We start from the raw sequence: 57,671 nt of genomic DNA, 5'->3' as shown, positions 1-57,671 counted from the left end.
TGATCTGGATCATATTTTAGCAAAGAACTGTAATGATGTTTCATCATACCGGTAATTCCAAGACCACCCTTGTGACCACTTGCTCGGTGTTGGCCTACCTGTCCCCATCCCATATGACGACCTCCACGTAATCTTCTTGTTTTTCTTAATCTTGTAGCCATCTTAAATCATATTCCTTACTAAAGTGCCAAGTTCTTTATTTTGTCCAAGAATACCTTTCTGCCCATACAGCTTCTTAGTGCTTCTCTTAAAGCCATATCTAGGTGGTGCTAATGCAAACCAAGGTTTCAGAGGTTTTAATTTAGATAGGGTAGCTTTTCCTTCAGATAAAGCTGCTCCCAACTCATCAGAACTAGCAAAACCAAGTTCCTTTAAATCATCAGATGTTACTTTTTGATAACCAGATTTTCTCGCCTTCTTGTCAATTAATTCTTTGGCAAGCGTTGAATCAAGTTCAGTCCATGAAACATAATGCTTGACTTTGTTGAGCATTCCCAAAGTGTTTTCTTTTATTGGTAAAATTGTTGCACGATATTTTTTATCTAATTTTAACAGAGTCATTGTATGGGTAGCCCAATGTGGAACATCGGCTTGACCTTTTATTCTAACAACAAGATATGCATTTACCATTTTCATCAACCCTGACTAAATGTCTGTCTTAGACAATTCAATATAGCTTTTGAAGTCGAATTCATTGTTGGAGTAGAACCTTTTGCGGTAGTCCAAGCATCTTTTAGTCCTGCTAATTCTAATAATCGTTTAATTTTACCGCCTGCAACTAATCCTAATCCACGAGGTGCTGGAATAATTTCAATTGTAACACTACCACCTTTCCCTTTGACTTTAAATGGAACAGAATGTTTTTGATCACATCGACATTCCCAACTGCCACACCCAAGTTTGATTGGATTTACGTTAAGATAGGCTTGATTTGTGGCCTTTTCAATAGCAATTCTCATTTGTTTTGATTTTCCCTGACCTATGCCCAAATATCCATTCTCATTTCCAGCTGCTACAATTGCTTTAAATCTTGTAGATTGTCCATTAGAGGTCATTTTTTGAATTATTCCGACATCAACTACCTCACTTTTAAGATCAGGAAGTAATTTTTTGATAATTCCAGATTCTTGAATTCTTAACCCAGATTCTATAATTTCCTCTAGAGATGTGATTTCTCCAGATGCTACCTTTTGACCTAGAATAGTTTTTGGTACCCAAACTTCTTCCACAGGTTCTCTTCGAGGTCTCCTAGGACGATTGCTTTCCCCTCTGGATTGTGTAGTTTGACTCATTTTTATTTAACCTCAGTATCTATAGTAGATTTTATTTTAGAAACATCGTTTTTGACAGTTAGATGATCTCCATTGATTCGGTCATCAGAAGGGAAGGTTTCTTCATTTGCAGGTACTTCAACTCCAGCGTCAATCACACCTTTTAGAGCTGCTGCCATTCGTTGAGTGTATTTTCTTGTTCCTGTGTACAATATAGCATCCTTTGCTCCTTGTCCAAGTGCTTTCTTACCTGCCAAATAGCCAGTAAGATATGCAGCTGGAACACTTTTTCTAGAGCCTTTCCATCCTTTGTCAAGTAAATATCTAGAATGTGCAGAGGAGATAATTCGATCTCCGGTCATACCAGGCTTAAGAATTTGAACTTGAGTATTTTCATTAGTAATATTAACAGTGATAAAATCTCGCTTACCCATCAACATGGTTCCACGTTTTTTATAATTGGTCTTTTCTTCTCTTAGTCTTCTCAATATTTTCGAATAGGCCATCTACAGAAACCGAGTTTGGACCTGCTCTTATATACGTTAAGCGTGAATTAGCGAAGCAAGTAAAGCCTTTTGAGTATGTAGACGGTTTTCTGCCTCATCCCACACGACAGACTGTGGACCATCAATTACGGAAGAAGTTACCTCCTGTTCTCTTTTTGCAGGTAAACAATGCAAAAAGATCGCATTTTTCTTTGCAAATTTCATCAGTTTAGTATTAACCTGAAATTTTGGAAGGAATTGTTGAATTCTTTTAGGATCATCATTGTGAATTGAGGAATATGTATCTGTAACAACAACATCAGCATTTTTTGCCGCAGTTGTAGGATCAGTAGTCAAGGTGATTTCTGTAAGATTTTCTGATTCTTTAACAACCTTTTTCTCAGGTGTAAACCCTTTAGGAGTAGCTATAGACATAGATGCCCCAGATAATGCCGCACCATAAATCATGGAATTACAAACATTATTACCATCACCAATCCATGCAATCTTGAGCCCTTTGAATTTTTTTTTCTTTTCTTTAATAGTCATAAAGTCAGCCAGAATCTGACAAGGATGAAAAGAATCAGACAATCCATTAATTATTGGAATACTTGCATGTTTAGATAAAACCTCCAATAAGTTATGATCATAAACTCGTGCCATAATACAATCAGAATAACGAGACAGTGTTTTTGCAGTATCCTCAACAGATTCACCCCTAGAAAGCTGCATATCATTTGAAGATAAGTTGATGGCATGTCCTCCTAGTTGATACATACCAGTTTCAAAACTTACGCGAGTCCTTGTTGAAGGTTTTTGAAAAATCATCGTTAATGTTTTATTTTTTAATTCGGTATGATTTTTTTTATTTTTTAGATCTTTTTTTAATTTGATAGAATAATCAATCAGCCCTGAGAATTCTTTTGGAGTTAGTTCCGCCAAAGTCAAAAGATCTTTTGTTTTAAGATTCATTTCTTAAAGAATTCAAAGAGACCGCGTTTCTTTTTAGGCTTTTCTTGCTTATCTTGTTTTGGTTTATCGTCATCAGCATCTTCTTTTTTGTCCTCAACAAGTTTACTTTCATTATCATTCTTATCATATTTTTTATCTACTTTATTATCAACTTTTGATTCACCAGGATTTGGTTTTCCATTTTTAATCCAATCACGAATTTTATTACTCAACCTAATTGCTGCATCATCATTTTCTGGAGGAGGAACATCAAACAAATCAGAATAAGTGGCTATTTCATCATCACTAATTCCTTCAAATGGGTCATCAGGTGAAATTTTGGGTTCTGGTTCAGGTGTTGGTTCTGGTTCAGGTGTTGGTTCTGGTTCAGGTGTTGGTTCTGGTTCAGGTGTTGGTTCTGGTTCAGGTGTTGGTTCTGGTTCAGGTGTTGGTTCTGGTTCAGGTGTTGGTTCTGGTTCAGGTGTTGGTTCTGGTTCAGGTGTTGGTTCTGGTTCAGGTGTTGGTTCTGGTTCAGGTGTTGGTTCTGGTTCAGGTGTTGGTTCTGGTTCAGGTGTTGGTTCTGGTTCAGGTGTTGGTTCTGGTTCAGGTGTTGGTTCTGGTTCAGGTGTTGGTTCTGGTTCAGGTGTTGGTTCTGGTTCAGGTGTTGGTTCTGGTTCTTTAGTAATTGTAACATCATCCAAAGAACCAAAAACAGTTTCTAGAAAAAGTTCCTTATTGAATGGTTTTAAATCAGGATATTCTTGTCCAACACCTACAAAAAGAACAGGAGTAGAAGTAATTTTTACAATAGATAAAGCAGCACCACCTCTAGCATCTGCATCACTTTTAGTCAAAATAGAACCGTCAAATTTTACATGTTCATAAAATTCACGTGCTTGGTTAACAGTATCATTACCAGCCAATGAATCACCAACAAAAAGTTTCAAATCAGGGTTCACAACTTTGGTAATCTTTCCAATCTGTTCCATCAAATTTTTACTAGTTTGCATTCTTCCTGCAGTATCAATCAATACACAATCTGTTTTGTGTGATTTTGCATACAACACTGCATCTCTTGCAACAGCAGCGGGATCAGAATTATAATTTTGTGCAACTAACTTCAAATTGAGTCGATTAGTATGTTCTTTTAATTGTTCAATTGCTCCAGCTCTAAAAGTATCAGCAGCTGCAACAACTACTGAGTATTTTGCTTGTTGTAACATGTGTGCAACTTTGGCAAGCGAAGTAGTTTTTCCAGTTCCATTAATTCCAACAAATAGAATTAAGAAGGGTTGTTCTTGATCCTTTTTTTTGTTGATTCTTTCAAAAAGATCAATTTTTCCTGCATTATCAAATAAGTTAGAAATACTTGAAATCAAGCTATCTTTTACAAATTTTTCAATTTCATTTTTGTCTATTTTAGAACCAATTAATTTTTTTTTCAAATCAGATTTAATTTCATCAATCACTTCACCTGCAACATCAGATTCCAAGAGAGATATTTCTAATTCAAAAAGGATATCTTCTATGTCTTTTTCATTAAGTTCTTTTTCACCAAGACTTTTCGCGGCACTAGAAAATGCCTTACGAAGTTTATCAAACATTATGAGTCACTCAATTAGGAGGTTGTGTAGATTGCATGAGTTGATTAATTTGTTCCCTTCCTTGTTCTAGACTAGCAGCTGCATCTTGTTTTTTTGCACTATTATCTTGTAACGCAACTTCAATCTCTTTAATTCTAGCTTCAAGATAATTTATGGCAGATGGGAAGTCTTTTTCCACAGCTACGCCAGCACCTACATTCAGTACGATTTTGTTAGTTGAAGAAATTTTTGTTGGAACATATGTGCCCATTCCAATAGGAATCAGAGTATCAGACTCAGATTTTTGATTAAGAGATTTAATAGATTCAATTGCAGATGAGGCCTCCCTTAAAACACTCAAAAAAGTAGTTTCTCTTTGAGACAAGTCTGAAAAATATGTTTCAAGCATTTGCATTTGTTGCATTAATTGTTGTGCTTGTTCTTCACTCATTTACAGAAAATCTTTTCATTGTGGTTATAAATTCATTCACAGGATTAAAAAATAGCAAATAGGCCAAGCATTGATAAAAAATTGTTTTTCAGCGCATGTATTGTGTAAAAATAGAAATGACGCTGATCCCAGTAATAAAAAAATAAAGATGTGAACTTTATTTTGCTTTAGAGAATCTGGATTCTACCTCATCCCAATTAACTACATTCCACCAAGCAGAAATGTAGTCTGGTCTTTTGTTTTGATAGTTAAGATAGTATGCATGTTCCCAAACATCACAACCTAACAATGGCACAAGTCCTTCAGTTCTTGGACTAGTTTGGTTTGGCATTGATTTGTATTCAACTTTGTTTGATGTTGGATTGTATACTAACCATCCCCAGCCACTACCTTGAATAACAGCAGTAGTGGATGAAAATTTCTCTTTGAAGTCAGCGAAGCTTCCAAATGAATCATTGATTGCATCAGCAATTGATCCTCCAGGTTCTCCGCCGCCATCGGGTTTCATATTGTTCCAAAATAGCCTATGGTTATCATAACCACCACCATTGAAGTTAATTGCACCTCGTTTGTCCTCGGGGACAGAATTAATGTCAGACAAGATGTCAAGAATGTCTTTATCTTGGATCTCAGCAGGACACGTTTCAAGTGCTGCGTTTAACTTATCTGTGTATGTTTGATGATGTTTTGTATGATGAATCTCCATTGTTCTTGCGTCAATGTGAGGTTCTAATGCATCATAAGCATAGGGCATTTCAGGAAGATTATATTTTGCCATACTGAGTACTATCCCCCATTCCATTTATTGGTTTAGCAAACAATTCATTTTTACTTCTTGAAAAATTCAAAAGAATTATGAAAAACATTGTTATCTTTTCTTTGATTATTGGTTCTTTGTCTGGATTCATTATTCTACAAACATCCCAAATGGAAAATGAGATTACAACATATTTGGATAAAAGTGTGCCATATGTCGGCACAGAGATTCCAAGACTAGACGGAATTGACGGATCTGGAATCAAGGTAGCAGTAATAGACACAGGAGTAGATTTCAATCACCCAGATCTTTTTGGATGGGGTCCAGAAGGGAAAGTTATTGGAGGATATAATTTTATTCAAGTGGGAGAACCTCCTTTAGATACAAATGGTCATGGAACTCAAGTTGCGGGAGTAATTGCAGCAGATGGACAAATCACTGGAATAGCACCAAAAGCAAAAATTCTTGCATACAAGGTATCAGAAGACGGAGAAGGAGTATCATCAGAATTAATCATAAAAGCCATTGAAAGAGCTGTAGAGGATGGAGCAGACATTATCAACATAAGTCTAGGAGTAAATAAGACAAATGCAAAAATTGAAAAAGCAGTCAACCTAGCTTTAGAAAAAGAAATTTTCGTAGTAACTGCAGCAGGAAATGATGGACCAGATCCTAAAACAATTGGGAGTCCAGGTTTAAATTTTGGATCAGTAACTGTGGGAGCAACTTACAATAATCTAACATCTAGTTTAGTAGCAACATTAGAAGTTGATGAAAAACCATATACAGTAATCCCCATGGTTGGCTCAGTAAAACAAGAAGAATTAATTGTTGGAAACATAACTTTTGGAGGTTATGGAAAGATTACAGAGTTAGATAAGATCAATGTAAGAGATTCAATCCTACTAGTTGAAAGGGGAAGTGATGTAGAAGGAGAACTTTTGTATTTTTCAGTAAAAGAAAAAAATGCTGCAGATGCAGGAGCAAAAGCTTTGATTGTCTACAATAATGCTCCAGGTATATTTTTGGGAGAATTAACACATGAGTTCATCGAACCAGGATATGAGCCTCAAATACCTGTAGTGTCTATAGATAGAGAAGAAGGATTAGAAATAAAACAATCAATTAAGAATGGAGGTAAAGCAATTATGCAGTTATTTTATAATCCAGATTTTGTAGCTCATTTTAGTTCCAGAGGACCTGTATCACCATTTTACATAAAGCCTGAAATCGTAGCACCTGGAGCGTATATAAATACAACACAGAGTAACGGAGGATATAATTTTACAAGTGGAACCAGTTATGCTGCACCACATGTAAGCGGCGCAGCTGCATTGTTGCTTCAAAAAAATGAGAATTTTCATCACCACGAAATAAAATCAATTTTGTTGACTACAGTTGATCCAGTCTCAGATGTATATGGAAATGAATTTTCATTACAAGATTCAGGTGCAGGGAGATTAAATATCAAAAATGCATATGAAGCAAAATTGGTGATAACACCACCAAATTTTGTCATAAATACATCAATAGATAATAAAATTGTGGAAAAATCTTTGGGGTTAAAACCAATTGAAGGTGCATCATTAGAAAATCTAGATGTAAAGTTTATAGCTCCAGAATTTATTAAATTTGCATATTTTCTAGAAGACAATAAACTACAAGTAAAGATGAACATCAATGGAGAAAATTATGGAGATCATGAGGGTAGGATTATCATAATGCACGAGAATGTAAGATATACTGTTCCATTTTGGTTACACTATTCAGAAGGGTCCATATCCACAAACCAACAAAACAACAAACTGTTGTTTGAAATTAGACATCCCGAGGAATGGAGTTTTGCCAAAATATCAGTAACAAATTCTAAAGATGGAAAAACATACACCACAACTACTACTCCCAATAGAGAAGCATCAATTGAAATTTATGAGAATGCAGAATATTGGGTTGATGCAAAAATAAGAGTAAATGAGAACACAACAAACGTATTTGATACAATTAAAATCAATTCACTACCTCCAGAATCAAACAGATTAGACATTATAGATATACCAGAAAAACAACTTGCCTTAATTGCCTTAATTGTTGGAGTTGTAGGAGTAATAGGAATAATAAAGCGAAATTAAACTACTGCTGAATCTTTGGTCCAGCATCAACTATCTCAGGTGAGACGCCCTCAAACTTCTTAAAGTTCTCAACGAACATCTGAGCCAGTTTCTTTGCAGACAAATCATAAGAGTCCTTGTCAATCCAGGTATTCTTTGGGTCCAACACATCTGATGGAACACCATCAACTTCCATTGGAATATCCACATTAAACAAATCATCATGTCTGTACTTTACGATATCCAGAGCACCAGACAAGGCAGCAGTGACCATTGCCCTGCTGTATTTTATCTTGATTCGTTTTCCTACACCGTATGGGCCGCCAGACCAGCCAGTGTTTACAAGATAGACTACGGTATTGTGCTGGTTGATTTTCTCACCTAACAATTTGGCATAGACAGATGCAGGTCTTGGCATGAATGGGGCTCCAAAGCATTCAGAGAACACTGATTTTGGTTCCTTGATTCCGCGTTCTGTTCCTGCCAGTTTGCTTGTGTAACCTGACATAAAGTGATACATTGCGCCCTCTTTTGTGAGTCTAGATACAGGTGGCAATACCCCCAGTGCATCAGCAGTAAGAAATACGATAACCCGTGGGTTTCCACCAACACTTGGGATTACAGCACCTGGTATATAATCAAGAGGATATGCCACCCTAGTATTTTCAGTTATGCTGTTATCATCATAGTCAGGTGTCTTTTTGTCATCATTTGACAGTACGACATTTTCCAATACGGCACCGGGTTTGATGGCATTCCAGATTTCAGGTTCTGCCTCCTGGCTGAGATTGATACATTTTGCGTAGCATCCACCTTCAAAGTTAAACGTTCCATTATCAGACCATCCGTGTTCGTCATCGCCAATTAGTTTCCTATTAGGATCAGCTGACAATGTGGTCTTTCCAGTACCGGACAACCCAAAGAACAATGCAGTGTCGCCTTTCTCTCCAATGTTTGCAGAGCAGTGCATTGGGAAGATGTTTCTGTCTGGAAGCAAAAAGTTCATCACTCCAAACATTGACTTTTTCATCTCGCCTGCATATTGTGTTCCTCCAATGAGGACAATCTTTCTTGTCAGGTCAATCAGAATAAAGACATCAGTTCTGGTCCCGTCAATTTCTGGAACAGCAGTAAAATCATTGATGCACATTATTGTAAATTCAGGCTCGTGGTTTTCTAGTTCTGAATCAGTTGGTCTGATGAAGAGGTTTCTTGCAAACAGATTCTGCCATACGTGGTCGTTGATTACGCGGATTGGGAGACGGGTTTCAGGATCTGCTCCAACAAACCCGTCAAACACAAACAGCTCCTTGTTATCAACAAATGCCTTCATCTTTTCTAGAATCTTTTCGAATTTTCCAGATGGGAACTGGTGGTTTATCTTTCCCCAGTCTATGGTGTCGTGTGTTTTATCATCATATACGATAAATCTGTCATCAGGTGAACGTCCGGTGTATTTTCCGGTATTTACAGATAAAGAGCCAGTTGAGTTGATGACGCCTTCCTCTCTTTTTACTGCCAGTTCTACCATCTGGTCTACTGTGAGGTTGCGGTGTACCTTTGATGGCGAGATCCCAAATGATTTTAGCTGGGATGAGAACTTTTCTGTAGGCAAGGTTCCTACAATTTCAGCATTAGCAGTCATAGAATAACAGAATCTCCTTGGGTGTGAGTAATAATAACTTCATAAAGAAGGATCAGAGGCATCATAAGATATTTCGAATCGAAACGATTTTCCTTATTATCTCTTTCCGATCTGAGAGTGTTCATTTCTAGGAACGTATTTATTTCAAATTTCAAGAGTCATTCTAATGCCAATTAATAACGAAAAGATAGCAAAACGACAGGAGGTAAAGGAGCACAATCCAGAGTTTGTTCGTCCAGAAAGTTGGCGTTATGTTAGACTCCAGACAAATTGGAGAAAACCAAAAGGTATTGATCATCATCAAAGAAAACAAAAGAGCAGAGGGCGTCCAGGTCTTGTTAAAGTAGGATATGGAGGACCAAAAGAAGCAAGAGGCTTACACCCATCAGGATTTACAGATAATCTAATTTACAATTTGAGTGACTTGGAAAAATTAGATCCCAAAAAAGACGGAATCAGATTTGGTCACAGTGTTGGGACAAAAAAGAGAAAAGAAATAGTTGCAAAAGCAGTGGAGAATAAATTTAAAATTTTTAATGCGAGAGTGAGTGTAAGTGGTAGTAAATCTTAAAGCTAAAAAAAGACTAGCATCCAGAGTCACTGGTGTTGGAGTACACAGAATAAAATTTGATACAGATCATCTAGATGATATTGCAGATGCAATTACAAGAGAAAACATTAGAAGTCTAATCACAGCTAACACAATCAAGATCAAATCATTTACTGGAACTTCTAGAGGAAGAGCACAAACAAAGAAAACACAGAAAAATAAAAGAGGTACAACTCAGGGTTCCAAACAAGGTAGAAAAGGAGCAAGAGTAGGCAAGAAGGAAGTATATGTAGCAAAAGTACGTTCTCTGAGAAGATTACTCAAAATAGCAAAAGATAGAAAAGATTTAACAAATCCAGAATTTTGGGCATTATACAAAAAGGTTGGCGGAAATACAGTTAGAAACAAAGCACATCTAAGAAATTTGATGGAAGAAATTAAAGCAAAAAGAAAAGATTAGAACTTATACAATTTCTTCTCTAAGTCAACAATTTTCCCATTCTTAATTTCTATGCCTTCATCATGAAGCATTTTTGCTTTGATATGATCCCCATATGCATATCCACCAATCTTACCCGAAGACATAACAACTCTATGACATGGGATTATTACAGGATAGGGATTCTTATTCATAATTTTTCCAACAGCTCTTTGTCCATTTTTCATACCTACTGCCTTTGAGAGCTCACCATAAGTAGTAATTTGGCCCTTAGGGACTTCTAGCAATTTTTTGAAAATTTTTTGTTGTAAATTCAAACTTTGATCACTTCAAGTTCAGTTGATTCAAGAAAGTCCAATAATTTCTGTTTATTAGAACCCAATCCACTCCAATCTAAAAGGGCAGTTTTAGCCATTTTATTTTGTGATAGTATATGTGAAAACAATTTATCATCAAGAGAATCTAACGCATGTTTTGGAACTACAGTTCCAAGTGCATACTTACCCTCAAGTAATTCATGAGTAAATTTTGACGGATAATGAGTGCCACCAAAACAGATTGCGACAGGGTTTTCATCAACAGGATTTATCATAACTTGATGAACTAAAGAAGCAACAGAGTTACACAGAGATACATCAGTCCATTGTTTTTCAGTAGTTCCAATTTCAATGAATATAGTAGGTTTTGTAAGGGCAGTAGGTCCATGATGTGTTGCTTCAATAGTGACCTGAAATTCTGGAAATTTCGATTGATTTTCCTTCAATGTCTGCAGATATTTTTTTTGAAGATCGGGGTGTGGAATAGCAACTTGTCTAGGATTACCACCAAATTTTGCCTCAGAGAAATTTCCAGTACTATGGCAAGTTAGAGCCAGGACTCCAGACTCTGCAGCATGTTTTGAGAGAAATACAAATCCATCATAGTCATATTTTTGCTCAAGCCAATCAGCAGAAATTGCAGGTGTTGGGATTATTATCAGATCATAAAACTTTCCACGAAAAATACCATTCTCCAGTTCCATATCTTTGGAAAGAAATTTTGCCATATTGTAACCAGCAGGATCATCATGATACGCAATTAACAGCTCCATTAGATAAGAGATATAAGGACACCCTATTAATTTTCAGCAATGAACCCCAAGCAGACTTTGAAAAATATGGCTAATACTATGAAAATGGCTAAAAAGCCAAACAAAGATGAATACCAACAACATCTTAGATTAGTACTATTAGGAATAGCAGGCGTAGGTGCTATTGGATTTACAATTCAGTTTGTCTTTTCTGTGATTACATTTGGTAGATAAAATTGTCTGAAGAAATAAAATCACATCTGTTTGCAATCAGAACCACAGGGGGACAGGAAAAAGTAGTAATGAGATTATTAGAGGCAAAAGCAAAATCAAATCAAATTAACATTCAATCAGTTTTGTTGGTGGACAATCTGAAAGGATATGTGGTTATTGAAGCAGTTAACCCAAGCGACGCATATATGGCAGTAGAAGGAGTCAGGCACATTCGTGGACAGTTAAGGGGAGAATTAGAGTTCAAAGATATTGAGGGGTACTTAATCAAGAAATCAACAGTATCACAATTAGCAGTAGATAATGTAGTTGAAATTACCGGAGGTCCTTTCAAAGGAATGAAAGCTACAATAACCAGAATAGACACAGAAAAAGAAGAAGCTACAGTAGTATTGCTTGATGCTTCGTATCAACTACCAGTAACAGTAGACGCGAATTATCTAAAATTATCAAGTGAGGCTTAGGAAGGATTAAATTTTTCATATTGAGGTAAAAAATAATGGGAGAACAAAAGGTATCATCATTAGTAACTGGAGGAGCAGCATCTGCAGGTCCACCTTTAGGTCCAGCTTTAGGTCCTTTAGGAGTAAATATCATGGAAGTTATCAACGCAATTAACGAGAAAACAAAAGACTTTGAAGGAATGAAAGTACCAGTAACGGTAATAGTAGATAGCGACACTAAAAAATATGAAATTGAAATTGGCATACCTTCTGCAGCAGCTCTCATTATGAAAGAGGCAGGTATTCAAAAAGGCTCAGGCACATCAGGTACAGATTGGGTAGGAGAAATCACAATGGATGCAATTGTAAAGGTAGCAAATACCAAACTTGAGAAATCATATGCTTCATCATTGAAATCAGTTGCAAAAACAATCATTGGGACATGTTTGGCATTAGGAGTTAAGGTAGAAGGAAAAACTCCAAAAGAAATTACTGCTGAGATCAATGAAGGTAAGTGGGACGAAAAATTCCAATAATTATTGAATTAGATAAACGGGATCTTTGTCAGTTTTTTGTAATTCTACGAAAGTTTCGGTATTTTGAACTCCTTGGATCTTACCAATCTTATCTATCACCATAGAATGTAACGCTTCCAAATCCTTTGCATAAATTTGGACCATTATATCAAATCTGCCTGTAACTTCAGAAATTGAAACAACTTCTGGAGTTTCCAGGAATTTTTTATGAATAGAATCTTTGAATTTTGGGTCACGATTTATACCAACAGATGCTTTAACGCCTATCCCTAAAAGAGAGTCATCAATTTCAACAGTAAATTTTTTGATGAGTTTTTTCTTTACCAGTCTTTTAATTCGGCTGTAAAGTACAGATGCATTAATTCCCAGTTTCTTAGACAGTGCAGGAACCGAAATTGAACCGTCATTGGTCAATTCATATAGTAGTTTCATATCAAGATCATCAAATCTGTGCAATGCGTTAGGATTTTGTGATTGTGATTTAATATATGTAGGTTTTGGCAAAGAATTACTTTCTGAGTTCAATTATTTTAAAAAAAATTGAAAATTTTTAAAATAATCAATAGTTAGGAATTCGAATCTCTAAACGATTTTAAGTAGGCTGTCCAGAAAACCTTCGTAATGATTACAGAGACTCAGCTTGCTGAAATGGTCAAGGAAGCAAAGGCTGCAACTAAAGAGAGAAAATTTAAGCAGTCGATAGAGTTAATCATGAATTTTAAAGATATTGATGTCAAGAAAGGATTTGCAATTAATGAAGTAGTTCAATTACCCAAGACCAGTTCTCCTGCAACCGTATGTGTTATGGCCACAGGAGACATGGGGCAAAAAGCAAAACAAGCTAATGCAGATGCAGTGGTAGGTACAGAAGAATTAGATAGATTTGCAACCAATAAAAGAGAATCCCGAAAATTTATCAACAAATATGATTTCTTTTTAGCAGATACACAAGTAATGCCACTGGTCGGAAAAACATTAGGTCAGCTTTTAGGCCCAAGAGGAAAAATGCCAACTCCAGTTCCTTTTAATGCACCTATAGAATCATTTTTGCAAAGATTTAGATCTTCAATCAAAGTTAGAACAAGAGCATCACTGTCATTGTCTTGTAAGATTGGAGATGAAACCATGGATGATACCGACTTGGCGGTAAACGCACATGCAGTGATTAGTGCAATTGAAAAAAAATTACCTAACGGAGAGAAAAACATGAAGAGAGTAATGATAAAGGCTACAATGGGAAAACCAGTAAAACAGATACAAGAGGTTAAGAAGAAATTTGCATGAAAATAGGACTACATACCCTAAACGAAAAGCTCAGATGTACCAGCAATTACAAGAGCTTCCAAAAAAATACAAAGTGTTAGCATTAATCAAAATGAACAAGGTACGTTCAACTCAGATTTTACCATTAAGAAAAATTTTGAAAGACGATGTAGAGTTTGTAAGTATCAAAGACAAGGTTGCTAAAAAGGCACTAGAATCATTAGATGTACCAGGTATCAAAGAAATCGCAGGAGATCTTACTGGACAATGTATGTTCATGTTTACCAACATATCACCATTCAAGCTAAACGTTCTTCTTGCTAAAAATAAAATAATGATGGCTGCAAGGGGCGGAGATATTGCAAGCATAGACATTGTAGTACCTGCAAAGAACACAGGAATTGCACCAGGACCAATGCTAACAGAATTCAAAGAAGCAGGAATTCCAACCAAGATTGATCAAGGTACAATATGGATTGCAAAAGACAGTACACCAGTATTGAAAGGAGAGGCAATCAATGAGAAGCTAGCATCAATTTTAGGTAAATTAGATATCAAACCTGTAGAAGCAGGAATTTCACTATTTACAGCACTAGAAGACGGATTAAAGTATGCAGAACAGGAGATGATAATAGATGTTGAGAAAATTAGAGAAGAATTTTCACAAGCTCATCAAGAAGCAGTATCACTTTCAATTGAGGCAGCATACATTACACCTGAGAATATTTCACAAATTCTAAGCAAAGCTGCACAATCTGCAAGATCAGTTTCTATTGAATCAGGATACATGACAGATGAAACAAAAGAGCAAACATTACAGAAAGCAGATTCCCAAGCAAGGGCACTTGCAGGACAAGCTAAAGATTACACTCCTTCCTAATCGCTACGCTCTCTTGCTCTAGGCAAATTCCAATTGTATTTCATGCCAATTAGCCGCAATAAAATTACCAAAAGTACACTAGGAAAAGTTGCCTGATAAATGTCTCCTCCAAAATATAAAATAAAGTAGAAAGATAGAATTCCAACAAAACTAGCAGACACATAGAATTCTTTGATAAACACTATTGGTATTTGATTTACAACTACATCTCTCAATATGCCGCCGCCAACGGCAGTAAGAACGCCTGAAAGTAAGATTACTAAGAAATTCAGTCCGAAAATACCATACGCAAAACTAGCTCCAATGATGGTAAATACACCAAGTCCAATAGCATCAAATTTTAAAAATAGATTCCAATGTTGTTTTACACGAGAGTATAAGAGGAAAATAATAATTCCTGAAACTACAGTCAATATGACATATGCAGGATCAGTAAGAGAATTAGGAAACCTCCCCAGAACAATATCCCGTATTGTTCCTCCTGCAACACCAGTAATAGTTGCAAGAAGTAAAACACCAACGACATCAGATTTATTTTCAATCGCTTTGAAAGCACCAGTAACTGCAAATGATATAGTTCCAAAAAGATCTAAAAGATAAATGAAAAAGTCAGAAGTAATAGAATAATCTACCAAACAACACTATATGCACTCTTTTGCTACTTAAAACTAATAAAAATAAAGATCAAAAGTAAATTGAAAAAAGTAAAGTTTTCTAGCCAAATAGAGAAGATAATCCTTCCATGGCTGCTTCTTCGGTTTTACCCTCTTCTTTAGGTGCTTCCTCTTTCTTTGTTTCACCACCTGCTGCTGCATCTGCTGCTGGTGCGGTTGCTGCTGCAACTGCCACAGGTGCGGCTTTAACTGCCTCATCGATATTTACATCGGCTAAGGCTGCAACTAGTGCTTTAACTTGGGCTTCATTAACTTCAGCACCAGATGCTTTGACAACTGAGCTAAGGTTTGCCTCGTTAACTTCTTTATCTAGTTTGTGAAGAAGTAAAGCAGCGTAAACATATTCCATTGTACCGGAATTCTTCAGGTACATAATATAAAACTATGGAGAAATCACACCTAGAATTAGATTTCTAATTTAAAATTTTAAGACTTCGGCAAACCGCATAAAGGGTACGTTTAAGATTTTTATCCACCAGTGTGTCCATACGTTGTTTCAAAACACGTTTTGCCTCATCTCTTTCAGAACCTGGCGGTAGAGATAATACAGTATTGATAAATTCAGGCAGTGATTCTCTGATCCAACCATCTAACATAGCATAGACTTTGGGCGGAATTAGATCACATTTATCCGTATCAAGATCAAGAACATCTGTAAAGTTCTCATGTTCAACTCTATAGACCAGAGCTAGAACAACGTTATCTGGATTTGGATTCTCTAGAATTTCTTGAGATCTCTCACCGGTCTTCCCCTGAGCAATTTTATTTTTTAATCCTACAGGATTTACAATTACACCATTAATTCCAACTTTTCGACCTTCCATTCCAGTAACTACACCAAAAATAAAATCATAATATTCACCATTTTTTTTTGTAGAAAATATATGAGATCCTTCCTTAAGAGAGGGTTTTTTGCCAAACATGAGTAATCTGAATTAGATATTGTATTTAATGTATTATTTGTCGTGTTTTTTACAAGTATCTCACATGACTATGTGATTAAATAAACTAATTTTTTGTGAGAAACACCACTTCCGCTTAAGATAAACATTCAACATTATTCAGACAACAGAATACTTGAGGAAAAGTCAACCAAAATAAGAGAAAAAATATTTTGATTTTGGTGTCTTAATGCGGTAATTCTTAATACCGGTCTAAAAAAGCCAGAACATTGAACAAAAGTGAGATTCTTAGAGAATTTTCATCAGACCCTGCAAGGTATTACAATGTCAGATTATTCGAAGAACAAGGATTTATCAGAAAAGACTGCTCAAAGTGTGGAAGATTTTTTTGGACGTTAGATTCAAACAGACATCTATGTCCAGATGATGGAGAAGACACATATTCATTCATAGGTGATCCGCCTACAGCAAAAAGATTTGATTATACAGAATCATGGAAACAGGTAGAAGATTTTTTTGTGAAAAATGGTCACACATCAGTTAACAGATATCCAGTAGTTTGTAGATGGCGAGATGACCTGTATTTTACAATCGCGTCAATTGTGGATTTTCAGAGAGTTATGGGCTCAAAAGTAGTCTTCGAATTTCCTTCAAATCCATTGGTAGTGCCACAAACATGTTTACGTTTCAAAGATTTAGAAAACGTTGGAGTTACTGGGAGACATTTTTCAAGTTTTTGTATGATAGGACAACACAGTATACCAAATGACCAAGGATACTGGAAGGACGAATGTGTTGACTTAGATTTTAGGTTATTGACAGAACAATTTGGAATTAAAAAAGAAGAAGTTGTTTTTGTGGAAGATGTTTGGGCAGGAGGAGGATCATTTGGATCATCATTAGAATACTTTGTCAGAGGACTTGAATTAGGAAATGCAGTTTTCACAGAATTCCAAGGAGAATTAGGAAAGCATTCAACACTTGATCAGAAAATTATTGACATGGGTGCAGGTCTAGAAAGATTTGCATGGATAACAAAAGGTACACCAACAGCATATGATTGCTGCTTTGGTCCAATAACAAATCATTTGTTTGAAAAAATAGGAATCGATTCTGATTCACAAATTTTAAGATCCTATTTCACAGCCATAGCCAAGAATTTAGAAATATTTGACGATTTGAATGATGTAAGAAAACACGCAATCGAATTTGCAGGGTTATCAGATGAACAAATCAAAAGAGTGATTACGCCTCTAGAAGGAATGTATTTGATTGCAGATCATCTTAGAACTTTAATTTTTGCAATAACAGATGGTGCACTCCCAAGCAATGTAGGCGGAGGTTATAATCTAAGAATGATGTTAAGAAGGATTATCGGAACAATGGATAGAATGGATATCAGACTAGACATGAATGAATTAGTGGATATGCATATTGATTACCTCAAGGAAACATATCCAGAATTAACTACAAAAAGAGAAGATGTAAAAACAATATTGAAACTTGAATCTCAAAGATACGTAGAGTCTAAATCAAGAATGGCAAAAATGGCCTCAAAACTAAAAGAAAAAGGAAGAGATCCAAATGTCGATGAATTAATAACATTATACGAGTCTGACGGCATAACTCCTGAATACCTAAAAGAGATCAATGTGATTTCAGAAATACCATCTTCATTTTATGCAAAACTATCAGATTTACATCAATCAGGCAAAAAAAATCCAGTTAAACAACTGCCAATAGAAGATATTCCCGAAACAGAACTTTTGTTTTACAAAGAAGACCCAATGGAATTTGATGCCAAAGTTCTAAAGGTTTTTGATAATTATGTTATACTTGACAGAACTTCATTTTATGCACGAGGAGGAGGACAGGAACCAGATCATGGAAGCATAGCAAATTTCAAAGTAATAGATGTTGACAAACATGCAGGAATTATTGTTCATAAATTAGAGGGAGGAACTCCAAAAGAAGGAGACAAGGTATCATGTAAAATAGACGTCACCAGAAGAATGAACATTACAAAAAATCACACAAGCACCCACATACTTAACACATCATCAAGAGAAGTATTAGGTTCTTGGATTTGGCAACATTCTGCATTCAAAGAAGCAGATCATGCTAGATTAGATGTTACCCATCACTCTTCATTAACTGAAGAACAAGTAAAGCAAATCGAAGATACAGCAAACAGATTAGTCAAACAAAACATTCCAGTCAAAATAGAATATTTTGACAGAGGTACTGCAGAACAAAAATACGGATTTAGAATTTATCAAGGAGGAGTAGTGCCGGTGAAATCGGTAAGAATTGTATCAATTGAAAACAAAGACATAGAAGCATGTGGTGGAACTCATGTAAAGACAACAGGAGAAATTGAATTAATTAAAATTACAAAAACAAAGAGAATACAAGATGGAGTGATAAGAATAGAATTTGTTTCTGGATCAACAGCATTTGAATATTTGGAAAAACAAAGAGAAGAAAAAGCAACACAAGAAAAGAAAAACATTCAGAAAAAGGAAATAGAAAAACAAAGAGAAGAAGCAAAACAAAAAGCCAGAGAAAAAATACCAATATTATTAGAGAAGATTCTTTCAGGACATTCAGGAAACTTAGAAGACATAGAAATTAAAGAGAAACAATGTTTTACAGCAAGTGAGAAATATGATGAGTTTTTCCACATTAATTTCGGCAAAAAAATAACCAGTAAAGAACCAAAATCATCATACTGTGGAATTTTTGAGTCAGGCCCCACTATCAGAGTAATCGCATACTGCGGTACCGAATCAGGCAAAAATGCAGGAGACATTGCCAGAGAACTCTCATCGTTATTAGGAGGATCAGGGGGAGGAGACTCCAAATTTGCACAAGGAGGAGGAAAAGACACATCTAAAAAAGATGAAATTGTAGCCAAGGCAAAGTTATTGATTTTAGGATAGGGTGGAGAAAATAATGAAACTAGATTGGAGCAGTATAGAAAAAAAATGGAGAGAAAGATGGATTGCAGAGAAACAATTTGAAACAAATCCTAACAATAAAAAGAAAAAATTCATTACAGTTGCATATCCATACCCTAATTCACCTCAACACATAGGACATGGAAGGACCTACACACTAGCAGATGTTCACGCAAGATTTTACAGAATGAAAGGATTCAATGTTTTATTTCCCATGGCATTTCATTATACTGGAACACCTATTCTCGGAATGGCAAAGAGAATAGAATCTGAAGATAAAGAGATTATCAATAATTTGAAGGAGGTATACGGGGTTCCAGAAGAGTCAATTAAAGAATTTGTAGAGCCTGTAAAAATAGCAGATTATTTTCATGAAGAGATCAAAACAGGCATGATAGAAATGGGATATTCTATTGATTGGAGACGAGAATTTACAACAATTGATCCAGTCTACAGCAAATTCATAGAATGGCAAATTAACACGCTAAAAGAGAAAAAATTAATCATTCAAGGTTCACACCCAGTTGGATGGTGTCCAAAGGACCAGAATCCAGTATCTCAACATGACACATTGGGAGATGTAGAACCAGATTTTACGGAATACATCTTGATCAAATTTAGATTAGACGATTATGTTATACCTACTGCGACATTAAGACCTGAGACAATATTCGGAGTTGTTAACTTATGGATAAATCCAGAAATAACATACAAGAAGGTTACAGTTGACGATGAAAAATGGCTCGTAAGCAAAGAGTGCGCACACAAGCTGGAATTCATGGATAAAAAGGTTACATATGATGGTGAAATCAAAGGTTCAGAATTAATCGGCAAACATGTTACTGTCCCACACAGAAATGAATCGATACCAATACTCCATGCAAGTTTTGTTGAAAGTGAAACTGGCACAGGAATAGTAATGTCTGTTCCAGCACATGCCCCTTTTGATTATCAAGCACTAGAGGACATAAAAAAATCTGGAAAGATTGAACCGGAGTTAATTGCCAAGATTAAGGAAATCAAACCCGTATCAATTATTGAAACAGAAGGATATGGAGAAAATCCTGCAAAAGAAACAGTAGAAAAATTAGGCATCACAAATCAAAATGATCCAAAATTAGAAGAAGCCACAAAAGAAATCTATGGAAAAGAATTCTACGGAGGAAAATTAAGAGCAAATACAGAAAAATTTTCTGGAATTAAAGTTGCATATGCAAAAGACACCATAAAAGAATGGCTAATAGAAAACAAATATGCAGACATCCTACTTGAGCTGACAAACACACCTGTGAGATGCAGGTGTGGAACAGAATGTGTTGTAAAAGTTCTCAATAACCAATGGTTCCTCAACTACAAGGATAAAAATTGGAAGAAAATTGCTACCAAATGTTTTGACTCGATGAATATTTTACCTAATGAGATTAAATCAGAGTTTAATTATGTCATAGGGTGGTTAAGAGAGAGAGCATGTGCTAGACAACATGGACTTGGGACAAAGTTACCGTGGGATAAAGAGTGGATTGTAGAAAGTCTTTCAGACTCAGTAATATACATGGCATATTATACACTATCCAAATTTGTAAATGACAAAACTATTACAGCAGATTATTTATCAAGAGAATTTTTTGATTTTATCTTTTTAAACAAAGGAGACATTACAAAAGTTTCTGAAATTACAAAAATTCCAAAAGAGACAATATCTAATATCAAAAAAGAATTTGAATACTTTTACCCAGTTGATTCAAGACATTCTGGCCGAGATTTAGTTCCAAACCACTTGACGTTTTTTGTCTTAAATCACGTTGCAATATTTCCAGAGGAAAAATGGCCACGTGAAATCGTAGTGAATGGATCAGTACTCATGAATGGTTCCAAAATGTCAAAAAGTATGGGCAACATTATACCATTACGAAAGGCAATTCGAGATTATGGTGCAGATCCAATAAGATTAGCCATCATAATCTCAGCAGAGTTACTCCAAGACGCAGACTTTAACATGGAATCAGTGTCAGGAATTCAAAACAAATTAGAATTATTTTATGACGAGTGCATAAAAAATGAAAACGACACGGTTGAACCACTTGAAGCTGAAGATAAATGGATTCTATCTAGAACTCAAATCCTAGTATCCCAGGTAACTACAGCAATTGAAAAAATGAGATTACGTGAGGCATTACATGATATTCTATTTGCTTTCGAGTCAGATCTTAGCTGGTATCATAAGAGAACCAAAGCTAAAAACAGAAAAGATACTGCGAAAATAATGCATCAAATAAATTCTATACGTGTAGCAATGTTATCACCATTTGCACCACATACATCAGAGGAATTATGGGAAAAGCTTGGGCATTCAGGGTTTGTCTCAATGTCAGATTGGCCAGAATTTTCACAAGAGCACGTAGATGCTACTTCAATTCAATCTGAAGAGTTGTTAAAAGAAACAATAAATGATATTGCAAATATTCTCAAGGTTACAAAAATGAGTCCAAAAAAGATCACAATATACACAGCGGACTCATTCAAATCAAAAGTGTATCACAGTATACTTGAAAAAATTATGAAAGGTCAAACGAATATGGGAGTCATCATGAAAGAATTAATAGCAAATCAAGATACTGTAAATGTAAAAAAAATTCCAGACTTTGTACAAAAAACGATAAAAGACATTCTATCAGAACCTACAGAGATTAGACAGACAAAGATAAAATCAGGTAATTTTGATGAAAAAAACTTTCTTGTAAAAGAGTTAACCGAATTAGGAAAGAAAGAATTCAATGTAGAAATTCAAATTTTTTCTGAAACAGATTCAGATATTTATGATCCGAAAGGAAAAGCCAAACACGCTAGACCATTCAAACCAGCAATTTTAATTGAATAAGGTAAACAGATAATTTTTTAATTTTAAACAACTCTAAACTAATAAAATTTCCATAAATAAGTAAATGTAATATTTTTAATTATAGACTAACATCAGATTACATTTTAAGAATTCAACATTGATTCTACTACAGATTCAAAAACAGCATAAGGCTGTGGCCCCTCAATAAAATCGATTTTATCATCAGGACCCACGATAATAAAAGATGGAGTTGCCTTAATTCCATTTTCAATACTTTTCTCAAGATTAAATACAACAGATGAATCATATTTTCCAGAATTCAAGCAATTGGAAAATGCATTGGTGTTTAATCCTAGAACTTTAGCATAAGTTTGTAAACTATCTGTATTTGCCCAACCACTATCAATTCTTCGTTGATTTGAATATAGATAAGAATGATATTCCCAATACATTCCTTGTTCTTCTGCACAATATGTAGCAGATGAGGCAGTAAGAGAATCATTTCCAAGAAAAACGATATCTACAAAATACAAATTTACTATTCCACTGTCAATGTAATTTGTAACAAGTTCAGGTTTTGTATTAACAAACCATTGTTTACATTTGGGGCACTGATAATCACCAAATTCTATAATTGTAACCATAGCATCATCTGAACCAAGAATTGGTGATGCTTGAGATAAATCCACACCACCTATTTCAAAAAAATTTGGATTTGGTTTTTCTGTTTCAACAGAAATAATTCCATTTTCAACTAGAAATTTTATTCCTTTAAGAAAATCATTATCAGAAATCAATCCTTGAGACCACCAATCTGCATTACTTTTAATCCAGGCAGGAATGGCATTAGACTTATTTTTAGAATCAACAACCGTAGCAGAAATAGTAATGATTTCTTCATTTATGAGAAATTGAATTCCAGATACAAATGTTGCATCATCAATCAAATCCTTAGACCACCAATCTGCATTACTTTTAATCCAGGCAGGAATTTTTTCAGAATTATCAAGAATCATTGTATTTTGATCTGAAATTTGTTGCCCAACTGATACTTCAAATGAAGCAGATTCTTTAGGAATAGGAGCAAAGAATATTCCCTCCACATCAACCATTACAGTATTAATTCCTTCATGGAATATTACAGGAATAGAAACAGAACCAGTACTAGTATGAGTTAATGGAATTGGTCCAAATACGAGGTCACCATTGTTTTTGATATTTACAGTATAATCAATATGTACTTGAATCACATCGGTCTTTGGTGTGAGAAATTCTATTTTTAATCTAGTTTCATCTTGAGGTTGAATGTCATCATCAAATTCTAATCTTATATCGAGAGATTTGCCACTCGAAAGTTCAGTCATAGTTTCTGCTGAAATTTCGGATATCATGTCAATTCCTGATAGAAACAATAGAAATATCACAGTAAAAGAAAAAATAACTTTGTCCATATAGTAACACAAGATTTTCTAGTTTAATTTCTTTTAGGTAATTTAGAAATTAAAAATGGTCTTCAAATACAATTTCTGATAGTTCTAATTGACCACCACGTACTGATGGAGGTTTTGCGGCCTTACCAACCACCACCATCATAACAATTACGTGATCATCAGGCAAATTAATTAATTTACCAACTTTTTCATAATCAAAACCTTTCATGGGACACGTATCATATCCCATAGATTTTGCTGCCAGCATTATTGTCTGGGCAGCCATACCACAGGATCTCATTGCTTCATCACGTTGTTGTTGAGGTTTATCGCGATATGATTTTTTTAGAGATTCAACCATAGTATTGCGAGGTTCCTCGGGAATATTTTTCCAATACCGTTCAGGATTTTTATTCCAAGAATTTAGATCAGCACACAATATTATTACTAAAGATGCTTCAGACACATGTCTCTGATCATGAGATAGACGAGATAGCTGGTTTTTCAATTCTTGCTTTGTGATTGTTACAAAACGCCAATTCTGAATATTATAAGATGTAGGAGATAGTATTGCAGACTTCAAGATTTGATCAATTTCATCGGATGTCATTTTATGATCGGCATCAAATTTTTTTATTGATCTTCTAGTATTGATTGCTTCAAACACATCCATAGAAATATTTTCAGAACACCAAATTTATTTTAATAAAAAGGTAGTTTGGGCTTAAGATCAGTTCCTACAGGATTCTGATGACAGCTCTTCACTTAAGATCAGAAACGTGATTGTTTTCTGATGACAGCGATGTCTTAAGGTCTGAAACGGTTGTAATCAGACGAGAGACGAACCTTTCAAATTAATTACTAGATTTTGATATTTAACTAACACGATTGAATTATACGAAAGCATCTGTCTAATCCTACCGAAAACTAAATTTTTCAGTGACAGAAAATTCAAAATCAGCATACCTTCGGAGTAAATTTGACAAATAATTTTTCAATTGAGAACATTATTCCGGTACAATTGTCAAATGTACCAAATTTGTTTATAGATTGTAAAGTATAATGTTAGTAGTTGTTCAGTCCCTGACAACAATCAACTTGACAGAATTCCATCTGGAAATCTAGTCATGATGATTACCTGAAACAACATCAAGCCTTACCAGGTTTTTGAGTCAGGGATTTTTAACATAGATGAAAGTTGGACACGAGTAAAATTTTCAGAGTGTGTATTTATTAGGCATAGAAAAACGGCAAATGGTCTTGAAGATAGCAGTAATGGGTATGGGAGTGGCCGGATCATATCTCATAGCCAGATTAAAAAACTCTGAACATGAAGTAGTAGGATACGAACGAATGCCGGAAGATAGGCACGACTCCATATGTGCATGGGGAACAATAAAACCAGTTCTGCAAGAATTTTGTAAGAAAGTAGATAGAGATTTTAATGATTTTCTAATTCATGACGGAAAAAATATGCATGTGAAAATGAATAATGATGTAAAATTTGATATTGGATTACATGGATTGTGCACTTATGATAAGCTAGCACTTATCAAAGATTTCATTAAGGATTCAAAAATAATTTATGGTGAATCCCCATCATTAGAAGAATTAGAATCACAATATGATATGATTGTAGATTGTACCGGATTTCATAGAGTATATCTTCCAAAATTAGAAGAAGATTTTTTCTTACCAACATATGAATACAAAGTAGAATATGAAAATGGTTTACCATATGATGACTTTTACATTGAACCATTTCCAGGGATGTCAGGATATTTTTGGTATTTCCCATTGGGAGAAAAATGGGCACATATTGGTGCAGGTGATTACAGAAAAAATCACATAAAAGCCACAGATGATTTTCTTAAAAAACATGGAGGTAAAGTTGTCAAAACCAAAGGGCGTCCAATAAGACTAGCAACACCAAACAAATGCAAGCCATTTTACAAAGACAAAGTCGTAGGTGTGGGAGAATCAATTGGAACAGTTTATGCCTTACTAGGTGAAGGAATTATTCCGAGCATGCAATGTGTTGAGATTTTCTTAGAGAACATGAATGATTTTGAAGCTTACGAAAAAGCAGTGGATGAACACTATAAAGTATATGGGAAAGTATTCAATTTTGTAAGAGCAAAAATACACAAAGATTTCAACTTTTTCAAATCCCTACCTGACTTTTTGGCCATATTCAGATACATGAAAAAGAACGAAGATAGGTTTGGAATGGATATTAAAATTTCAGATCTTATGAAAGTTGCAAAAGCTTAGTTGAAGCTGACAGAGCTAAAACCTTCTCTATTGGTTCTGCTTGATGCCATGTTATAATCATAAATAATTTTTGAATAATCTTTTAGTTCTTCTTTCATTTGTTCTAGATTTTCTGCAAGGTAAAACCCAGGACAATCACCAGTAAATTGATAGGTGGCGTGGACACGTGCTATACCTTGTTCATTTTCAAGCCAAGTCGAGAAAGGATAAAGGTAACACACCCCTGGTCTGTCAGGATGCATACTACAGCCTCCCTCACTGTTTAAAAATCTGCATGAAATATGCGTTCCATCATCAGTGACAGTTTCATCTTTTTTTCTTTTCAAATTAATCGTAGTCATAGTAGTCATTTGTCCAGATGGCCCAGGTTCTCGGTATGTGACAGTAAGGGTTTCATTTTTGATAAAATCAGAAGTCTTTTGATATTTCAAGCCTTTACCAATCGTAATAAGATCATCAGATGTAAGAGGCAATCTACCTTGCCTATCACAACAATTATGGCAGTCAGGCCAGAAACACTTCCATAAAATATACTTCTTTTCAGAATTAAGAAACGGTATGTGAAAAACGACATCTTTTACCTTTATTGGATAATCAGAAACGTCTGTTCGTTTACCAAGCATAAACTGTTTAAGTATTGGATCTACATCCCAATCTTTTTCTAACAAATTTAATGATTCTTCGATTTCTCGTTGAGACAACTATTAAGTTATAACATAATTTTCAGATATTATTAATGTTGAGTGAAAAAGGAAAATATGCATCAGCAACACAAAATCGGAGATTTGTGTGGGCAGAAATCGTATGGCCCTTGATTCTAGAAATTAATGATGTTATGTTTTCTTTAGAGCAATATCAGAAAAAAAGAGACCAGATATGTAAAGAGAAAAATGTTACAATAACAGTCACATCAAGAGGATTAGTTTCCTTAATTCAAAAGGGAATTTTACTAAAGGAAGGAAATATCTATTCAATTCATTTCAGACTAATTCCATACATGAGACTCAGAGCCAAATGCGATTACGCTACGGCAATTCACGAAGTACGAATCAAATAGAATTCAGCAAATGATTATATTCTAAAACATCAAAGTTTTGTGCAGTAGCCCGATAGTCTAGCGGTCAAATAAAATTTTAGATCAAGGATTCTGCCCTCTGGATCTCAAGAGTGGATAGGCGGAGACGGCAGTTCGAATCTGCCTCGGGCTACTGGTAAAATTCTATCTAGAAGCCTGAGCGATACGTTCTAGCTCATTCTTTTTCTTTACAGAAGGAGCAGACGGATCATTAGAGGCAGCAAGCATAAGTTGTTCTGCCATATGTTCTTCAATTGGTTTTGGATTTGAAAATGTAGCTTCTTTAATAGCATCTGAAATAAATTTTAGAGCTAAATCCACTCTTCTAATAGGTGCAACATCAACAGATACATGATAGACAGTACCGCCATAAACAATTCTGGTAGTATCTTCATTTGGAGCAGAAAATTCTACTGCTCTAACTAAAACTTCAACAGGATTCTGTCCAGTTTTTAGAGAAATAATTTCAAATGCTGTTTTAACAGTGTTAAGGACTTTGGTTTTTTTACCAGTCATCCTTCCTGTGTTTTTTGCATACTTCTTTCCAAAGTGCATTGTTTTATTCATTAATCGTTCAACGATATTGACATCAGCTTTATTGAATCGTTTAAGTGCAGAGCGACCGTAGGTATATGGTAAAATTTGTTTACGCAGAGATATGGCGGTTTTTAATCCCGGATCTTTGACTTCGATATTTGACAAATCCCATTTTCTAAATAATAAGAAATTTTTTGTTTGTGCCATTTCTATCTCCTAGGTTTCTCTTTCTTACCAATAACTAATTCGTGAAGTGATGTACCGTTAACTTTGAAAACTTTGAACCTAACTCCAGGAATATCACCCATAGCACCACCTTGTGTTGCACCCATACCTTGAATATGCACTTCATCATGTTCGTCAATAAAGTTCATGGCACCATCTCGTGGTAAGAATGCAGTAACTGTTTTACCATTTTTTATTAATTGAACACGAACACATTTTCTAATAGCAGAGTTTGGTTGTTTTGCAGCAATACCAACTTTTTCAAGAACTATGCCTCTAGCTTGTGGAGCACCACCAAGAGGATCTGCTTTCTTGTCGATTCCTAATTCTCGTCTTTTGTAAGTGGAAATTGCCCATCTCTGTTTTTTTCTTTTAGAGATCAAAACTCTACCTGCAAATAATCCAAGTGGTGATTTTGTCATATTTTACATCTCCATTGTAGCCCTTTCTGGACTATTAATCAATACACTTGTAATATCAAAATATCGTTTTGCAAGAAGTCTAGCTTTTTCTGCATTTCGCCCTTCCCTACCAACTACAATTCCTTTCTTTCTAGGGTCAACCATAACTATTGCTTGCTTTGTGCCATCGAGTCGTTTATTTATTTTTACTTCAGAAATTAATTTTGAGTTCAACAAATTGGTGAGGAATTTTGCAGGGTCTTCATCATATTCTACCAATTCAACATTTCTCTTTACAATATTTTGTAATGATTTGATATGAATTCCACCCTTTCCAATTGCAAGTCCCATTTTGCCAGTATTAACGACAAAAATTACTCTATCTTGTTTTTCATCTTCAACACAATCACGAGCAGTTGCACCAGTTACACTTTGAAAAAGGGAAAGCATTCGCATCTGATCAGTAGTAAGTTTAATGGATTGTGTCATAAGAATTCCTTTTTATCTCCGAACAAGAATTGTCTCATTTAAACTTTCATGAATTAAAAGATTCTTGTTCATTTTTTTTCCTCAGCTTCTGTATCATTCAAAATTGATTTGACGTTAGCATCATCAAGTGACGTAAATGAAAGAGTTGAAATTCTAAATTGTAAGCCGCATAATCTTCCCAATGCGACTGATGTTCCTTGAAAGTTAACTAATGGTATTTTTTCTTTTTTTGCATCAGATTCAATTTTCTCAAACATTTCTTTTTTTACTGATTGAGACAATACAATTAGCTTGGAATTTTTAACAGAGTTTAGAACTTGTCTAGTGCCCATAGTCAATTTATCCTCCTTTAAGGCATCCTTTAGTGATTTTTCAAGTATCTTACTCATGTTTTTCCTTATGACCATCGTCTTGATAGGCCTTTATAGGTTTATGGAAAGATTTTGTAAAAAAAGATGCTAATTTAGAAAATTAAAGAAAGATCTTAAAGATGAAAACGCAGACCCAACATCATCTAGGAAATTAGTAGACGATTTTTTAGGATTTGAGAGAATAGACTGTTCAAGTAAGTCTTTTTCTTTGTCGGTCACAAGAATTTCTGATTTCAACGAAGTGTCAGAAATATTATTTTTTTGCAATTCAAGTACTAAGGATTCAGTAATTGCAAGATTAGATTTTGCAGTAACATAATTAGGATTTTGTTTCAAAACTTCGTGATATAACAAGATTGCTTCGTCATATTTTTGAAGAGTTGCAAAAATGTTAGCTTTATTATTTTTTGCAGGTAAAAAATTAGGATCAATTTTGATAGCTTGATCATAGTAAATTATAGCTTCAGGAAAATATCCCAATTTACCCAATGTGGATCCCTTGTTTACAAGAATTTCAACATTGTTTGGATCCTCAGTAAGAGAATCATTAAAGAAATCAAGAGATTCTTCGAATTGGCACAATCTATACAGAGCAGGCCCCATACCATCATAATAGGAAATAGTATCAACAAATGTGTTAGAATCACATTCTAAGTTTATTTGATTTAGCATTTTTCCTAATTCTAGATCTTCAACTGTAAGATGGGTCTGTTTTTTAATTGGAAATTCAATATTGTTTTCTATTACTAATATTTCAGAATCAATAATTTCAGAATTGGATTGTTTCTCACCATTATCTTGACTTAGACTACCAACAAGTTCTGGTGTTGGTTGTTCTTCAACTGGTGTTGGTTGTTCTTCAACTGGTGTTGGTTGTTCTTCAACTGGTGTTGGTTGTTCTTCAACTGGTGTTGGTTGTTCTTCAACTGGTGTTGGTTGTTCTTCAACTGGTGTTGGTTGTTCTTCAACTGGTGTTGGTTGTTCTTCAACTGGTGTTGGTTGTTCTTCAACTGGTGTTGGTTGTTCTTCAACGGAATTATTTTCATTTACTTGATTATCAATTGGCAAAGGGAGATTTTCATAATAATCAAAAAATGAAATTTTTTCAGATTCTCCATAGTGAGCTTTTATTGAATATGTACCGTCAATTCTAAAGTTCACACCAGATTTTACAAAAAAATTACTTGAGAATTCAAGATTAGAGTCAACATTTGCAAGATAGAAACCAGTAGGCATGCCAAAAGGATCATAAACACCAATCAAAACATCAGAGGCGTCAAGTGATGAGACTTGACCATTAATCCAAATTATGTCACCACCTGTATACTGTTTCTTATTAGTAGAAAGTATAAGAATTTCAGATAGAGGTATTTCATCATTTTGAGAAGGATTAGTTGTGATTTCAGAATTTTCAATATTAAAAAAATATTCTTTTGAGTATGAACCATATTCTAATTTTGCCTTGTAAGTTCCAGATTTCTCATATGATGAAGAATCTAGCGAAATGGTTTTAGAAAAAGTTTGGTTAGAGATTTCCAGATTATTCGCAGAAATAATTTTCTCATCAGGATCATAGATGCTCAAAGCAATTATGGGCATTCCAAGTTCCAAAATATCTCCAGAAATAGAAATAGAATCACCAAAAAAATACTGTTTCTTATCAAAATCAGCAACAAAAGAATCATCATCTGCAAAGACATAATCAATAACAAATGTACTAGACACAGATAACACTAATAGTATACTAAGCAAATATCCTAACACAGGACTAAAAACAAAATTTTTCTATTTAATCATCACGTAGAAATTATACTTTCTATTCAATCAATACATTTTTTGACATAGGTGGAGACAATGGCAATGTATCATTTAGAGATTTCCAGACAAAAGTTTCAATGATATAATTTCCAGATTCTGTAGGGAACCAAGATTGTGAGACATCAAGAACTTGATTAGCAGACAACTCACCAGTTATCCAAGAAATTGATTCGATCTGATTACTGGATGAACGAATTTGTATCAAGTACACAAATTGCTGTTTAAAATTTTGATCATTTTTAACAGTACCAACTATCTGAACCGGATTTTCTGCAGATAATGATTCCAGAGAGTTACCAAAACTATCTGAGAAAGATATGGGAAAATTTTCTATTAATTGGGTTGAAGGAATAGATGATGTTACTTGAGATGAGGTTTGAATTTCTAATTTATCATTAATTGAGTATGGTTTTGGCAGAGTAAAATCATCATACTTTGCAACAATCTGATCTCCAGGGATTGAATAAAGGCTGTTTCCACTAGAAGGTAGAGTTGAGGATAAAATAATCTGAGATTTAAACATTCCAGAACTTTCTGAAGTTTCAATAGCATTTACTTCAATACCGGCTATATCAGAGTCAGAATAAACTTGAAGAAGAACATGATCAATTGATTCTGGATTTAGATTCATGTCTGGATCAACGATTTGAACAATTACAATTTCGTTGGATAAGAAATTTTCATCATGAAATTGAATCTTACCCAAGTTCCATGTTACAGGAACGGAATGCGTTAATACGACATTTTCAGCAAATTCAAATGAGACAGATATTGCAGAATCACGGTCGATTTCTAGAAAACCATTAGTTGGACCATTTCCAGTAGTTCTAGGAGTTACATCAATGTCTCCATCTCCGTTTGCATCATGTGGAAATCCTGTAAGGATAATCTCTCCTGTAAAAATACCAGAATTTACATCAGTTTCTGTAAATCGGTATGGTTCTAGACTATGCTCTCGCGTTGAGATTTTTATTGGATGATCATTGGTGTTCCCAATTGAGTCAATTAGATGTCTATCAGTATTCCAGCTTGGTGCAATAATTGTCATTTTTACTTTATCAGTCCAAGAATATTTTGGTTTGTCAGTAAAAATTGGAGAGTAAGGATCTTCATAATCAGGAATTACTTGTCCAAAAACAGAACCTACAACTAATGATGTAATCAGAAACGAAAGAATCACAGTGAATTTAACACTAGATCAAATTTAATGTTTGAGAGAATTAGGATTTTTCTTCCTCAGGAATAGAAATGGCCAGAATATTATCTCCCCGTAACAGGATAGTACCCAATTTCTGAGGAGTTTCTTCGGATATATCTTCAGCATCGTCTAATGTAAGGTTCATGTGTACATCAAAGTCTTTTAAAATACCGTGCACGGTTTTATTATTTCGTAATCGGAGCAACACATCTTTTGTTTTGCTGTTATTCATCAAAGTAGAAATTTCGTCAGCCATAGTTATTCATGTAGATTTAGGTTTTCTTTCCTCACTTTTTCTTACTTACTTGCATGTATAAATCAACAGTACCACTGCCAATTGGAATGTTACTTCCAACAATTACATTTTCAGTTATGCCTTTGAGTTGTTCAATTTCGCCACCAAGAGCAGCATGAGCAATTGTTGGAACTGTAATTTCAAATGCAGCTCTTGCAAGAACACTGTCTTTAGTACCAGCTATTCCATGTCTACCAATTTGTTGCATATATCCTCTTGAACACATCAAATCAGAAACGAGCATAATGTATCTATTATCGACTTCTAATCCCTGGTCTTCCAAAGTACTGTTTAGTTCATTAATCAATGCATTTCGTGCAGCTTCAATTCCAAGAGTTCCAGCAATTTCAAATACGTTGTTTGTACGAACATTCTGTTTATCTATTCCTTTTACTTCAAGAACTTTAGCAATGTTAGAGCCGGTTGTTTGTATGACCCACTCTTCATCTTTTTGAACTAATGTAACACGTTCAATGTCGGGAACTCCTTTAACAGTTGTATTAAGAACCTTATTTCTAATGGCAATAACAGTTGGAGCGTCTGATTCTTCAACAAGTTTGAGAGTAATGAGATCACCTGTGGTTTCTAGTTTGAATTTTTTATTTGATGATAACGCAGCCTCAACTTCTCCAATGGAGCAGCCTCTCTCTCGTAGTCTGTTCTCGCTAAGAATCAATTTGATTTCAGTTGAGTAATCAGTTTCACTATCAGATATTAACGCACTAACTTTTGTTTGTAAGACATTTCTTGCAACTTCAATTGCCTTTTCACGAGATTTCTTTGATTCTTCATCAAGATAGATATCCATAGTAGGAGTAACAGGTTTTTTCCTGGCATCTACCAATTCTATCAATCTAGGCAAACCTAAGGTGACGTTTCGCTCTTTAATTCCGGCAAAGTGGAATGTTCTCAGAGTCATCTGTGTTCCAGGTTCACCAATTGATTGAGCAGTAATGATTCCTACTGCTTGTCCTGGTTCTACTTTTGCTTTATCATATAATGATAGGCCTTTTTTACATACAACTTCAACGCCGTCTTTGCTTAGATCTGATTCATGTAATGCATCAGTAACAAGAGAAGTCAATCTAGGATTGAATGTTTTAGTGTATTTTTTAGTTAACGTGTCAATTTCATCTTTAGTTGCTTTTTTACCAGAATCAACAATTTTTTGAGATTCAATTAATCTGTTAATATTGAAAGCTTCACCATGATCACTTTTTGCAACATCTATTCCATCTTCTCCGTATAGGAATTGAACTATATGTCCATGTGGATCTCTTACGGTTCCATCATATTCAAGTCTGATATGTTCTAATGCGTTAATTAACCTACGTTGCATGTATCCACTTTGCTGAGTTCTAACTGCAGTATCTACTAGTCCTTCGCGGCCTCCCATGGCATGGAAAAAGAATTCAAGTGCTGAAAGACCTTCTCGGTAGTTAGACTTTACAAATCCATGAGCATCAGGATTGTTATCATGTTCTTGATAATGAGGTAATGCACGGTTATTGTATCCATCATGGAGTCTATTTCCTCTTCTTGATTGTTGTCCCAGGGCACCTGCCATTTGTCCAACGTTAAGAGATGAACCTCTGGCACCAGTGGTAGCCATAATTTTACCAGCATTACCGGCATCAAGAGAATCATTTGCAGTAGAGCCGGCTTTATCTCTGGCTTTTCCTAATTCATTAACAATGTAAGCCTCTAAAGCCTCTTCAGGTCTCATACCTCGTGTGAGTTTCAAAGTTCCTTTTTCATATTGATCAGTTAAATCAGAGATTATATCATATGTTTCCTGAATATCATCTAGAATCTGTTGTTTGTTTTTTTCTGGGACTTCTAGATCACCATAACCATAACTAAATCCATAATGAGTGATAAATTGTTTAACCATGATTAAAATAGAATTCAAGAAGTTTTTACCAACTGCATTTCCATAATCTTTGGCAATTCTATGTAAAACACTTTCAGGTTCTTCAGCACCAATAGAAGATTTATCAATTACACCGCTGATTAATTCACCATTTTTTATAACAACATCTTTTGGAGTTCCCTTGGTACCTTTAGACCATTTTGAAGTAATAACATAGTTGAAGTCCTTTGGTAAAAATAATGAAAAAAGTTGTTTTCCAGTGTATGCAGGTCCATCTTTAGTTTTAGTTGCAGGTTTTGGGAGGGAATCGTGATATCCACCTAGCATTGCAAGATTTGAAAATTCTTGAGGAGTTAAAGTTGTGTCATCTTTAGTTAGAAGATAAGCACCAGTAACAAAATCTCTTAATGCACCAATAATTGGACCACCATATCGAGGAGAAATTAATTGATCTTGAACCCTCATTAAGAGAATTGCCTCTGCACGTGCTTCTTCACTCTGTGGAACATGAAGATTCATTTCATCACCATCAAAGTCTGCATTGTATGGAGGACAGACTGATGGATGCAGTCTAAACGTTTTACCTGGAAGAACTCTAACATAATGAGCCATAATAGACATTTGGTGAAGTGAAGGTTGCCTGTTAAACATAACAATATCACCATCTGCTAGATGACGTTCAACGAGATATCCAAGTTCAAGAGTCTCGGCTATAGTAGACCTATCTTCAACAAAATCTAATCTTATCTTAACACCATCAGGTCTTACAATATAATTTACTCCAGGAAAAGTTTCTGGACCATTAATTACGAGTTCTCTCATTCTTTCAATATTCCATTCAGTTACTATTTCAGGAATAGTTAGTTTCATTGCTACTGCTTCAGGAACACCTACTTCAGATAAATCTAGATTTGGATCAGGAGATATTACAGTTCTGCTAGAAAAGTCAACACGCTTTCCGGATAGTGAGCCTCTAAATCTACCTTCTTTTCCTTTCAATCTCTGAGTGAGAGTTTTCAAAGGACGTCCTGAACGATGATGTGCTTGTGGAATTCCAGAAACTTCATTATCAAAATAAGTTGTAGTGTGATATTGTAACAAGTCAACTAAGTCTTGTACAATCAATGGGGGGGTTCCTGCATCCTTACTTTCTTTTAATCTCTGATTTACACGTATGATATCAACCATTTTATGAGTTAGATCATCTTCAGACCTAATTCCTGTTTCAAGAATAATTGAAGGTCTTACAGTTACAGGAGGTACAGGTAAAGCCTGGAGTATAAACCACTCAGGTCTAGCAGTCACAGGATCATAAGATAATAATTCTAAATCTTCATCTAGAATTTGTGAAAACCTCTCTCTAATAGTAATAGGTAGTAACCTATGTTCACCAATTTCAGTTTTTTCTACAAAAATTGTAGGTTTGGTAAAAATTAATTCGTACTGTGTTTTTCCACAGTGTGGACATTCTTTTGCTTTTTTTGCTTTTTCAATTATTTGTTCAGGAATACGTTTCTGGGAAATTACAGTATATGCAGCTTCTTTAGTTTTTATTTTCTTGAATACTTCAAGATCTTCTTGAGGAACTTTAAGCCTTGCACAAGAACGACAAGTGGATTGAAGTAATTTGTAGATATTATCAATAAACGCAATGTGTAATACAGGTTCTGCAAGTTCAATGTGTCCAAAGTGTCCAGGACATCTAGCCGCAGTGTTTCCACATGTAAGGCATTTTTGTCCAGGTTCAAGAGTACCTAGTCTACCATCCATAAGACCCCCCTGTACAGGCATTCCATCTTCATCATAAGTTTCAGGAGCTGTAATTTCTGCAACAGAGTACTTTCGAATTTCAGTTGGAGACCAAACTGAAAAACGTATTCCATCAATGGACTTAATCGCTTGGATAGACATGTCAGACTTTCTCCTTAATTAACAATCGAGGGGCAACATTAAGACTTTGCATTTCTTGTAAGAGAAGTTTAAAGGCATATGCAACAGATACAGATGATACTTTAGCTTTGTCACCACAAACTCTGCAAACATACTTTCGTTGTTTAACATCATGATAAGCTACCAAACCACATCTCTCACAGACAAAAATATCAGATTTGTCAGACTCGTCTAGCAACCTATCTTTTAGAATCATTGAGGCACCATATGCAATTAGGCAATCACGTTCCATTTCACCAAATCTTAGTCCACCACCACGTGCTCTTCCTTCTGTGGGTTGTTTGGTTAACATCTGCACTTGACCACGAGCTCTTGCATGAATCTTATCTGCAACCATATGGTGAAGTTTTTGATAATACACAACCCCAATGAAAACATCAACTGGAAATGATTTTCCAGTTCTTCCGTCATACATTATTTCTTTACCAGAATATTTGAAACCATGTGCATCCATTACTTCTTTTACTTCATCCATCTTTTCACCTACAAATGCGGAACCGTCAAATCTTTTACCACGTAATGCCGCGGCTTTTCCACAAATAGACTCCATCATCATGCCAACAGTCATTCTTGATGGGAAAGCATGTGGATTAATCAATACGTCTGGAGACATTCCATTTGCAGTATATGGTAAATCTTCAGATTTTGCTAAAATTCCAAGTACACCTTTTTGTCCATGTCGTGAAGCAAATTTATCACCAATTTCAGGAATTCTCATATCTCTTGCTCTAATCTTATACATTTTACCACCTTCATTGGATTGAGTCATTACAACAGTATCAACTACTCCGGTTTCAGAAGGTCTAACACCAATTGATGTATCACGTCGATATGGTCCTGTGGATTCAAATTCACGATATTCTTCCATGAATCTAGGAGGACTTGTTTTTCCAATCAAGATATCTCCACCTTTGACAGGAGATTCAGATGCAACAACACCATCTTCTTCAAGTAAACGATAAGCACGTTCCCCTTTGTAACCTCGAATATTATCTTCAGCATTTGGAATCTCAAAGTTATCGCGCATACCTCCTGGGTATTGTTTAGCTTCTGCGTCATAGATTCTAAAGAAAAATGTACGTCCAAGTCCTCTATCAACAGAGGCTTTACTTAGAACAATTGCGTCTTCAATATTATAACCATCAAAAGGCAACACAGCTACAACACAGTTTTGTCCTGCAGGCCTATCCTCTAAACCCAATAGATTCATTGCTTTGGTATTAACAATTGGAGTTTGTGGATAGAGCATAAAATGTTGCCTTACGTAAGTACTAGTATTCATCATAGGGGTAGAAAATCCTAAACTTTGTTTTGCCATAGCAGATTCGTATGTATTTCTTGGAGATTGATTATGTTCAGGATACGGAATTATTGATGCTCCTGCACCTAATATTGCTGGAGGAAATACTTCAAGATGAGTATGTCTCTTTGCGTCTTTTTCATCTAGAGTAACATAACAATTTTCCTCTTCATTTGCATCAATCATTTCAATCACACCCATTCTCAGAAGATCAGTCCAGGAAAGTAATTTTTTAGAAATTTTATCTAAAAGATCTTGTGTCAGTAATGGTTTATCATCTTTAATTACAATAAGAGGTCGAAGAACTCTTCCAGCATTACAATTAACATAAAGTCTTCTGGTGGAACCTTCAATTTCGGATTTATGAAATGACACTCCCACATGCGGATGAATTTTTGAATTTCGTCTCAAGTCTCTAAGAGAATCAGCTAGTTGTTCACCATCTTTATAATATCCTATTAAACGACCATCAACAAAAATTCTGGTTCCATCTTTCTTTAGATCCTCTTTTGCGTCAAAGAAATGGACGGTTCCAAGATCATATAATTTCTCTACAATTTCTTCAGAAGGGACGTTGACAGAAATGATTCCAGATAATGCCAAATTTTTCACTAGTCCACAATTGGAACCTTCAGGTGTCTCACTGGGACATATTCTTCCAAAGTGAGTTGCATGTAGATCTCGTGCTTCAAAGTTTGGTTGAGTTCTACTAAGTGGAGATTGAATTCTTCTAAGATGACTAATAGTTGAAAGGTAATTGGTTCTATCAAGTAGTTGAGTAACACCAACACGTCCACGACCCCAATTTCCAGTTGCAATTGCGTTGTTTAGTTTGTCAGTAATAATTCCAGGTCGTATTGCAGCAGCAACAGCATTAATTCCTCGTTTTTGGCCTGAACGTTCAAGTTGATATTTCATATCTCGAACAAGATTTCTAAATGCAGTTCTAAACAAATCGGCCAACATTTGACCTGCAAATTTTATTACTTTATTTCCATAATGATCTTTGTCATCAGGAGAAATCCAAGACAATTTTAGTTCCAATAGTTTGCATGCAGCTTCGCCTAGAAATTGGGCTTTTTCCTTACGATTCTCTGGGTGTTTACCTAAGTGTGGCAATAATCCCCAATCAAGTAAAGTCTCTGCTCGTTTTATTTGAAATTCTTCTAACATACCAGGAGCAATACGTTTGCTTATGTAGACAATTGCATCCTTGGCAGTTGGTACATCACCTGCTTTTTCAAAAGAGCCTTCTAACTCATCTTGTAATTCATCTACTAAAGAAACAGCTGCAGCAATTTCTCTATCAGACTCCAACCCCAAAGATCTCATAAGAGTAACTACTGGAATATCAACAGGAGAACCAGGAATTCTAGCAACTATCAATCCGTCATTTTTCATAACAAGTTCAAGTTTAGCACGGTAACCAACAATGGAAGAATACACTTTTGCTTTAAAGACAACATTACCTCCTACAGTTTCCCTATCAACAATTATTTTGTTATAAGAAAGATCTTCTAATCCAACGATTACCCGCTCAGAACCATTTATGATAAAATAGCCACCAGGATCGTTAGGATCTTCACCGTGTTCAATTAATTTTTGAGTGGAAAAGTTATGCAGAATACATGCATTGGATTTTGCCATTACAGGTACATCACCAATATGTACAAATCTAGATTCCAAGATTTTTCCATCTTCAACCACACTAGCTTCCATCATAACTGGAGCAGAATAGGAAACATTTCTCAATCTTGCTTCTGCAGGAGTAATGTGTGTAATTGAACCATCAAGTTCCATCATACGAGGTTGTTGTAGCTTAACTTTGCCTAATTGAATTTTATATGGATATTCAGCGTTTTCAATTTCGATTTGTGCCACTTCATTAATGATACTTTGTAGACCACGTTCTAGAAATTCATCAAAAGAATTCAGGTGTTGACGTGCAATTCCTTCCCGTTTCAATATATCCTGAATTACAGGCCATCGTTTTGTAGAAGAGTCAGCCACTATACTTCCACCACATATCGATAATAGAGACTTTCACCAGCAGTAGGACTTTTTCTAGTAATCTTAATTACATCACCAGGTTTTACTCCCAGACCAAGTATTGCAGGATCATTTACAAAGATTAGAGGTAATTCAGTAGGTTTACAATTATATTTTTTTAGTACTTCTTCAGCTTCTTGTTTTGGAATAATTTCATGTTTTGGAACATAGATATGATCTGGCACTAAGATTTGGTTTTTTTTAGTTGCCATCTATATAACCTCCATTCGAACATTAAATGTAATAGCTAATAATGCACACAAACTGTCAAAATTTCACGCTCAGGTTAATATATATCTAATCTGAAATTCGGCAAAAAGAGTGTTTTTTCTCTTTAGTCAATAAATTTTTTCACAACCTTAAATAGTATAAATCTAGGCCAAAGATTGATGAAAACTCATCTATCGGTGTTAGCCCTTTCTGCAATTTTGGTTGTAAGTATTGGAATGACGCCAGCATTTGGACAAATACAAAACTCGATTATTGTTACTACGGATAAAGCATCCTATTCTGAGGGTGAAACAATCCTTGTAACAGGCGAAGTCAGAGATCTGTATTCAGGGACCCCAGTCAGCATGATAGTTAAGGCTCCTAATGGAAACTTAGTATCGATTGCACAAGTAACAGTAGGTGGAGACAAAAAGTTTAGTACCGAAATTACTGCAGGTGGATCATTAATGAAATCTGAAGGGGCATACTCAATTACAGTTCAATATGGAACAGAAAATCGTTCAGCCACAACATCATTTGAATTTGGTGGTTCTACAGTCACATCACCAGGTGGAAATGTTGATTCACAGGTAACAGATTCAACAGTATCTATCGAGGGCGCAAGTGATTTGATAGGATATGACATTACAGGCGGAAAGCTGCTAAGCATAATGCCTGATGTAGATGCCAGCTCACTAATCATTTCTATTGATGCAACTGATGATGGTTCACTAACTCTCACAATCCCTAGATCTGTAGCGGATGCATTATTTGAAAACGGAGATGATGATGAATTCTTTGTTTTAATTGATGGAGAAGAGGTGGAAGACTTTGACGAAGTAAAATCATCAACAGAACGAACACTAACCATAGGATTTTCAGCAGGTGCTGAAGAGATCGAAATAATTGGAACTTTTGTAGTCCCAGAGTTTGGTGCAATTGCAATGATGGTTCTAGCAGTAGCAATTATCTCAATAGTTGCAATCTCTGCAAGATCAAGACTTAGCATTATGCCAAGATACTAAATTTCATCTTTTTTCTCTTTTTAAATATACATAAATACCAAGATGATTGGTTTGAATTAGGATGAATTTTAAACGTTCTACAACATCTATGGCAATAGCCCTTATGGCGCTGTCATTAATTTCAGTGACCTCAATCCAGCAAGATGTATTTGCTCAAAGCCTAGGAATGTCCATTACAGCCACAGCAGATAAAGGATCTGATACAATTGTTGTTTCAGGAAAAACGATTTCACAAATTACAGACGTTACACTTACGGTAACATCCCCAAGTGGAAATAATTTAGTGTCTGTTGATCAGATTTCACCAGATGCCGACGGTAATTTTGTATCGGAATTCAAGATCGGTCCAACATGGACGGAGAATGGATTTTACAAAATTACAGCTATGCAGGGAATGCAACAAAATTCTTTGTACACACTAAAGGTTCTTGTTGAAATAACAAATGGAATGGCTGAGAAAACTTCTGCAACACAATCTAACCTAGAGACAGGAATTTTTGTGCCAAATGAAACAAACATTGCTGAAGATGCAGGTATCGAAATTTATGCAGAGGCTGTTATAGGCTCAGACAGAATTGAGATTACAGGATGGACAGACAGAGTAAGTCAAGATATAACTTTGACAGTTACTGCACCAAATGGAAACATAGTATCTGTAGATCAAGTAACACCAATGCTTGATGGACAATTTACTTCCGTGATCATTACTGGAGGACCACTATGGATTCAGGATGGAGAATATACTGTAACAGCACAACAATTTGAAGATCCAAAATATACTGCTTCAGAAATAGTAGATATTGAGGATGGGGTGGTAGTACCAGAGTTTGGTGCAATTGCAATGATGGTTCTAGCAGTAGCAATTATCTCAATAGTTGCAATCTCTGCAAGATCAAGACTTAGCATTATGCCAAGATACTAAGTTCACAACTTTTTTCTCTTTTTAAATATACATAAATAGAGACAGGTGCAATTCGCAACAAGATGAACAGCCGTACGTCGTTCGCGCTACTAGCCATTTTGACTGCAGTCAGTACTTTAACCATGTCATCTGCATATGCAGCAGAAAATAGTAATCTGCCACAAGCATGTGTAGGATGTTCCATGGACGATGCTAGAACAACAGCAAATGAGATGTTACTTAAAGACATCCCAATCTCTGTATGGACAGATAAGACTAGTTATGGTCATAATGACATGATTATGGTAAAGGGCAAAGTAGCAAACATAGATTCTGGTTTTCCAGTTACAGTCACTGTTGTTAGTCCACTTAATTCCATTGTTACAGTTGATCAAGTAACTGTAGGAGAAAAAGGGAATTTCGAGACTACATTAAACACAGGAGGCAAAATATGGAAATATGACGGTACCTACACCATTAAGGTAAACTATGGTAGTGCTGAAAAAAGTAACAGCGTAAAAGTTGAATTAATGGGTGGAGTAGAATACACACCTAGTTATGAGACACAGACTCCAAGTAAGCAATGTGGACCTGGCGATCTATCTGCAAGTGGTCAATGCGTACCATTTAGTATTTCAGGTGGAACTGTAACTAGTGCAGCTATCAATTTAGATGATAACTCGATTGTCATCAATATCAACGCCAAAGATGATGGAGTTCTCACAGTAACACCATCAAAAACAGTCCAAGACGGTATCTTCATGGTATTAGTTGATGGAGAAGAATGGGATGATGTAGAAATTGTTGCAAATAAAGTAACAGTGATGTTCCCAGCAGGCGCTGAACAAATTGAAGTGATTGGTACTTTTGTAATTCCAGAGTTTGGTGCAATTGCAATGATGGTTCTAGCAGTAGCAATTATCTCAATAGTTGCAATCTCTGCAAGATCAAGACTTAGCATTATGCCAAGATACTAGAATCACAACTTTTTTCATTTTTTCATTTTTGATAGTAAAGGAAATATACAAATGTACAATGGAGTCTTTGTGGATTCCCGAATATTATATGGAATTGTTTTTTTTCTAACGTTGTCAACTGGAACAATTTTTGCTCAGGAATCTTTAATTTCAGTTCAGACAGATGATAATAATTATGATGAGGGAGATACAATAGTAGTTTCCGGACGAGTAACCACAGTGGTTGGTGAAACACCAGTTACACTACAACTGCTTAGAGATGAAAGTCTGATAGATATTGCACAAATTGAGGTTGCACAAGATGGGAGTTACTCACACACCATAATTGCAGAAGGTCCTCAATGGGCAAAACAAGGAGATTACGTAGTAAGAGTCCTATATGGAGAAGGAAATTTTGCACAAACAGAATTTAGCTTTACACCGGAATCAGAAGCCAAGATAACGACGGATAATTTTGAGGTAGATGCAGGAAATTATGGTACATTTGATGTAGAATACACGATTAAAGGCGGAACATTAGAGAATATGGAGGTAAATTCAGATAATTTTTCAGTAATAGTAGAAATTGAGTCAACTGATGAAGGTACAATCACCCTTGATTTACCAAGAGAGTTCATAGGGGCTGAAAAACAGGATGGAAAAGATGAGATATTCATTATTCTCATAGATGAAATAGAAACTCCATATGAAGAAGAAGCAACACATTCAGAATCAAGAAAAATAACAATTAATTTTGAGGAGGGAGATTCTCAAATTGAAATCATAGGAACATATGTTGTTCCGGAATTTGGAAGTATCGCAATTATGATTATGGTTGTAGGAATGATGTCAGCAATAATATTAATCAGGAATAAAAATTTGATAAAATTCTAACTAAATGAGTATTTTTCTTTATAGGGAGAAACGGATCTCAATTCTTTAACTACTTTAGAAAGAATGTCAGCAGTTTCAATGATTTCTTCAGAGGTATTAAAAATTCCAACAGTCAATCTTAAGGAGCCAGTAATTTGTTCATGAGAAAAACTCATAGATTCCAAAACATGAGAAGCCTTTTGGGTATTTACTGAACATGCAGAACCAGTGGATGCAGCAATGCCATATTCATCTAATTTGATTATTAGGTCTTCTCCATTGATACCAAGAAATGTAAAATGGGCATTGTTTGGTAATCGCTGAATAGGATCTCCGTTTAATGTAACTTTGGGAATTTTTTTTAGAACATTTTCAACTAGAGAATTTTTAAGATCTTCCAAATAAGAGACATTGTTTAGTAAGTTTTTTTCAGCAATTTCACATGCCTTACCAAATCCAACAATATTTGCAACATTTTCTGTTCCAGAACGTAAACCGTGTTCTTGTCCACCACCTAAAATTAGCGGATCAAGATCAAGGGTTTTTTTTACATACAATGCACCAACTCCTTTAGGGCCATTAATTTTATGAGAAGAGATAGAAAGTAAATCCAATCCAAGATCTTTGACATCTATTGCAATTTTACCAGTTGCCTGTACAGCATCTGTATGAAATGGAATGTTATTATCTCTACATATTTTGGCAATTTTAGAAATTGGTTGAATTGTACCCACTTCATTATTTCCAAACATTATAGATACAAGTCTAGTATCTTCGGAGATGCAATTTTGTAATTCCTCAAGGTCTACCGTTCCAAAATGATTAACAGGAACATAAACTACATTGAATCCAAGACTAGATAGTTTTTTACAGGGTTGTAAAATAGCATCATGTTCTATAGAAGATGTAATTATTCTACCGTCTTGATACTTCATAGCTAAACCATTTAGGGCTAAATTATTGGATTCGGTTCCTCCAGAAGTGAAAAAGATCTCTTTAGGATCAGCATTGATTAAAGATGCAACCTGTTTTCTTGCTTTTTCAATTGCCTTACGAGCCAGGCGTCCATGTCTATGAATAGATGATGGGTTGCCATATTGTTCGCGCATAAATGGCAACATTGAATTCAATACATCCTCATGAATCTGAGTAGACGCTGCATTATCCAGATAAATCAATCTGTAATCACATTAATTTTTCCTGGTTTATATCCTTCCTGGTCAATTTCAACAGAATTGAATCCTATCATTTGTAATTTTTCAGTAATTGTTTTTAGAGTTGGTTTATCAAATACGGTTATCATTTTTTTATCTACTTCGATTTTAGCAGAACCATTCAAATCTCTTACACGTACCTGGTCTATTTTTGTAATTTGTTTGATGAGAGTTTCACCAAATTCTATCCTAGATAGTTTTTCAGCAGTAACTCTCTGCCCCCATGGAATTCTTGATGCCAAACAGGAGTTAGAGGGTTTATCAAATACGGTTAGTCCAACAGATTTTGCTGCTTCTCGAATGTTGGGTTTCGAGAAACCAACTTCTGCAAGAGGGCTTTGAATTCCATTTTGTCTAAGTGCCAATATACCAGGCCTATAATCTCCCAAATCGTCCATATGAGTACCATCAACAATAATATCCACATCATTTTTTTTCGCTAATTTTTTCAGATGGTTACCAAGTTCCAACCTACAATGAAAACAGCGATTTGAATCATTCTGAACAAACTCTTCATTTTCAAGTTCGTTATAATCTAGAAACAATTGCTGAATTCCAATTTCTGAGCATATTCTCTTAGCAGAAACAAGTTCTTCTTCAGAGAGAGTTTTGTAATCAGCAGTTACAGCTATTGCATTATCACCTAGCTTTTGAAAAGCAGCATAGGCAACTAGTGCACTGTCTACACCACCGGAGAGAGCAATCATCACCCTGCCTTTACCTTCAAACCAATTCAATAGATCAATGAGTTTAGTCATTTCTCTTTCTCCAATTTCTCAATTTCACATCTTAGTAAAAATTCTGTTTCTGGAAGTGATTGAGCAATCTCCGAAGATATTTTCTTCAGATCTTCAAATTCTATCTTAAAACGTACATTCTCTTTGAAATAAGACTTCTTGTAATGTACAGAAAAAGATTTTCCATTCAAAGTGACAACTGCATCATGATTGGTTCTAGAAACTACAAACCTACTAGAATCAAAAATTCGGATTCCCAACGTTCCTGTTTCAAGTATCAATGTGTCTAAAAGTGGATCAATTTTTTCATCATCACATATAATTGAAACAAGATACGTAGGTCTACCTTTCTTTGATATTCCATTAAAAACAGAAATATCCCTAGCGCCTTTTGCCATTATCTTTTCAATAAGATTCCCAATAATCTCTCCAGAGACGTCATCAAGATTAGTCTCCAAGATTTTTACTGAATCTGTACCAAAATCATCATTCTGGCCTCGAACAAGTTTTAATACATTTGAGAATGATTGAAAATCTTTCTTTCCAGCACCATAACCAATGGAATTAATCTTCAAAGATGGATAAAACTTTGAAGGAATGGGGCACAGACTTGATAGGATACAAGCTCCAGTAGGAGTAGTTAATTCATCATTGGCATTATTTCCAACAATCTCCAATCCAGAATTTTTAAAGATCTCAAGAATTGCACTTGCAGGATTAGACATTACACCGTGTGAAAAAGTTATAGAGCCAGATCCAACAGAGATTGGCAAACAAATGATTTTTTCATCAAATAATTTTAAATCATCCAATGCAATTGCTGCACCAATAATATCTACAAGAGTGTCAACACTAGAAGCCTCATGAAAATGTACAGAGTCTTCAGGAATACCATGAATTTTAGATTCTGACGAAGTTAAGATGTTGATACAAGATATTGCAAAAGATTTTGCTTTATCTGAAAGTTGAATGAGATCAATAGAAGAGACTATTGCATTTTTTATTTCTACTGCCTTTCTCTCATGTAATGATTCTTCAACTGTCAAAAGTAGTTCAGTCGATTCAATTCCATTTTTTTTTATTTTTTTGAAATCAATGTTATGAATTTGAGAATTGGTAAATGACTTTGACGACATGATTATTCCTTTGATTATTTTTTCTTTATTGGCTCCTAAATCAACTAAAGAAGACAAGAACATGTCACCGGATATTCCAGCGATTTGAGGATCAATTACGAGAACCAATACTTCAAAATTGTAAAAAATGCTTATAAATTCGCCTAATCAGTAAAAATTTCACTAGATTTAATTATTCAAAAATTACACGATTTTTCATGCTTACGATTATTGGATCAGGTAAAGTGGGAGGAGATGCAGCATTATTCTCTGCACTAAAACGATTAGACGATCAGATTTTATTATTAGATGTCGCAGAAGGACTCCCACAAGGAGAAGCCATGGATATCAATCACATGTTATCAGAACAGGGGATAGATGTAGAAGTAAAAGGATCCAATAATTTTGAAGATATGAAAGGATCCAATATTGTTGTAGTTGTCGCAGGATCTGGGAGAAAACCAGGAATGACGAGAATGGATTTGTTAAAGATTAATGCATCAATTGTAAAAAGCGTAGTTGAAAATATCAAAAAATATGCAGATAATTCAATGATAATACCTGTCACAAACCCACTTGATCCAATGGCTTACATCACTTACAAAACATCAGGATTTGACAAAAGCAGAGTCTTTGGAATGGGTGGCATGTTGGATCTATCAAGATTTAGGCAGTTCATACATGAGGCAACGGGTCACTCTCGTGATTCAATTAGAGCATTAGTGATTGGGGAACATGGAGAAAATATGTTACCATTGCCAAGATTTTCATCAGTTTCAGGAATTCCATTATCATCTTTCCTTTCAAATGAAAAGATGAATGAATTAGTTCAGAACACAAAACAAGTAGCAGCAAAAGTAATTGAGTTAAAGGGAGCAACAGTACACGCACCAGGAAACGCCATTTCCGCAATTGTAGAATCAGTGGTAAGAGATAGAAAACAAGCCATACCAGTTGCAACTTACCTTGATGGAGAATACGGTCATTCAGATGTGACGATTGGAGTTCCAGCAATCATTGGAAAGAACGGTGTTGAAAAAATTATAGAGTTAGAACTAAACGATGAAGAAAAACAAGGATTTGATAAAGGCGTAGAGAATGTCAAAGGAGCAATCTCAGGCGTAGAGATCTAAGCATTTTTTTATAGAAAAATAATATTCAACATATTGGAAATACAGGAAATTTTAGAATCACTAAAGGCAGACAAAATTTCTATTTATGAAGCAAAAAAACTTCTTGCAATATATTCAATTGAAGAAGTGGAAAATTTTGCAAAGATCGACACCAACCGTAGGAAGAGAAAGGGAATTCCAGAAGTAATTTTTGCAGAAACAAAAAAAATAGATGAAATAAAAAAAATTACTGAAAAAACTTTAGAAAAAACAAATGCAGTTGTAGTATCTAGAATTAGAAAAAACGACTATAAGGAAATTTTAGAGTTTGCAAAGAAATTAAAAATTAAAACAAAAACAGGGAAAAATTCATCATCTTTACTACTATTTAGAAAGCCAATAAGAGCCTCAGGTGGAAAAGTAGGCATAATCACTGCAGGTACTTCAGATATCGGGGTCGCAGAAGAAGCTAGATTGATGTGTGAAGCAATGAACTGCAAATGTATTACGGAATATGATGTAGGAGTAGCAGGAATTCAAAGATCTTTTCCAGTTTTAAAAGAAATGGTAAGAGAAGACGTAGATTGTATCATTGTGGCTGCAGGAATGGAAGGAGCACTAGCCACACTAGTTTCAACCGTAGTAGATATTCCAGTAATAGGAATTCCAATATCCGTAGGATATGGATATGGAGAAAAGGGAATTGCAGCATTAGCCTCAATGCTTCAGAGTTGTTCCTTGGGATTATCAGTTGTAAATATAGATAATGGTATAGCAGCAGGAGGCATTGCAGCAAATATTGCAAATAGACGAACCAAAAAAGAAAAACAACAAAAATTACAAAATAAGAAACAAAATACATCTCGTAAATGATATATAGCATAATTTAACGAAGTTTTGTAGTTGTCTGGTAAGCGTATTGTGTTAACTGCAGATCGTAGTTTAATGACAAATTACAGAGGTAATTTTTTGTATGGATTTATTGCATGTGGACCTTACGAAGTTTTACCGGAATGGGTATTTGATAAAGTGTTTTGCCCATCAGTTGAAACAGATCCAATCACAGGAGAGGCTAAAGTTGCTCAAATCGGTCTAAGAAGGATTGAAAGCTCATTAATTCAAGGAGGTTACAAACGAGAAGACGTATTCATAGGGCATCCAGATATGCTACACAAATCAATTGGTCCAGACACTAAAGTTGTAGGGATTAATGTGATGGATCCACTTGGCATGGCACCAGTCACAACAACAATGTCACCTGAAAAATTATCCTATGTAGCAATGAAATTTAAAAAAATGTGTGCAAGTATTATTCAACTCAAAAAGAAGTATGACTTCAAAGTAGTAGTAGGAGGAAACGGAGCATGGGAATTAGCAAAATCAGATAGAATGAAAATTCACGGTCTAGATACGGTAGTTGTAGGAGAAGCAGATGAATTAGCTGTAGATTTGTTTCAAGATTTAGAAAAAGGAGACGCACCAGAATTAATGCATTGTTTTGTAAGAAATCTAGAAAACATTCCAGTTATTGAAGGGCCTACAATCAATTCATTAATTGAAGCAATGAGAGGATGTGGAAGAGGATGTGATTTTTGTGATGTCAATAAAAGATCAAAGAAAGATTTGCCATTGGAAAGGCTTCAGTATGAGGCAAAAACAAACTTAGATTATGGCTTTGATTCAATTTGGCTGCATTCAGATGAAATGTTACTCTACGGATGTGACAACAGAGACTTTGTACCAAATAGAGATGCAATAGTAGATTTGTGGAAGGGTCTCAAAGGATTAGGCGCAAATTTCATTGGAACCACGCATATGACATTTTCTGCTGTTGCAGCAGATCCAACTTTGATGCAACAAATTTCTCATATTAATGGACAAGATAAATCAGGTAGATGGCTTGCAACAAACCTAGGAATTGAAACTGTCGCACCTGCAATGGTAAAAAAACATCTAGGTGTAAAAACAAGACCATTTTCAACTGATGAGTGGGGAAGTGTTGTAAGAGAAGGAGCTAAAATTCTTAACGAAAACCACTGGTTCCCAGCAGCAACTATCATCATCGGCTGGCCTGATGAAACTCCAGATGACATTCAATACACAATAGATATGATGAGTGATTTTCGAGAGATGGACTTTAGAGGATTAGTTGCACCATTACTGTATCAAGACTTTAGCGAAAAAAATTCGATGCATTTTGGAAATTTGAACGAAGCACAATTTACGTTATTTTGGAAGTGTTGGGAAAATAATTTACGAGTAATCAACGACATCATTCCAATCATACTTAGAAACAAGACATATGGACCACCAATGAAAGTTTTCATGTATGGAATTCTTAAAGCAGGAACATGGGCTATAATGAGGTATTTACGAGGACTATGTAAAGATCTCTTTAATGGAAGAACTCCAGATGAGATAATTGACAAATACGCAAGAAGTAGATCAGTATCTGCACCAAAAATTCAGACAAAAAAACTATAGCATTATAAGACATGCACCAAAAATTAGGTACATGAAATATTCCTAAAAAATTTTCTTTCAAATATTTTCAAGCGCACTATCAGCAATAGTGTTTCGTTTTGGGGTTAATGAAATAAAGTAAACTTTATCAGCTCTCTCAATACCTTCTACTTTTTTGTAAGATTTTGAGGTAACGTCAAATTCATAAATTCCTGGTTCAAGCGATCCTTTTGCATATAACATAAGATAAACTTCACCAGTAGATGGACTTAGAGGGATGAAAGACATCACGTAACCTTTGTACGAATTAATTGGCATAGTATTTTTCATTGGTGGAGCTGCAGATGCAAGATACATGAAAATATCTTCCAAGGTTTCAAATTCTTCATATTCAATTTTCATGTTAACACTATACCTCTTTAGTATAATAACCTACTATCAAGAAATGAAAAGATTAGTTTCTAGATTTAATGTGTTTGTGAACCTTAAAACCAACAAATGCAGGTGCGGCAATATACATTCCCAAATTAAGTGCAATAACAGAAATGCCAAGTCCCAAGACTTCTAATTCAGAACCATTCTCAGCTAGAGACATTATTGAAAGTGTTGAAATCATAGGAGTAATAACAGTTCGTACAACTTCTTGGAATGCAGGATTTTCTCGTTCCCAATCAGCAACAGTTGGAGCAAATGAATAGTACAAGGTGTTAAAACCGGTCATAAATGCAGTACCAGATGAGGTAGAAAGCACAGTGTTATCACGTACTTCTCTCAAAAATTGAACTTGTGGAGCCAACTCGGTTCCGTATGCAGCAGTTGCAATTAAACAAGAACCACCTTCATCAGGTTCCTCGTCAGGTACTTCAGATTTTTTCACTTGACAAACACCATCAACTAATTCGGTACCAGCACCACATACAGGTTGTTGTGGTTCTGGCTCAGGTTCTGGCTCAGGTTCTGGTTGTGGCTCAGGTTCTGGTTGTGGCTCAGGTTCTGGTTGTGGCTCAGGTTCTGGTTGTGGCTCAGGTTCTGGTTGAGTGGGAGGTGTGAAAGAGCCCCCAGTATAAACTACAACAGATTCACCAGATACAGATCCAAAACGAAATTCAACAACATAATCACCGCCAGATGACCATAGTGGGCCACCTGCAACAAAACTATGAGTAAAAGATCCATCAGAATTTGGAACAATTTGTCCTATACTTACCAAGTTATTATCAGGTGATTTTACAATAACAGTAACTGCTTGACCTGAATGTAAATTAGAATCAAAATCACGTATACTTCCATCAATATTCACCCTATCGCCATTTCCATAAGAGGGAAGTTCAGCTGTTGCGACTAAGGGAGCGATATTATGATCATCGGCAAACACAGAAGGGTTAACTCCATAGGACATTATAGAAATCGCTAACAATGCAAATGCAGCAGTGCCCTTCAAATTCATTTTCATTTTGATGAACGGATAGAGAGTATTTATGTATTCAATGAAAGAAAAATTGACCATATTATACTCCAATTATACCTTTTTTGACTAAGTATTTAACTGACTGGACGAAATCATCATCTGAAATTTGGTTAGCGTACCACCATTTGGCATTATTTTTTAGCCAAGCAGGAATTGTTTTTTCAGAAACTGAGAAACGTTCCTTTGAAGAAACATCAATAATGCCTTGTTCAATTAGATATTCAAGGTTATTTGCAAATTCAGAGTCAGTAAGAGAAGACGAAGACCAAGAGTGGGCATTATTTTTTACCCAAACAGGAATTTCAGGATTTAATATTTGAAAAGAAGTTGAGCCAACAAATACACCATTATACGACAGATGGATGTCATAACGGCCAGTTAAAGAATCAGAATTAACTGAAATTAGTGATCGGTAACTACCATTGTTTGAAAGGTTTGCAGCAAAATTTTGAGATTGTCCATCAGGAAAAGTAATCAAAACTCCTAATGGGATGCCTCTTCGATGATTATCAATAGTTCCAGAAAGAACAATTTCTTGTATTTTTTCAGAGGTGGGTTTAACAATCTCATAGGCACTTAATTTTGGCAGAGCAAAAGAAGGCTCTAATGTAGGAATAGAGGATCTATTTTTCAAAAGGCTCACAATACTGGGATTTCCAGAACTGTCGCGTGAATCATAATATTTTGCATCAATACTACCCCCTGCAGGAGAAATTAATTTTGTACCTGAAGCATTGCAGATTTTTGATGGCATTTTAAAAACACCCTCAAAAATGCCTGAACTAGGTCCTGTTTCAATAAGAGTAAACCCCGTAGCTCCTAAACCTCCATGTTCAACCCCGTCTATAGTACAACGTTTGTATCGGATATCTTTGATTAGGATTTCAAGTAGGATAACATCATTTTTTCCAACGGTATCAACATTTTCAGACGCAGGATCATTGATTACGAAATATACATCAACCAGATCATTTCTCAAATTAAGATCTGGATCGTTAAGAGTTATTGTAACAGGTTGACCAAACCTGTAAGAGTTAGAATTGGATGACAGGGTAGCAGAATTTGTTTCAGCAATGGAGCTTCCAGAATTAGAAGACACAGTAACGGTCAGCCCAACTCGGCTTAGATCAGAATATGAGATAAAAATTGCATCATTGTTAACTAATCTATCAGTTAGAATGAATTTGATGTTGTCAGAGATAGGCTGAATGGAACCTATGAAGGCAGGATCTACAATATTTAATTGGTTAGAAAATGCAAACTCAAACTCACCTTCAAAAGTAGAAGAATTATCAGATGTCTCTTCTAATTCAAATCGATAAATTGCATTATTAATTCCGTCACCATCATCTTCCAAACCAAAAGAGAATAGGTCAAACACGATAGGTTGAAGATCATTAGAAGAAGGAATGCTACCAGTATTTTTAGTAGAGTCATTATCTGACGAATCAAAATCAATCACAAGGAAGATTGAACCGGTTTGGGTAAAAATGTCAGACACTATTGAATCATCTATTTTTAGAAATCCTTGAGAAGATGAGATCTCACCTGCATTTACCAGAGTAACAGAAGGAGAAGAATCGGAAAGACTACCAAAATACAACATGATTTCGGTATCAGTGAAGTCATTCAGACCATAATCATCTTGAAAGGATCTTAAATCATAATTTAGCCAATTTGTACCAATATTATCAGATTTGTCGATTAGGATATTTCGAATATTAGATGAAGAAATTCCTAAATCCAAAGATATTTTTTCAAACTCTTTTATTGTCAATGATTTTGTGTCAATAAACAACCTTTCAGAATGAACATCATGAATAAAAGAAACTGCAGAATTGCCATCTAAAAGAGAATCAACAGAATTTTCATAGAATTTTACATTGTTAGAATCTTTTAAGGTAACAGGATTGCCTATTTTCAGAGTGGGGATTAATGAAGTGTCACTAGCAACATCAAGATCTTCTTTGGCTGCACTGTTTATGTTTTGATCAGGATCTATCAAGACAACAGGGATTTTAGTCCCAGGTTGGATGGATGTGGAGGGGCCACCGATCTTTAGTTCAGGTTTTTGTAAAGATACAGATGCTGTGGAGAAACCTGTAAGAATTGAAACAGAATTTTCATTATATTCGATAGAACCAGTATTTCCCCTTGGAGCGTTTGGCAAAATACCGATAGTAGATTCATCATTTGAGTCAAAGCTCTCAAAGATTCCGGAATTAGGGCCTCTTTCCACAAGGGTAACAATTTGAGTATACGACTTTGAAGTTTTTTTATCAGTTACAACAGATTGATTATTTTGATCTGAATTGGGTTTTAATTGAATAATTGAATTTGGATCCACGACTAGTTTACCATTTTTTTCAAAACCAAGAGATGAGAGATAGGGTAAGAGATCAACTAGCCCATTTGTGTTATCAGCAGCAGGCCTACCAGAATTGTCAAAGGCCTGATAAAAAGTAGTAGGAGATACAACACTAAATGTCCAAGAGTCCTCATCAGTAGGATCCTGATTTAATTGAAAATCATTTACCGTGACAAAGACTTCAGCATTTTGAGGATAAAAGTCTCTGTCAAGAGACATAGAGATGTTTGGAATTTCATCATATTCAAGATCAACTCTCTGAGAACCCCCTGCTGCATTATATTGAATGGTTACATCACTAAATGAAAATAATTGAATTAAAGGCCAAGCGTTTGGATCTAAGCCAATTTGACCATCAGGTATTGAAGGATGGGTATTGATTGATCGTGGGTTTCGTACAACATTATTTGTGTTAGATGCGGGGGTACCATCACAGTCAGAACTTGGAACAAAGAACCCATCGCTTTCAGTTAAATCAATTCCAAATGCAGTATTTTCTCTATCACAATATACTCCAAAATCAAGGCTTTGACCTGGTTCACCTGTTAATGCAACAGAATCTGCATCCTTTGCTGCATCAGCATTTGCAAAATAAGCATACCAATTTCCATCAGTTGCCTGGACCATACGTAGTGATTTTCCATTGAGGGTAACATCAGGTTCTCCCTTGCCTTCATCAGTATCACGAATATTGTTATCACGTATTACTACTTCAATTACCATTGAACCTGCAAAATGATTATCAAACTGTGAATTTTCTGCTGAAACATCAAGATTAGGATTAGATGCATCTACACTTAGAATTGGAATTAAAGACAATATCGATAAAACTCCTAAAACATAGAAAAAAGATTGAGACACTAGCAAAAGAGGCTACATGATCACAAATAATGTTATCGTCATATTTCTTCTTAAAAACTTGTAATATGTGTTCAGAGATATTAAAATCAGGAAATGTTTGTCCAAAGAACTAAAGTTTTACAAATTTCTCTGTTAGCTATCTTTTCAGCATTCCTAGTAGAATTAATTTTGGGATTAATTTCAAACAGCCTTGCACTTGTTACAGACAGCATTCATGCATTATTAGACAGTGTAGTCACCATCGTTTTATTACTAGCAGCAAGAATGGCCATCAAGCCACCTGATGCTGAACACACGTATGGACATGGAAAAATAGAATCATTGGGCGGACTATTAGGAGGAATTGTAATTTTTCTAATAGCATGTTTCTTTGTTTATGAATCTCTAACCAGACTACAAAACCCTCCACCAAATGTTTTGCCAGGATTACTTGCAATAGTTGGAGGAATTTACACAATAGGAATAGATATTTTTCGATTAACAATACTAAGAAAATCAATAAGGAAGATCGGAGGTGCAACTCTTAAAGCTGATTTTTATCATGCATTGATGGATCTAGGGTCGACATTAGTTGCAATCATAGGAATTGTATTTGTGTCGTATGGGTTTTATCAGGGGGATTTTCTAGCCGCGTTAATTTTAGGAATATTATTGGCAGCATTAAGTATAAAATTAATCCATAAAACGGCTTTAGATTTAACAGATATTATTTCACCAGAACTTGTAAAAAATGTAAGAGAAATTACTGTTGCAACAAAAGGAGTAATTGATGCAGGTCCAATATTGATGAGGAGATCAGGAGATACTATTTTTGCAGACATAACAATTTCTTTAAGAGGAGATACAAGTTTTGATGTTGCACATAAAATTAGTAGTGATGTGGAAAATAACATTAAAGAGAAAATTTCAAATGCTGCAATTACAATTCATTTTGAACCAAATTGGAAGGATGTTCCATTAGATGCAAAGATATCAGAAATTACAGAAAATGTTGAAGGAGTCAAAGGAGTTCATAACGTCAGCACACACAAAACAAATGGAAAGATGTTTTCAAACTTACATGTAATGGTAGAAAGAGAGATGAATTTATTATCAGCACATAGAATTTCAGAGAAAATTGAACAAAAAATTTATGAAAATATACCAGAAATAGAACACATAACAATTCACTTAGAACCATTCTTAACAATGCCAAAGAGTATCAATTTGGAGGACAAAATTACTGAAAAAAAAATTAGAAAGATTTTAGAAAAATATACAGAGATAAAGAGAATTGGTAGAATAGTGTCACTAAGTTTTGAGAACATTCTCAAAATAGACATAGATTGTTCTTTTGACGGAGAATTATCAATTGAAAAAGTTCACGACTTAACATCAGAAATCGAACAAAAAATACGTTTAGAAGTCAAGAATTCAGTAATAACAATACATCCAGAACCAGATTAAAGTAGAAGAATTGTCAAGTATGGTGCACGCATGCAAAGTACAGATTTACGAATTACATAACTATTGATAGAATTGACTCTTCATTTCTAAATCATTTGATTAGAACAAAAATTACCTTTAAACTAAAGAAAAATCCGATAAAAAGTGTGCAAAAGGCAGTATTAGGTCTAGTTATTTCTGGAATATTAATTGTGGTAGGATTGATGTTAATGGTTTTAGGAAATCAAATTGTATTAGAAGGAGTTAATCAGGAAAATGGAAAAATAAATTCTGAACAATCACTTACAATTTTAAATGAATTTGACGCAGAAACTACACCAACAGGAGTTTTTGCAGTACAGGCAATAAATAGCAATGAAGGTACGACATCTGCAAAAATAATTGGGCCCTCGGGTAATGAAATAAAATTTGTTTGGATTAATCAAGAAACCATAGAAGAAGAATTTGCAATAGACGAAACAGGTTCGTATAAATTAATCATTGAAAGTCAAAATACTGAAGAGACGCAAGTTTTTGCAGCTTTAGGTCCACTTCCAGATGCGGAAAAGAAAACAATTGGATTCATTTCTGTATATGTGTTAGTCGTAGGAATGGCAGGATTAGTAATAGTTGGAATTTATGCGATTAAAAATAGAATATCAGTTTAGATAACTATCCATTTTTTCAAGACCATCTATAGCAGCATCAAAATTATCACTGTTTTCAACTATGCTACTTAATTTATCAAAATTTGCACTAAGAGTATAGTCACCATTGAGGTCAGATTCTTTTAAAACAAAACCATGTTCTATCAAGTAAGAAAAACATTCTAAAACATTTTTTTCAGTGATGTTAGATTGTTGAGCCAGAAAAGAGCAAGTTTTTTTGCCATCTTCTAACGATGCCAACATTAAAGAAGTTACAGGATCAAACATGCAATTTATGATCTTATCCCGATCGTAATTACTATCAATCATGATTTAAATGAAAAAATGAGAAATTTATAATTTTTTGAGGTTTATCAAAAGATAATTAAGAAAAACACCAAGATAAAGAATATGCAAAAACTATGTGAGGGAGATCCATCAGGTAAAGGTACACATTGTTTTTGTATTGAAATCGAACCCCAACAAGGAATAAAAAAATGCTGTCAATGTAATCAGTGGAACGTAAGTGGTAGAAATTGGACGAGAAATGAAGACTTCAAATAAAAAAAGAATCTAGCCTCTCAGAACAAGAGGCTTATGAGAATTACGAGATATGAGAGAAAAACCTTGCCTAGCATGGTTTTTATCGGGGTTTCTTTGAATTTTTGAATACTTGAGTGCTCAAGAATATAGACACATCGTAAGAATTGTGGGAAATGATATCCCAGGAGAGAGAAAAATCCTGGTAGGATTGACACAGATAAAGGGAATAGGGTATAATTTTGCCACGGCAATTCTAGATTCTTTAAAAATTGATACAAATTCAAACATAGGCAACCTTTCAGACAGTGAAGTGCAGGCAATCGAGAAGTTGATTTCAGACCCAATTGGTGGAAATTTTCCTACTTGGTTTCTTAACAGAAGAAAAGACATTGAAACGGGTGCAGATTTACATTTGTTAACATCAGATATTC

57 protein-coding genes and 1 tRNA gene (2 of these 58 running past the window's edge) are annotated in these 57,671 nt (G+C 35.1%); 23 read left to right on the top strand and 35 right to left on the bottom strand.

Going from position 1 to position 57,671, the window contains the following annotated elements:
- The 8 genes from ACOQN3_RS01945 to ACOQN3_RS01910 form a co-directional block, all read right to left on the bottom strand.
- A protein-coding gene (locus ACOQN3_RS01945; RefSeq protein WP_420544809.1) for an uL15 family ribosomal protein crosses the window boundary here: on the bottom strand, positions 1–161 show its 5' portion. The gene continues 265 nt to the left of window position 1, outside the view; 161 of the gene's 426 nt are visible here — the first part of the coding sequence; its start codon is at positions 159–161; the stop codon falls past the left edge of the window.
- 1 nt (position 162) lies between these two features.
- Complete coding sequence (locus ACOQN3_RS01940) at positions 163–630, bottom strand: 50S ribosomal protein L30 (RefSeq protein ID WP_420544808.1); 468 nt, start codon at positions 628–630, stop codon at positions 163–165.
- Between the two features lie 5 nt (positions 631–635).
- Positions 636–1,292, bottom strand: coding sequence for a 30S ribosomal protein S5 (locus ACOQN3_RS01935; RefSeq protein WP_420544807.1), 657 nt, complete (start codon positions 1,290–1,292; stop codon positions 636–638).
- Positions 1,293–1,294: 2 nt separating this feature from the next.
- A complete protein-coding gene (locus tag ACOQN3_RS01930) occupies positions 1,295–1,777 on the bottom strand; it encodes a 50S ribosomal protein L18 (protein WP_420544806.1) in 483 nt (160 codons plus the stop codon).
- Between the two features lie 36 nt (positions 1,778–1,813).
- The gene (gene argF, locus ACOQN3_RS01925) at positions 1,814–2,728 is read right to left on the bottom strand and encodes an ornithine carbamoyltransferase (RefSeq protein ID WP_420544805.1); all 915 of its coding nucleotides are present in this window, start codon (positions 2,726–2,728) and stop codon (positions 1,814–1,816) included.
- Positions 2,725–4,311, bottom strand: coding sequence for a signal recognition particle-docking protein FtsY (gene ftsY / locus ACOQN3_RS01920; protein WP_420544804.1), 1,587 nt, complete (start codon positions 4,309–4,311; stop codon positions 2,725–2,727). Before ftsY ends, argF begins: the two co-directional genes overlap by 4 nt.
- A 10-nt stretch (positions 4,312–4,321) precedes the next feature.
- Positions 4,322–4,741 carry a prefoldin subunit alpha gene (gene pfdA / locus ACOQN3_RS01915; RefSeq protein WP_420544803.1) on the bottom strand — a complete coding sequence of 140 codons (420 nt, stop codon included), beginning with the start codon at positions 4,739–4,741 and terminating at the stop codon, positions 4,322–4,324.
- Between the two features lie 157 nt (positions 4,742–4,898).
- Positions 4,899–5,519, bottom strand: a complete 621-nt coding sequence (locus ACOQN3_RS01910) for a superoxide dismutase (RefSeq protein ID WP_420544802.1) — start codon at positions 5,517–5,519, stop codon at positions 4,899–4,901.
- A gap of 77 nt (positions 5,520–5,596) precedes the next feature.
- On the opposite strand from ACOQN3_RS01910, the gene ACOQN3_RS01905 reads away from it, so the two are divergent.
- Complete coding sequence (locus tag ACOQN3_RS01905) at positions 5,597–7,627, top strand: S8 family serine peptidase (RefSeq protein WP_420544801.1); 2,031 nt, start codon at positions 5,597–5,599, stop codon at positions 7,625–7,627.
- Between the two features lies 1 nt (position 7,628).
- On the opposite strand, the gene pckA is transcribed toward ACOQN3_RS01905, so the two are convergent.
- Positions 7,629–9,251 (bottom strand): phosphoenolpyruvate carboxykinase (ATP), encoded by a 1,623-nt coding sequence (gene pckA / locus ACOQN3_RS01900; RefSeq protein WP_420544800.1) that lies wholly within the window; start codon positions 9,249–9,251, stop codon positions 7,629–7,631.
- Positions 9,252–9,417: 166 nt separating this feature from the next.
- Between pckA and ACOQN3_RS01895 the strand changes: the two genes are divergently transcribed.
- Positions 9,418–9,822 (top strand): 50S ribosomal protein L32e, encoded by a 405-nt coding sequence (locus tag ACOQN3_RS01895; RefSeq protein ID WP_420544799.1) that lies wholly within the window; start codon positions 9,418–9,420, stop codon positions 9,820–9,822.
- Positions 9,806–10,261 carry a 50S ribosomal protein L19e gene (locus ACOQN3_RS01890; RefSeq protein ID WP_420544798.1) on the top strand — a complete coding sequence of 152 codons (456 nt, stop codon included), beginning with the start codon at positions 9,806–9,808 and terminating at the stop codon, positions 10,259–10,261. The genes ACOQN3_RS01895 and ACOQN3_RS01890 overlap by 17 nt, the downstream gene beginning before the upstream one ends.
- On the opposite strand, the gene ACOQN3_RS01885 is transcribed toward ACOQN3_RS01890, so the two are convergent.
- Positions 10,258–10,557, bottom strand: coding sequence for an MGMT family protein (locus ACOQN3_RS01885; RefSeq protein WP_420544797.1), 300 nt, complete (start codon positions 10,555–10,557; stop codon positions 10,258–10,260). The genes ACOQN3_RS01890 and ACOQN3_RS01885 overlap by 4 nt on opposite strands.
- Positions 10,554–11,330: a D-aminoacyl-tRNA deacylase gene (locus ACOQN3_RS01880; RefSeq protein ID WP_420544796.1), complete on the bottom strand. Its 777-nt coding sequence runs from the start codon at positions 11,328–11,330 to the stop codon at positions 10,554–10,556. The genes ACOQN3_RS01885 and ACOQN3_RS01880 overlap by 4 nt, the downstream gene beginning before the upstream one ends.
- A 39-nt stretch (positions 11,331–11,369) precedes the next feature.
- On the opposite strand from ACOQN3_RS01880, the gene ACOQN3_RS01875 reads away from it, so the two are divergent.
- From ACOQN3_RS01875 to ACOQN3_RS01865, 3 genes are read left to right on the top strand one after another with little or no spacing between them, the layout of a single operon-like run.
- Entirely contained in the window at positions 11,370–11,543 is a 174-nt protein-coding gene (locus tag ACOQN3_RS01875) for a protein translocase SEC61 complex subunit gamma (protein ID WP_420544795.1), read from the top strand.
- A 2-nt stretch (positions 11,544–11,545) separates the two neighbouring features.
- Positions 11,546–12,004 carry a transcription elongation factor Spt5 gene (locus ACOQN3_RS01870; RefSeq protein WP_420544794.1) on the top strand — a complete coding sequence of 153 codons (459 nt, stop codon included), beginning with the start codon at positions 11,546–11,548 and terminating at the stop codon, positions 12,002–12,004.
- A 35-nt stretch (positions 12,005–12,039) separates the two neighbouring features.
- On the top strand, positions 12,040–12,519 hold the full coding sequence (locus ACOQN3_RS01865) for a 50S ribosomal protein L11 (protein WP_420544793.1): 480 nt from the start codon (positions 12,040–12,042) through the stop codon (positions 12,517–12,519).
- On the opposite strand, the gene ACOQN3_RS01860 is transcribed toward ACOQN3_RS01865, so the two are convergent.
- Positions 12,520–12,951 carry an Lrp/AsnC family transcriptional regulator gene (locus tag ACOQN3_RS01860; protein ID WP_420544792.1) on the bottom strand — a complete coding sequence of 144 codons (432 nt, stop codon included), beginning with the start codon at positions 12,949–12,951 and terminating at the stop codon, positions 12,520–12,522.
- A 189-nt stretch (positions 12,952–13,140) separates the two neighbouring features.
- Here ACOQN3_RS01860 and ACOQN3_RS01855 point away from each other — a divergent pair, with 189 nt between their 5' ends.
- Positions 13,141–13,803, top strand: coding sequence for a 50S ribosomal protein L1 (locus tag ACOQN3_RS01855; protein WP_420544791.1), 663 nt, complete (start codon positions 13,141–13,143; stop codon positions 13,801–13,803).
- Entirely contained in the window at positions 13,796–14,662 is an 867-nt protein-coding gene (locus ACOQN3_RS01850; protein ID WP_420544790.1) for a 50S ribosomal protein L10, read from the top strand. The genes ACOQN3_RS01855 and ACOQN3_RS01850 overlap by 8 nt, the downstream gene beginning before the upstream one ends.
- On the opposite strand, the gene ACOQN3_RS01845 is transcribed toward ACOQN3_RS01850, so the two are convergent.
- The 3 genes from ACOQN3_RS01845 to ACOQN3_RS01835 all read right to left on the bottom strand — a co-directional run bounded on the left by ACOQN3_RS01845 (position 14,659) and on the right by ACOQN3_RS01835 (position 16,259).
- Complete coding sequence (locus ACOQN3_RS01845; RefSeq protein WP_420544789.1) at positions 14,659–15,297, bottom strand: trimeric intracellular cation channel family protein; 639 nt, start codon at positions 15,295–15,297, stop codon at positions 14,659–14,661. The two genes, ACOQN3_RS01850 and ACOQN3_RS01845, sit on opposite strands and share 4 nt — an antisense overlap.
- 79 nt (positions 15,298–15,376) lie before the next feature.
- A complete protein-coding gene (rpl12p, locus tag ACOQN3_RS01840; RefSeq protein WP_420544788.1) occupies positions 15,377–15,685 on the bottom strand; it encodes a 50S ribosomal protein P1 in 309 nt (102 codons plus the stop codon).
- Positions 15,686–15,749: 64 nt separating this feature from the next.
- The gene (locus tag ACOQN3_RS01835) at positions 15,750–16,259 is read right to left on the bottom strand and encodes a hypothetical protein (protein ID WP_420544787.1); all 510 of its coding nucleotides are present in this window, start codon (positions 16,257–16,259) and stop codon (positions 15,750–15,752) included.
- A 248-nt stretch (positions 16,260–16,507) separates the two neighbouring features.
- Here ACOQN3_RS01835 and alaS point away from each other — a divergent pair, with 248 nt between their 5' ends.
- Positions 16,508–19,180, top strand: coding sequence for an alanine--tRNA ligase (gene alaS / locus ACOQN3_RS01830; RefSeq protein WP_420544786.1), 2,673 nt, complete (start codon positions 16,508–16,510; stop codon positions 19,178–19,180).
- Positions 19,181–19,193: 13 nt separating this feature from the next.
- Complete coding sequence (gene leuS / locus ACOQN3_RS01825; RefSeq protein WP_420544785.1) at positions 19,194–22,076, top strand: leucine--tRNA ligase; 2,883 nt, start codon at positions 19,194–19,196, stop codon at positions 22,074–22,076.
- Positions 22,077–22,180: 104 nt separating this feature from the next.
- Here leuS and ACOQN3_RS01820 read toward each other — a convergent pair whose 3' ends face one another.
- The gene (locus tag ACOQN3_RS01820; protein ID WP_420544784.1) at positions 22,181–23,488 is read right to left on the bottom strand and encodes a DsbA family protein; all 1,308 of its coding nucleotides are present in this window, start codon (positions 23,486–23,488) and stop codon (positions 22,181–22,183) included.
- 49 nt (positions 23,489–23,537) lie between these two features.
- Positions 23,538–24,140: a nitroreductase family protein gene (locus ACOQN3_RS01815; protein WP_420544783.1), complete on the bottom strand. Its 603-nt coding sequence runs from the start codon at positions 24,138–24,140 to the stop codon at positions 23,538–23,540.
- Between the two features lie 581 nt (positions 24,141–24,721).
- Here ACOQN3_RS01815 and ACOQN3_RS01810 point away from each other — a divergent pair.
- Complete coding sequence (locus ACOQN3_RS01810) at positions 24,722–25,741, top strand: NAD(P)/FAD-dependent oxidoreductase (protein ID WP_420544782.1); 1,020 nt, start codon at positions 24,722–24,724, stop codon at positions 25,739–25,741.
- Here the strand turns inward: ACOQN3_RS01810 and ACOQN3_RS01805 are convergent.
- Entirely contained in the window at positions 25,738–26,442 is a 705-nt protein-coding gene (locus ACOQN3_RS01805) for a YkgJ family cysteine cluster protein (RefSeq protein ID WP_420544781.1), read from the bottom strand. The genes ACOQN3_RS01810 and ACOQN3_RS01805 overlap by 4 nt on opposite strands.
- A 35-nt stretch (positions 26,443–26,477) precedes the next feature.
- On the opposite strand from ACOQN3_RS01805, the gene ACOQN3_RS01800 reads away from it, so the two are divergent.
- A complete protein-coding gene (locus ACOQN3_RS01800) occupies positions 26,478–26,798 on the top strand; it encodes a hypothetical protein (RefSeq protein WP_420544780.1) in 321 nt (106 codons plus the stop codon).
- Positions 26,799–26,844: 46 nt separating this feature from the next.
- Positions 26,845–26,949 (top strand) — tRNA-Gln (locus ACOQN3_RS01795).
- Between the two features lie 11 nt (positions 26,950–26,960).
- On the opposite strand, the gene ACOQN3_RS01790 is transcribed toward ACOQN3_RS01795, so the two are convergent.
- From ACOQN3_RS01790 to ACOQN3_RS01745, 10 genes are all read right to left on the bottom strand, one after another.
- Positions 26,961–27,560, bottom strand: coding sequence for a 30S ribosomal protein S7 (locus tag ACOQN3_RS01790; RefSeq protein WP_420544779.1), 600 nt, complete (start codon positions 27,558–27,560; stop codon positions 26,961–26,963).
- A 2-nt stretch (positions 27,561–27,562) separates the two neighbouring features.
- A complete protein-coding gene (locus ACOQN3_RS01785; RefSeq protein ID WP_420544778.1) occupies positions 27,563–28,000 on the bottom strand; it encodes a 30S ribosomal protein S12 in 438 nt (145 codons plus the stop codon).
- Positions 28,001–28,003: 3 nt separating this feature from the next.
- Positions 28,004–28,468 carry a NusA-like transcription termination signal-binding factor gene (locus ACOQN3_RS01780; protein ID WP_420544777.1) on the bottom strand — a complete coding sequence of 155 codons (465 nt, stop codon included), beginning with the start codon at positions 28,466–28,468 and terminating at the stop codon, positions 28,004–28,006.
- Between the two features lie 68 nt (positions 28,469–28,536).
- Positions 28,537–28,857: a ribosomal L7Ae/L30e/S12e/Gadd45 family protein gene (locus ACOQN3_RS01775; protein ID WP_420544776.1), complete on the bottom strand. Its 321-nt coding sequence runs from the start codon at positions 28,855–28,857 to the stop codon at positions 28,537–28,539.
- Between the two features lie 69 nt (positions 28,858–28,926).
- The gene (locus ACOQN3_RS01770; RefSeq protein WP_420544775.1) at positions 28,927–30,564 is read right to left on the bottom strand and encodes a tetratricopeptide repeat protein; all 1,638 of its coding nucleotides are present in this window, start codon (positions 30,562–30,564) and stop codon (positions 28,927–28,929) included.
- A 91-nt stretch (positions 30,565–30,655) separates the two neighbouring features.
- Entirely contained in the window at positions 30,656–31,837 is a 1,182-nt protein-coding gene (locus tag ACOQN3_RS01765; RefSeq protein ID WP_420544774.1) for a hypothetical protein, read from the bottom strand.
- Between the two features lie 40 nt (positions 31,838–31,877).
- On the bottom strand, positions 31,878–32,111 hold the full coding sequence (locus tag ACOQN3_RS01760; protein ID WP_420544773.1) for an LSm family protein: 234 nt from the start codon (positions 32,109–32,111) through the stop codon (positions 31,878–31,880).
- A gap of 31 nt (positions 32,112–32,142) precedes the next feature.
- Positions 32,143–35,934 carry a DNA-directed RNA polymerase subunit A' gene (locus ACOQN3_RS01755; RefSeq protein WP_420544772.1) on the bottom strand — a complete coding sequence of 1,264 codons (3,792 nt, stop codon included), beginning with the start codon at positions 35,932–35,934 and terminating at the stop codon, positions 32,143–32,145.
- Between the two features lies 1 nt (position 35,935).
- Positions 35,936–39,283: a DNA-directed RNA polymerase subunit B gene (locus ACOQN3_RS01750; protein ID WP_420544771.1), complete on the bottom strand. Its 3,348-nt coding sequence runs from the start codon at positions 39,281–39,283 to the stop codon at positions 35,936–35,938.
- Positions 39,283–39,534, bottom strand: a complete 252-nt coding sequence (locus ACOQN3_RS01745; RefSeq protein ID WP_420544770.1) for a DNA-directed RNA polymerase subunit H — start codon at positions 39,532–39,534, stop codon at positions 39,283–39,285. The genes ACOQN3_RS01750 and ACOQN3_RS01745 overlap by 1 nt, the downstream gene beginning before the upstream one ends.
- Before the next feature lie 177 nt (positions 39,535–39,711).
- Here ACOQN3_RS01745 and ACOQN3_RS01740 point away from each other — a divergent pair, with 177 nt between their 5' ends.
- The 4 genes from ACOQN3_RS01740 to ACOQN3_RS01725 all read left to right on the top strand — a co-directional run bounded on the left by ACOQN3_RS01740 (position 39,712) and on the right by ACOQN3_RS01725 (position 43,308).
- Positions 39,712–40,557 (top strand): PEFG-CTERM sorting domain-containing protein, encoded by an 846-nt coding sequence (locus tag ACOQN3_RS01740; protein WP_420544769.1) that lies wholly within the window; start codon positions 39,712–39,714, stop codon positions 40,555–40,557.
- Positions 40,558–40,618: 61 nt separating this feature from the next.
- Positions 40,619–41,479: a PEFG-CTERM sorting domain-containing protein gene (locus ACOQN3_RS01735; protein ID WP_420544768.1), complete on the top strand. Its 861-nt coding sequence runs from the start codon at positions 40,619–40,621 to the stop codon at positions 41,477–41,479.
- A gap of 122 nt (positions 41,480–41,601) precedes the next feature.
- A complete protein-coding gene (locus tag ACOQN3_RS01730; RefSeq protein ID WP_420544767.1) occupies positions 41,602–42,435 on the top strand; it encodes a PEFG-CTERM sorting domain-containing protein in 834 nt (277 codons plus the stop codon).
- A gap of 51 nt (positions 42,436–42,486) precedes the next feature.
- Complete coding sequence (locus ACOQN3_RS01725; protein WP_420544766.1) at positions 42,487–43,308, top strand: PEFG-CTERM sorting domain-containing protein; 822 nt, start codon at positions 42,487–42,489, stop codon at positions 43,306–43,308.
- Here ACOQN3_RS01725 and ACOQN3_RS01720 read toward each other — a convergent pair.
- From ACOQN3_RS01720 to larC, 3 genes are read right to left on the bottom strand one after another with little or no spacing between them, the layout of a single operon-like run.
- Positions 43,305–44,465 carry a cysteine desulfurase family protein gene (locus ACOQN3_RS01720; protein ID WP_420544765.1) on the bottom strand — a complete coding sequence of 387 codons (1,161 nt, stop codon included), beginning with the start codon at positions 44,463–44,465 and terminating at the stop codon, positions 43,305–43,307. The two genes, ACOQN3_RS01725 and ACOQN3_RS01720, sit on opposite strands and share 4 nt — an antisense overlap.
- Positions 44,462–45,259, bottom strand: coding sequence for an ATP-dependent sacrificial sulfur transferase LarE (gene larE, locus ACOQN3_RS01715; protein WP_420544764.1), 798 nt, complete (start codon positions 45,257–45,259; stop codon positions 44,462–44,464). The genes ACOQN3_RS01720 and larE overlap by 4 nt, the downstream gene beginning before the upstream one ends.
- On the bottom strand, positions 45,256–46,482 hold the full coding sequence (gene larC, locus ACOQN3_RS01710) for a nickel pincer cofactor biosynthesis protein LarC (protein WP_420544763.1): 1,227 nt from the start codon (positions 46,480–46,482) through the stop codon (positions 45,256–45,258). The genes larE and larC overlap by 4 nt, the downstream gene beginning before the upstream one ends.
- 89 nt (positions 46,483–46,571) lie before the next feature.
- Between larC and ACOQN3_RS01705 the strand changes: the two genes are divergently transcribed.
- The 3 genes from ACOQN3_RS01705 to ACOQN3_RS01695 are packed head-to-tail and all read left to right on the top strand — an operon-like array spanning position 46,572 to position 49,949.
- Positions 46,572–47,486: a malate dehydrogenase gene (locus tag ACOQN3_RS01705; protein ID WP_420544762.1), complete on the top strand. Its 915-nt coding sequence runs from the start codon at positions 46,572–46,574 to the stop codon at positions 47,484–47,486.
- A gap of 33 nt (positions 47,487–47,519) precedes the next feature.
- Positions 47,520–48,338, top strand: coding sequence for a nickel pincer cofactor biosynthesis protein LarB (gene larB, locus ACOQN3_RS01700; RefSeq protein WP_420544761.1), 819 nt, complete (start codon positions 47,520–47,522; stop codon positions 48,336–48,338).
- Positions 48,339–48,368: 30 nt separating this feature from the next.
- The gene (locus ACOQN3_RS01695; protein ID WP_420544760.1) at positions 48,369–49,949 is read left to right on the top strand and encodes a B12-binding domain-containing radical SAM protein; all 1,581 of its coding nucleotides are present in this window, start codon (positions 48,369–48,371) and stop codon (positions 49,947–49,949) included.
- Positions 49,950–50,006: 57 nt separating this feature from the next.
- On the opposite strand, the gene ACOQN3_RS01690 is transcribed toward ACOQN3_RS01695, so the two are convergent.
- Genes ACOQN3_RS01690 through ACOQN3_RS01680 form a run of 3 tightly spaced genes read right to left on the bottom strand, consistent with a single transcriptional unit; the run spans position 50,007 to position 54,625 of the window.
- A complete protein-coding gene (locus tag ACOQN3_RS01690; protein ID WP_420544759.1) occupies positions 50,007–50,330 on the bottom strand; it encodes a hypothetical protein in 324 nt (107 codons plus the stop codon).
- A gap of 52 nt (positions 50,331–50,382) precedes the next feature.
- A complete protein-coding gene (locus ACOQN3_RS01685) occupies positions 50,383–51,381 on the bottom strand; it encodes a CFI-box-CTERM domain-containing protein (protein ID WP_420546580.1) in 999 nt (332 codons plus the stop codon).
- A 55-nt stretch (positions 51,382–51,436) separates the two neighbouring features.
- Positions 51,437–54,625 (bottom strand): peptidase, encoded by a 3,189-nt coding sequence (locus ACOQN3_RS01680; RefSeq protein WP_420544758.1) that lies wholly within the window; start codon positions 54,623–54,625, stop codon positions 51,437–51,439.
- Between the two features lie 93 nt (positions 54,626–54,718).
- Here ACOQN3_RS01680 and ACOQN3_RS01675 point away from each other — a divergent pair, with 93 nt between their 5' ends.
- Positions 54,719–56,071, top strand: a complete 1,353-nt coding sequence (locus ACOQN3_RS01675) for a cation diffusion facilitator family transporter (protein WP_420544757.1) — start codon at positions 54,719–54,721, stop codon at positions 56,069–56,071.
- Positions 56,072–56,166: 95 nt separating this feature from the next.
- The gene (locus tag ACOQN3_RS01670) at positions 56,167–56,718 is read left to right on the top strand and encodes a hypothetical protein (protein WP_420544756.1); all 552 of its coding nucleotides are present in this window, start codon (positions 56,167–56,169) and stop codon (positions 56,716–56,718) included.
- On the opposite strand, the gene ACOQN3_RS01665 is transcribed toward ACOQN3_RS01670, so the two are convergent.
- Complete coding sequence (locus ACOQN3_RS01665) at positions 56,710–57,024, bottom strand: hypothetical protein (protein ID WP_420546579.1); 315 nt, start codon at positions 57,022–57,024, stop codon at positions 56,710–56,712. The genes ACOQN3_RS01670 and ACOQN3_RS01665 overlap by 9 nt on opposite strands.
- Before the next feature lie 346 nt (positions 57,025–57,370).
- Between ACOQN3_RS01665 and ACOQN3_RS01660 the strand changes: the two genes are divergently transcribed.
- On the top strand, positions 57,371–57,671 hold the 5' portion of the coding sequence (locus ACOQN3_RS01660; protein ID WP_420544755.1) for a 30S ribosomal protein S13. Its footprint extends 251 nt past the window's final position; only the first 301 of its 552 coding nucleotides appear in the window; it begins with the start codon at positions 57,371–57,373; its stop codon lies off the right edge, out of view.

Source organism: Candidatus Nitrosopumilus sp., from assembly GCF_965223225.1.
In the GTDB taxonomy this organism is placed as follows: Archaea; Thermoproteota; Nitrososphaeria; order Nitrososphaerales; family Nitrosopumilaceae; genus Nitrosopumilus.
Note: the sequence above shows the minus strand (reverse complement) of the source record. Positions and strands in the feature narration are given on the sequence as shown.

Excerpts from the sequence above, each read along its gene's own strand:
- ACOQN3_RS01940 (WP_420544808.1), bottom strand. The coding sequence starts at position 630 with ATGGTAAATGCATATCTTGTTGTTAGAATAAAAGGTCAAGCCGATGTT.
- ACOQN3_RS01935 (WP_420544807.1), bottom strand. The coding sequence starts at position 1,292 with ATGAGTCAAACTACACAATCCAGAGGGGAAAGCAATCGTCCTAGGAGA.
- ACOQN3_RS01930 (WP_420544806.1), bottom strand. The coding sequence starts at position 1,777 with ATGGCCTATTCGAAAATATTGAGAAGACTAAGAGAAGAAAAGACCAAT.
- argF (WP_420544805.1), bottom strand. The coding sequence starts at position 2,728 with ATGAATCTTAAAACAAAAGATCTTTTGACTTTGGCGGAACTAACTCCA.
- ftsY (WP_420544804.1), bottom strand. The coding sequence starts at position 4,311 with ATGTTTGATAAACTTCGTAAGGCATTTTCTAGTGCCGCGAAAAGTCTT.
- pfdA (WP_420544803.1), bottom strand. The coding sequence starts at position 4,741 with ATGAGTGAAGAACAAGCACAACAATTAATGCAACAAATGCAAATGCTT.
- ACOQN3_RS01910 (WP_420544802.1), bottom strand. The coding sequence starts at position 5,519 with ATGGCAAAATATAATCTTCCTGAAATGCCCTATGCTTATGATGCATTA.
- ACOQN3_RS01905 (WP_420544801.1), top strand. The coding sequence starts at position 5,597 with ATGAAAAACATTGTTATCTTTTCTTTGATTATTGGTTCTTTGTCTGGA.
- pckA (WP_420544800.1), bottom strand. The coding sequence starts at position 9,251 with ATGACTGCTAATGCTGAAATTGTAGGAACCTTGCCTACAGAAAAGTTC.
- ACOQN3_RS01895 (WP_420544799.1), top strand. The coding sequence starts at position 9,418 with ATGCCAATTAATAACGAAAAGATAGCAAAACGACAGGAGGTAAAGGAG.
- ACOQN3_RS01880 (WP_420544796.1), bottom strand. The coding sequence starts at position 11,330 with ATGGAGCTGTTAATTGCGTATCATGATGATCCTGCTGGTTACAATATG.
- ACOQN3_RS01875 (WP_420544795.1), top strand. The coding sequence starts at position 11,370 with ATGAACCCCAAGCAGACTTTGAAAAATATGGCTAATACTATGAAAATG.
- ACOQN3_RS01865 (WP_420544793.1), top strand. The coding sequence starts at position 12,040 with ATGGGAGAACAAAAGGTATCATCATTAGTAACTGGAGGAGCAGCATCT.
- ACOQN3_RS01860 (WP_420544792.1), bottom strand. The coding sequence starts at position 12,951 with ATGAAACTACTATATGAATTGACCAATGACGGTTCAATTTCGGTTCCT.
- ACOQN3_RS01855 (WP_420544791.1), top strand. The coding sequence starts at position 13,141 with ATGATTACAGAGACTCAGCTTGCTGAAATGGTCAAGGAAGCAAAGGCT.
- rpl12p (WP_420544788.1), bottom strand. The coding sequence starts at position 15,685 with ATGGAATATGTTTACGCTGCTTTACTTCTTCACAAACTAGATAAAGAA.
- ACOQN3_RS01835 (WP_420544787.1), bottom strand. The coding sequence starts at position 16,259 with ATGTTTGGCAAAAAACCCTCTCTTAAGGAAGGATCTCATATATTTTCT.
- leuS (WP_420544785.1), top strand. The coding sequence starts at position 19,194 with ATGAAACTAGATTGGAGCAGTATAGAAAAAAAATGGAGAGAAAGATGG.
- ACOQN3_RS01820 (WP_420544784.1), bottom strand. The coding sequence starts at position 23,488 with ATGGACAAAGTTATTTTTTCTTTTACTGTGATATTTCTATTGTTTCTA.
- ACOQN3_RS01815 (WP_420544783.1), bottom strand. The coding sequence starts at position 24,140 with ATGGATGTGTTTGAAGCAATCAATACTAGAAGATCAATAAAAAAATTT.
- ACOQN3_RS01810 (WP_420544782.1), top strand. The coding sequence starts at position 24,722 with ATGGTCTTGAAGATAGCAGTAATGGGTATGGGAGTGGCCGGATCATAT.
- ACOQN3_RS01800 (WP_420544780.1), top strand. The coding sequence starts at position 26,478 with ATGTTGAGTGAAAAAGGAAAATATGCATCAGCAACACAAAATCGGAGA.
- ACOQN3_RS01790 (WP_420544779.1), bottom strand. The coding sequence starts at position 27,560 with ATGGCACAAACAAAAAATTTCTTATTATTTAGAAAATGGGATTTGTCA.
- ACOQN3_RS01785 (WP_420544778.1), bottom strand. The coding sequence starts at position 28,000 with ATGACAAAATCACCACTTGGATTATTTGCAGGTAGAGTTTTGATCTCT.
- ACOQN3_RS01780 (WP_420544777.1), bottom strand. The coding sequence starts at position 28,468 with ATGACACAATCCATTAAACTTACTACTGATCAGATGCGAATGCTTTCC.
- ACOQN3_RS01775 (WP_420544776.1), bottom strand. The coding sequence starts at position 28,857 with ATGAGTAAGATACTTGAAAAATCACTAAAGGATGCCTTAAAGGAGGAT.
- ACOQN3_RS01760 (WP_420544773.1), bottom strand. The coding sequence starts at position 32,111 with ATGGCTGACGAAATTTCTACTTTGATGAATAACAGCAAAACAAAAGAT.
- ACOQN3_RS01755 (WP_420544772.1), bottom strand. The coding sequence starts at position 35,934 with ATGTCTATCCAAGCGATTAAGTCCATTGATGGAATACGTTTTTCAGTT.
- ACOQN3_RS01745 (WP_420544770.1), bottom strand. The coding sequence starts at position 39,534 with ATGGCAACTAAAAAAAACCAAATCTTAGTGCCAGATCATATCTATGTT.
- ACOQN3_RS01740 (WP_420544769.1), top strand. The coding sequence starts at position 39,712 with ATGAAAACTCATCTATCGGTGTTAGCCCTTTCTGCAATTTTGGTTGTA.
- ACOQN3_RS01735 (WP_420544768.1), top strand. The coding sequence starts at position 40,619 with ATGAATTTTAAACGTTCTACAACATCTATGGCAATAGCCCTTATGGCG.
- ACOQN3_RS01730 (WP_420544767.1), top strand. The coding sequence starts at position 41,602 with ATGTCATCTGCATATGCAGCAGAAAATAGTAATCTGCCACAAGCATGT.
- ACOQN3_RS01725 (WP_420544766.1), top strand. The coding sequence starts at position 42,487 with ATGTACAATGGAGTCTTTGTGGATTCCCGAATATTATATGGAATTGTT.
- larE (WP_420544764.1), bottom strand. The coding sequence starts at position 45,259 with ATGACTAAACTCATTGATCTATTGAATTGGTTTGAAGGTAAAGGCAGG.
- ACOQN3_RS01705 (WP_420544762.1), top strand. The coding sequence starts at position 46,572 with ATGCTTACGATTATTGGATCAGGTAAAGTGGGAGGAGATGCAGCATTA.
- ACOQN3_RS01690 (WP_420544759.1), bottom strand. The coding sequence starts at position 50,330 with ATGAAAATTGAATATGAAGAATTTGAAACCTTGGAAGATATTTTCATG.
- ACOQN3_RS01685 (WP_420546580.1), bottom strand. The coding sequence starts at position 51,381 with ATGAAAATGAATTTGAAGGGCACTGCTGCATTTGCATTGTTAGCGATT.
- ACOQN3_RS01675 (WP_420544757.1), top strand. The coding sequence starts at position 54,719 with ATGTTTGTCCAAAGAACTAAAGTTTTACAAATTTCTCTGTTAGCTATC.